We start from the raw sequence: 57671 nt of genomic DNA, 5'->3' as shown, positions 1-57671 counted from the left end.
AAAGAGTTGATTTGAATTAGAGAGCCAATTGCCATTTCAAAATTTGATGGCCTGCACATAACATTAAGCCGTAAATTCAAAAGCCACCCTAAGCCAAAGCCATATTGATCAAGAACTATGATAAAAAATTAACAAAATAGACTTCCTGATCCATCAATGATTATTCTAATGCATCAGGACAAGTTTAGATATCCTATGAGCTTTATTAAAACTTCACCAAAAGTTGATTAATGTCTAATCAAACTTTAAATAAATTAAATGCCAATAAAATGTCCGGAAATTTTCCTTTTTCAAGATAGTAGCTTAAAAAATATACAATTACCATGTTTTTCCAAATAAATATTGAAAGTTTTAAATTTAAGTATTATTTTTATACTTTGAATAGCATATTGCTTTGGAAATGATTATCTATTTGATATGATAGTTTAACCAATTACCAGATCATAGAGCTCGTTCTGTTGAAAGGAGGTAGATGCTATCAGTGTTGCTTTCCATTGTAGTTTGTGACGTTTCATTTTTTATTTTAATATTAAATAAATTGAAGATTTTAGCTTTCACAATTGTTCTATTTATATTGTTTGGAATGCAGTACCCAAAATTTCATGTTTTAGATTTTGGACCATTTAAATTAAAAACGCCTACAGATTGGATAATAATAGATCAGAATGGAATTGATAGTTATGCTGGTGCACTGACTGATAAACGGGATACTCTATCATTTGATTTAGGTTGGTTCAGCCGTTCAATATGTAATTTGGATGAAGAAGATATACCAAATCACAAACTTGCGAAGGATACTGTTAATGGGCTTATTGCTTATATTATTATTCCAAAACAAGATGGCAAAGGCGAAATTGGAATGAGTATTGAAAACTTCAAAGATCAACAACAAAAATTTGTTATTAGTGGACACAATATTCCAGGTACTGCAATGATTTTGGATATTTTTAAATCTATTCTATTTGCAGAAAGCGATAGTGCTATGAACCCGCCATTAACATTTGAAAAATTTAATAAAACAATATTTGCATCAGGAAAAAAAATATTTAACGATAATTGTGCTGCATGTCACAATAAAAGGTGGGATCTTACTGGGCCGGCATTAGTGAACATTAGTTCCAGAAGATCAGTTGAATGGATTGTTACTTTTTTAACAAATAGAAAAGATTTAAAATTGGGGAGTAAAAATAAACATAAAAGAAACTCGCCTCAATGCGTAGAATTTCCAAATTTGACTAGAGAAGCAATTGAAAGAATTTTAGATTACTTAAATTGATCCATAAAATCATGTAGTAGATTCCTTCATAAAAACAGCCAATAACATGGCATAGACTCTCCATCGTCTTGCAACTATAATCATTTTCTTATATTTTTTTGTGATGTAAAACTTATTTCTTAATTTTGACTACAAATGAAGTAGTGTTGCAGCTTATATGCCAATTGCGTTTTCTGTCATTTTAAAACAACAAAAGTGTTAAAAATTCCAACTTTTTCGAATGAAGAAATTTTTACTAGACTATTGAATAACAAGTCTAAATCTAATTATTGGAATTACATTCGTGAGTTACGAAAACGAAAGTCAACTGACATTTATCAAAAGGCAACCGAATTAACAAATTCAAATGACGACCATGTGAAAGTAATCGGAATTAACATTTTAGCTCAATTTGGTTATCCAAGTAAACATAAAAAGCAGACTTTAAAAAATTATTTCAATCTACTTAGATCAAAAAACAGTATAAATGTGATAAGCTCTATTTTATATGGAATTGGAAACAATAACGATATTTTAACTGATAATCAAATTGATATAATTTGTCGTTTCAAGTATAGCAAAAGCGCCACAATTAGATATAGCTTGGCTTTTGCGTTATCAGGAGTTGAAAACGACAATGCAATAAACACCCTGATACAACTTTCTAATGATAAAGATTCAGATATTAGAGATTGGGCAACTTTTGGAATAGGTTCACAAACTACACTTGATAATTTAGAAATAAGACATGCTTTATGGGAAAGAGTTAATGACACAAATAAAACTACTCGGGATGAAGCAATTGCTGGTTTGGCTAAGCGAAAAGATCACCGAATAAAAGAAATTTTAAAAAATGAATTAAACAAAGCTGATAATTTGAGTTCATTAACTTTAGAATCTATAGAAGATTTGGATGATAAGGATTTTATAGAGCTTATTGAACGAAAAATAAATAAAAATAGAACAGAGCAAACAATACCTGAGGATTGGTTAGTATCAACACTCGAAAAACTAAAGGGAAACACAAAAGATAGATAACAATAATCCGTTTATACAAATGCCACCCCAGCAAAAGACTTATAAATCAAGACTTCTGATAAAAGAATAACAAAATAGGCTTCCTGATCTGTCATTGATTATTTTAATGAATCAGGACAAGTATGGATATAGGTTGTAATGCCTGTTCGCTTTAACAGTTCATTTATTAACATAAAGTAAATATACGCTATTGAAAAATTATTTGCTAGTCTATACACTAATGATTCAAGTTTGTGGTTTTGTGCATATTTTTACTGAAATTTTAAAAAAATAGAAATATGACATTTACAACAATCGCATTAATTGCATCAATTGCCACATTTGGTCTAGGTTTAGGTTTTTTATTTTCAAGTACTACCATGTTGAAACAGTGGGGTATGCAAGCACCCGATGAAGCCAAAGTAATGTCCCGAAGAAATGGGGTTATTTATTTAGGACTTTCTACCTTACTATTTTTAGCAAGAACAAATATTCCAACCACAGAAGCTATTGCTATTGGAGGTGCAACGATCACCGTGCTTTTAGCTATTTCAGGCTTGTATGAGTTAAGTGGTGGTCGTGTTAGCAAAGGAATTTTAATATCAACAGTGGTAGAAATTCTTATCGCAATTGGATTTCTTTCATCACTAATATAATACTCAATATGGCGAAATACAACATTCATAGAGACTTTGCTTTCCTGCGTTTTGTTCCAAACACAAAGAAATGAATGATTCCTGCTTTTAACGTATTATTTAAGTGGTATCGCTTTTCAGATTTTGAAGCTCTACGGATTGGCTTCTTATCAGGCAAACGAGATCCGAAATCGATGATACGAAGGTGAAAAAAATGAAGATGTATTGGCATAAGTTAATGTTTGTAAATCCATTTGCCAAGCGCCTAGTTTTTTTTGGATGTTGAGTATTATTTTCAGGCTTCTAATAGGATATTGATTTAAAAATAACATTCCATTGGAAATTTAATATGGAAGCCTTTACCTATATAGAACCTTACAGGTCAGGACTTCTCGCCTAGAGGACTAGACAGTTTGTTCAACTTTCCTTTGTGTTTTTGCTACACTCCAAATAAAATAGATTAAAAAACGTTCCATATTTGGAAACATTTTGTACTTTTGTACTATGAAAGTGTTTTCAAAGAAAATTGTAGTAGAACTTCTGGAGGAAGCCAGTAATTATTACTACAATTTACCTCTGAAAATTTAAATTAAATTTTTAATATGCTTTGAAAAAACTGAAGCCGGAATAAAAGGATATTGGTTTGAAAAATTAAAAGAAAGTGATGGAATATTTGAATTTAAGGTTCAAGATTCAGAAAAATTCTATAGAATCTTTGCATTTTGGAATAAAGAAGATGAACAAAAAACATTGATACTTGGAACACATGGACTAGACAAGAAAACAAATAAAACTCCAATAAATGAAATCCAAAAAGCAGAGCGAATTAAGGTAAAATATATACAAAGTAAAAAAAAATAAATAAATGAAAACAATTGGTTTAAGCGAATTAAAAGATAAATCTCTAGGAAAAATAGGAACTCATAAAAGAGACAAATATGAACATGACCTCAAAATTGAAATTCTTGCTGAACACATTAAACAACTTAGAATAGAACGCAATTTAACTCAAGAAGAATTAGGAGCATTGGTTGGAGTTCAACGAGCTCAAATTTCAAAAATTGAAAACAATACAGGCAATATTACCTTATCGACATTGCTAAAAATATTTTCTGCATTAAATGCTTCTATAAAGTACAAGATCAAAAAACAGGAATACGAATTAAGCTAGGCAGGTCGTGCAGCAAGTTGCCGGAGATTAATGCAAACTGAGCAATTAGGTTTTTATTCTATAAAAAATCTTAAATTTGTCTTTATAATTAGAAAATCATCAACCTGCTAAAATGCTCTGCCTGCCTCAATTTCAAAACTATGATTCTTCATTGAAACCAATAAATTGTCCGGAAACATGCCTTTTACAAGGTTGGTGCCTTAAAAATGAACATTAATAATGTTTTTCTAAATAAATATTGGAAGTTTTAAATTTAAGTATTATTTTCAGGCTATGAATCGAAGAGTACATTGAATCTGACTATCAATCTAATTTTCAGTATGAAAGTCTTATCCTATATATCAGTTCCAATTACTAGGCATGTTATACTTTCCAATGTATTAGGGCCCATTAATTAGCAATCCAATGAGAGTTTTTTTAATTCTTTTCCTATTAATATCTGGGTTATTTGCTTGTTATGACCAGGTCCATACCAAATACGAGAATTACTACGAAATCATTGATGATTTTATGAGATTTTACTATTACGATTCTGATGTTGCAATTTTAAATGAGTTAGCAAAAGTTATTAAAAGTCCTGATGATAATTCAAATTCATTTCAAGATTCACCACAGTTTTTTGATCCGCACTCATTACCACCTCCACCACCACAATATGGAAGGATTTATATTTCAAAATCTGAACTCAAATTCTTAAATAGAAAGCATATTTTTGATACTAATGACTTACAGTATTTTTATGATCAAATTTCGGATCTGGAAAACTTTACATTAGATCCCTTAAGAGTAATTAAAATAACTATTAAACAGATATCTATTGATTCAATATTTAAAATGAATTCAGTTGAAGATGGTTTTAAAATATTAAAAGAGCATTACAAAGTAGATTCATATATACAGTTCTCTAATCCTCTTATATCCAAAGATGGTAAATTATTGATTTTCGATATTGATTCTAATTGTGGGCGTAATTGTGGGCATGGTGATAGATACATTGTTCAAAAACATAAAGGAAAGTGGCGGGTAATTTATCATCATCAAACTTGGATTAGCTAGTCATATAAGGGGTGATTAGTCTAGTATTAACTTGACATCTCAAAGCTTCTAATCTCATTTTGGTATCATATTTTTGAATATAAAAACTTAAGTATTATTTTTGTTGATAAAAAAATAGCGGTTCACTATTTTAACCAGATCCAATAAGAGCAACCATACCAACGAAACTGAAAGGATATTATGACAGACATTAATATACAAAAAGTACCCCTTGACGATATAGATAAATTACAAAGTTTGAGTAAACAGACCTTTTTTGAATCTTTCTCCTCGGGAAACACAGAAGAGAATATTCAGAAATATCTGGACGAAGCATTTTCTATTAATAGATTGACTGTCGAGCTTAACGACAACAATGCAGCGTTTTATTTTGCGATACTTGAAGACATGGAAATTGGTTATTTAAAATTGAATTTTGGACCGTCGCAAACAGAACTACAAGGCGATAGGGCTGTTGAAATAGAACGGATTTATGTGTTGAACGCTTTTCAAGGTAAAAGTGTTGGACAATTACTGTTTGATAAAGCAATCGAAATAACCAGGCAAAAATGCGCCGACTATGTTTGGTTGGGAGTATGGGAAGAAAATCTGAAAGCCATAAACTTTTACAAGAAAAACGGTTTCGTAGTGTTTGATAAACACCTTTTCAAATTGGGTGATGACGAACAGACTGACCTCATGATGAAGCTTGAACTGAAATAATAGGGTATGCGACCGTGAAGGCAACCAATGCATTTAAAACCCATTCCTTGTAGAAGTCAAAAGGATCAAGCTCTGATATGGGGTTAACAGTAATATCTTAATGATTTAACAATGAATTACTTGAATTGGACAATTCTATTTGGGATTATTTATAAAGATTCGGATATCTTCAATAAAAGATGATTCCTTGAAAAAATAGATCCACCAATTTTATTTTTTGAAGGTTTCAACTTTTCTTAGAATTAGCTGTAATTATGTGACGATCAACTACAACTCAAAAAACCTAAAAATTAACAAGATCCAATGAGCAATATTGAAATTTCAGCCCCTGGTATCGGACATATATTCGAATTAAAGAGTGGCAAAATTTGGGCATCTCAAGAAGGTAATGGTGGTCCAACAGTGGTATTTATTTCTGGAGCAGGAACAGTAGGACTTGATTATTATGAGCTTCAGAAAAAAGTATCTGCCCAATCTGCTGCCTTTATTTATGATAGAATGGGAATAGGATATAGTTCAACGTGCATATTGCCCCGTACTTCTCTTACAGTTACTCAAGAGCTTCATGAATTATTGGAAATTGCAAAATTGCCTAAACCGTACATTTTAGTAGGTCATTCACTTGGTGGGTTGTATGCCCGTCATTTTGCAACACTTTATCAAAAAGACGTTTCAGGACTTGTGTTACTTGACCCAGCGCATGAAGACTTTAATCATTACATGCCTGAAGAATTAAATAAATTACGAAAGATAAAATTAAATGATAAACCAAAACCGCCGAAAATTTACAAATCGTCTGGTTTACTGCTCAAAATTGCAAGCTACAGTTTAGGTAGAAATATCTTAGGACTAGTACCCATGGTCAAAAAATTCCAAAGAATATATAGAAAATTATTTGCCGAAGAGCTTAAATCATGGCCTCATGAAATTAAAGAAAAACTAATTAACGACCATGAAAGTATACAATGGTTGTTGTCCGGCTCAAGAGAAGCAGCCAATGTTGATGATTTATATGAAGAAATAAGAAAGGCTAAAGCAGTGCCGAATATTCCTACCACCATTATATGTTCTCTTGAAATAGATGATTTCAGACGTGTTGTTTTGGCTGGAGAATCCAATGAATTGATTGCTCAAGAAATTGAAGGAAAAAATAGACTTTATAAAGACTATTTATCGAATTTATCAGAAGGAAAGCTCATTGAATTAAACACTGGTCACGTAAACATGCCATTTCGACAACCTGACACAATTGCATTAGAAATAAAGGAAATGCAAGTTCGGGATCGTAAAAAACAGGATGACAAAGACAACGAAACAATAAGTTAAATCTGTATTTCCTAAAGTAACATTGGGCTAAAGACTAGAAGTTTTATATTACTAAATTGTACGGAAACATTCCTTTTTACAAGCTAATATTTAGAAAAATAGCCTTTATTCATTAGTTATTAAGCATTAACCATTAGACAAGTTTTTCCAAATAAATATTGGAAGTTTTAAGATTAAATATTATTTTTAGGCTTTAAATGGAATACCAAACTATAAAGAAATGTCTAAATATGTTGATGCTTGCAAATCCATTTTCCAAGGGCTTGGTTTTGAAGTAGATGTCGACTATTGTGTGATTTATACGTAATGCATAGTGGGTGGATTACTTACAAATTACTGCAAGTAAGTGCCAGAAATAGAAATTAAATATTGTTATTAAAAATAATTTAAGAGAAATATGGCCTAATGAACAGGGCTACCCAATTTTATTGCTTTAGAATTGGGAATACCCTACACCATTGAAAGCCGGATGACCAGTTCTTTTAAAGGATTTAGTTAATTGGAATCATTATTTTTTTAGAGTTTTGGACAATAATGTAATAGCCTAGGAAGTTGATTTTGACAGTGTGAGGCAAGTTCAGTATTCAATAATGGTGTTAGGGTTTTATGATTGAAAAATCAAACCTAATAAAAATTGGAAAGTACAACTGAGGGTTATGGTTTGCAAATGATCATTGACTTCATGCATGGATTTAATAATTAAAATGAAATCACAACCGACATGGAAATGATTGGAGTTGTTTTAATTCAAAGAGATTGATATAAATGATCACAGGGGCTACACAAAAAATATCCGCAGAAAATATCACTAATAAACATCTTAATCATCAAATGCAAATCATCGATTTAGCATTGCCTCAAAAGTCAAGCTTGATTTCGTTTTCTGGAATGTCGGTGACAGGATATGGAATAGCAGGGACATCGGAATTGTTATTAGGTCAAATTAATTCACGACTAATTTTATTCTGTGAATATTTGAACCAAAGCATAAGAGATCAATATGATGAAATTATGATTTATTTAATCAAATACATCTTTACCGCACTACTTCTATTTGGAGTAAGCTATTCATCAATAGCGCAAACCATTCTAACGGGAGTAGTTGTTGATTCAGATCATCAAAGCGTTTTGGCGTTTGTAAATATTGGAATCAAGAAAAAGAACATTGGAACTAGTTCCTTGGATGATGGTTCGTTCTCCATTGTGATTCCATTACAAAACGAGAATGATACATTGACTTTATCTATGGTTGGATACTCAGAATTAAATATTCCTATTCAAAGTATTTTAATCACTCATAAAAAAACATTTCAACTGAAAGAAAAGACTAGCACTTTGAATACTGTTGTAGTAACTGCAAGTAAATTGGTGGAACGTAAGTTTGGAATTAAAAAAACGGGAACAATAACTCATTTTACGGATGGTAGCACCCATCAAAATGACATTTTTGAAATTGCTCAAAGGATTCAATTGGACACGATAATTTCAAAAATAACTTCGGTAAACCTGCATATCAACCAATCAAGAAAGGACAGCGGTACCTTCAGAATCAATTTTTACAAGTATGCGGGGAATAGACCATCTGAGCGAATTATTGAAACAAGCATAATCCAAACTAAGCAAATTCAAGAGGGTTGGTTAAAGTTTGATTTGACGCCATACAAAGTGTATCTGAAGGGAAGTTTTGTTGTAGCCATTGAATTTATCCCTACGAAGAGAACGACTCATCCTATTTATTATGAAGTGAAGTTGGGAGGGAGCGCAAAAAGTTTTGTCCGAACCAGCAGTCAGGGAGAATGGAGTGTTCCACCACATCATTACCGACTTTTTGTAACAGCACTGGTAAGCGACAAAAAAAATAAGTTACGTGAAGATGAATGGGAAGAAAAGGAATCCATTCCGGTTGCTACATTGTTTTCTAAAAATGTAAATGATTCGTTTTCGATTTTCGTTAGCTTGCCTAAAGATTATGCAAAGAAGAAGAATCAAAATTTCCCGGTCATTTATCTTTTAGATGCAAATGTTTATTTTGATATTATTGCTGATGCAACGAATGAAATTCATTCAAAAGCTATTTTAGTTGGCATTGGGTATAAGGATTTTGTAATGATGGATTCATTTAGGAATAGAGATTACACATTTCCAAAAGCGTCGCCAAAAGATAGTTTTCCGATCAGCGGTGGTGCTTTCAATTTTTTATTCTTTATCAAAAATGAACTCATACCTTATATTGACAAAGCATATCGGACGAAAACCAATAGCCGAACCTTGATGGGACATTCTTTAGGAGCCTATTTTACTTTGTTTGTTTTAATGCAGGAGATACTAAATACGGACCATACTTTCAAAAATTATGTTGCGGCAAGTCCTTCACTTCATTATGGCAATAAGTTTTTGATGGATCAATTTAAACAAAGTGTAGTTTATGACAATTCAATACAACAAAATTTATGGTTGACTTTTGGTGCCAAGGAGGATATCGAAGATAGTACAGGAACCGAAGGCAGTGACAATTTTAATTCATTCGTTCATATATTAGAGTCATCAAAATATAAGGGTATTAATTTGAAAGTTGAAGTTTATTCAGCTTTTGGACATATGGAAACAGCAGTACCTACATTTGTAAAATCATTAAAAGGAATAGAATGATTGTTTAACTTGACGGACTTGAAACCTCAAGATGGCAAATTGGTTGCGTCTAACAATAAAGATTTTAATCCAGCTGAATTGTTGCAAAGCATCACTCTTGCATCCTTGTAATGTAAAAAAATGACATTCATCATGTTTTTCCAAATAAATATTGAAAGTTTTAAATTTAAGTATTAATTTCAGGCTTTAAATATAATATTGTTTTAAGAATTAGCTCAATTGGAAATTAAATATGAAAAATTTCCCCAATATACCAGGTCCAAGTAGTGGCTTTATCGCCTGGCGGGCGAAACCAGACTTTGAAGATTCGATAATGCAAATTATATTTATAGATCGGCAAAAGTTGATCCATCTTTTTTGCTTTTTAATTTTTGAAAGAAACAACTTTCTTTTGAGTTATAACCAATCAATTGGGACAGTACTAACCCGAATAGGTCTGCAAAAAGTGAAAAGACAAACAACAACTATGAAACATAAAATACTTACTATTCTGACAATTATGATTTGCTTATTTTGTTTAGCTACAAATTTATATTGGTATTTTCGCCAAGACATTAAACCGAATTTTTTCATAAGAATAAATATGACTACTCCCGTTCTACTCATCTTGGCTGTCTTTTTACCGACCATTCAACAACTAATTAAAAAATGATAAAGAAGAAAATATTCTCAACTAAATTTTTTAATAGTTGGAAAAAACTTGGACCAGGTCTTGTGACAGGTGCAAGTGATGATGACCCATCTGGAATTGCAACTTATTCTCAAGCAGGTGCTGCATTTGGACTTGCTACATTATGGACAGCGATTATTGCTTTTCCTCTTATGGCATCCATTCAGCAAATGTGTGCGAGAATTGGGTTGGTAACCTCACAAGGTTTGACAGGGACACTTAAAAAACACTATCCAAAACCCATTTTGTATTTAATGCTTTTGTTTAGCTTTCCTGCTATTGTAATGAATATTGGTGCTGACATTTCAGGTATGGGTGCTGTTGGAAACCTTTTGTTTCCAGCTATTGATGCTAATTATTTCAGTGTTCTTTTTACGATTATCCTTCTTGGTTTAATAATCTATTTGCCATATCAAAAAATTGCATCTGTTCTAAAATATTTATGCATTGTAATGTTGGTTTATTTTATTGTGCCGTTTTTGTATAAACAGGATTTCTTAGAAATAATTAAATCAACTTTTATTCCAACTATAAAATTTGATAAAGACTTTATAGCAATTTTAGTGGGTATACTTGGTACTACCATTTCACCGTATCTTTTCTTTTGGCAAGCATCGGTAGAGGTTGAAGAAATGAAAAACAAAAGAAAACATTTGATTGTAAACAAAAAGATAATTCATGAGATTAACCAAGACGTAGATTTTGGAATGACCGTTTCAGGATTAGTTATGTATTTTATCATTCTTACTAGTGGAACTGTTTTATTTAAAGGTGGCATCCATCAAATTGATACCGTTGAACAAGCGGCAATGGCATTAAAACCATTAGCTGGGAACCTAGCTTATCTTCTTTTTGCTGTAGGGGTCATCGGAACGGGGCTTATTGCAATTCCTGTATTAAGTGGTTCTATATCTTATATTATTACAGAGACATTTGGCTGGGAACAAGGGCTGGACAAAAAATTTCATGATGCCAAAGCATTTTATATAATCATTGCGATATCATTAATTTTAGGTTTATCTTTGAACTACATTGGCATTACTCCAATTCAGTCGTTGATATATACAGCTATTCTTTATGGATTAACAGCTCCTGTTCTAATTGCAATTATCTTACACATTTCGAATAACAAAAAAATAATGGGAGAAAACGTGAATGGAAGATTAACTAATATTCTGGGCTTTTTGGCATTAATAATTATGACAATTGCTGCTTTAACTTTGATTTACTTGGAATTATCTGAAAATTAGAAGAATTAACCTATGAGAAAAATGAAAGCATTGGAAGGGGAGCCGAATTGCTTGGGAAATTTGGTTGCCAATAACATATATATACTGCACTATGCAAAAGATATGAAGATTAAAAACTCTGATAAAGAGAACTATGTTTAGAAAATTAGTATTAGCAGGATTTACAATGCTTTTAATGTGTTGCAGTTCTGTTAAATATATGGGATATTTCTGTGATGCTACTTTCTCTCCACCTCAAGAAAAGACCATGGTTATGGAGGATGGATATGCATCTACCTATTTTTCTATTCAAAAAGGGAAAGGCAAACCAGACAAAGTAATATTTTTCATCAGTGGGTCTGGCTATAATAGTATAAAATACTATTTGAAGCATTATTTTTCAACCTTGAAGGGAAATTATAAAATATATGCTTTACAAAAGAGATATATTTCAAGTTGGACAACTGAAATATTTAGAAAACCCAGTAAGCAATTTAATGAGCATAATTACTTCGATGTGTGGGTTACAAATCAAAATTATTTTATAAATAAAATACTCAGTGATGAGCGCAATATTTATGAAAAAATGATACTTTTTGGAGTATCTGAAGGTGGAACCACTGCGGCAAAAATTGCAACTATTAATAATAAAATTTCAAATTTGGTAATTGTTGGGAGTGGTGGAATAAAGTTTGAAGAGGAATTAAGAATTTTAATAAGAAATTTAGGGTATGATGTTAACCTGGATACCATTTACACTGATATCAAAGCGAACCCTGACCATATCGATAAAGTTTTTTACGGTCACCCATATAAATATTGGAATTCTGTATTATTTATAGATCCCATGGAATTCTATAACAAAATTACAGTTCCAATTCTTGTGGCCCAGGGAGCGCATGATAAAAGTACACCCATTGAAACAGGTAGATTTTTAAGGGATGAATTTAATAAGCAGGGCAAGACTCATTTAACTTTTATGGAATATAAGGGAGCCGACCATACGCTAAAAAGCGCCAATGGTAAGGAAGGCTTAAATGATTTTTTTGAAAAAATGAATGAATGGTTGGATTAAAAGAAAGAGAAAGTACCATTAGCATGACCTGGTAATAATTATTCTAATGCGTCAGTACATGTCAGGATATTATAAGTCAATGTAAATATGTGTCATGAGCTGCTTCATTTCAATGAAGACTCTACAATAATTATATGCCAATAAATTGTACGGGAGCATTCTTTTTAAAAACTATTATTAGAAACAAAATGACGGTTAATATTTTAAAAAATCAATTTTTTTATTTGAAAATTGAAGATTAAATTTCATCAATGTGTTCATTAAGAAAACCAACTTTGTTCTAAGAAGCTTTAGGCTATATGAAGAACACTTGTCAATATTTTAACTTCAGAATGTTGTAACTTCATAAAACAATAGTGTAACATTCGCCTTATAAAAAGTACAGACCTTTGTGTCGTGCAAATTTTAACTAACGAACAAAGTGGTAAAGTAACAGCAGGAAGTCAGTACTCCTGCTGGTTTGCACCGCGTGTACCTTTTGATAATTATTACCCTTTAGAAGAAAACATTGAAACCGATGTAGTAATCGTGTGTGCAGGTATTGTAGGATTAAGTATTGCATATTGCCTTTCCCAAGCAGGTAAAAAAGTAATCGTGATAGAAGATGGTTTCATTGGTAGCGGCGAAACAGGCAGAACCACAGCACAACTTGTTACTGCATTGGACCAACGTTATTATGAAATGGAAGAAATATTCGGAAAGGAAAGCACCAAACTTATTGCAGAAAGCCATAAAGAGGCGATTGAATTTGTAAAGTATACGATTGCAAAAGAAAATATAGACTGCGATTTCCAGCAAATGAATGGATATTTGTTTGCACATCCTTCCGACCATAAAGATTCACTCAAAAAAGAAATGGAAGCCGCTCTCCGTGCAGGAATTATAGCAGAAAAAATGAACACGACTCCTGGTATACCCAATGAAGGAGCGAGTATATGTTTTGGTAACCAGGCGCAATTTCATCCATTGAAATATCTAAATGGACTGTGCATTGCTATTGAAAAAAGGGGCGGCAAAATATTTACACAAACACATGCCAAGGAGATACACAGCAAGGGAATTGACACTTCTGCGGGTTACACCGTAAAAGCCCAACACATAGTCGTTGCCACCAACGCTCCAGTAAATGATGTGTATGCCATGATGCTAAAACAAACTGCCGTGCGAAGTTATGTCATAGGTGCATTAATAAAAAAAGATAGTTTGCCTAAAGCAATGTGGTGGGATACTGGAGATCTTAGTGCAACGGCAAAACCTTATCATTATATACGCATTCATTCGTATAATGAAGCTCATGATTTACTTCTTTGCGGAGGAGAGGACCATCCTGTTGGTGTGCCAACTGACAAAGATGCGTATGAATCTTTAGAAAATTGGACGCGAAAGCGATTTGGCATAGGTGAAATCATTTCAAAATGGTCGGGTCAAATTATGGTATCCATGGATTCTGTTGCATTCATTGGACGCAATCCCTGGGATGAAGATAATGTATATATTGTAACGGGTGATTCAGGAATTGGCATGACTTATAGTGCCATTGCAGGTGTGCTTGTAAAAGATTTAATAATAGGCAATGTAAACAAGTATGAAAAAATTTATTCGCCTTCACGTTTTACATTACACTCAAGTGGAAAGTTTTTTAAATTATTAAAGGACGATTTTATTAATTTGGTTAAAAAATGGTTTTATACTGGTTCTCAAGAACTGTCAGGAATAAAAAATGGTGACGCGGCCATTGTGAAATTAGAGGGTGAAAAATGTGGCGCGTACTGTGATGAAAATGGAATACTACATATTGTTTCCGCTGAATGTACTCACCTTAAATGTATGGTCGTTTGGAATAAAGATGAGCGTAGTTGGGATTGTCCATGTCACGGTAGCCGCTTTACCTATACCGGCAAAGTAATCAACGGACCAGCCATTACCGATTTGCCTGCATATAGTCATAAAATAACTTTGGAAAGTCAATGATATAGAAATAGAAATTCAGTTTAGCAGGATAGTTAATGATTTGTCAGGTTGGCAAAATGGTATCAGGGACATAGAAATTTCCCAACCTTCTTTCTGTGACCAACGAAAAGGTACACGAGTCTGTTCTCCATTTATCAGTTCGTTTATAGCGAATAGCTTTCTGTTAAACGAATTTCTTTTCTTTAATAAATTAATACGTGTATTGTATAATTTAAATATTAGGTCTTACTTATTCTTATAATTTTAAATAGTCCTTTAAAATTTTCATTTCATATTTCTTTTTTAAAGTATATCAATTCTTGCTGTATAAAATACGGTACCATATTCTATGGGGTTAAATGAGCTTCTATATTGGAATATTTTTTTCTATAAGCTATTAAATTATTGAAAATTATAATCATGTAACTTTTTTAATGGATGGTGTAAGACTTTCATTATAATACAACTTACCTTTACCATATTATTGCAAACAAATAAAATTGCAATATTAACGTAAAATAAATAAAATTAATTAACAATTTAAAACAACAATTATGAGTACTAGTAAAGTGTTATTGGGAGCATTGGCAGGGATTGCCTTAGGTGCGTTAGCGGGATTATTATTAGCCCCAGAGAGTGGTTCACAAACCCGAAAAAAAATCAAAGACAAAGGCAATAGCTATGTTGATGAATATAGAACCAAATTTGAAGACTTTCTTGAAACTTTGACAGAAAAATTTGAAGGTGTCAAAAAAGACGCTAAAGATTTTGCAGAAAATGGTAAGGCTAAATTCGAAGATGCAAAAAAGGAAGCAAGATATGCTTCTTCTGATGGTAAGCAAATTGTATCTTAATTTGTTTTTCTATTTTTTTATAATAGTTATAATATAGTGTATGACAGACAATGCAACTCCAATAGCAACTCTTTTGCAAAGGGCAGAAGATTATGGCAATACTTCAATTGAATTGTTTAAGTTAAATGCGATAGACAAATCAGCTGATGTAGCCTCATCATTGGTTTCACGCCTTGCAGTTGTTATTACCGTTGCATTGTCATTCTTAATAATTAACATTGGTATTGCTTTGTGGTTAGGAAAAATCCTGGGTGATTCCTATTACGGTTTTTTTATTATTGGAGGCACTTATGGCCTACTAGCCTTGCTATTTCATATCTTTCGTCATAGTTGGCTAAAATATCCAATTAGCAATTTAATTATAAGACAATTGCTTAAACAAAAAATAGTATGAAACGTAAAAACGAAACAGACACCTTAAATGAGGAAATTAATAAATCACAAAACAAGCATGCCAACGAGCTTGCTTTACTCAAGGAACAACTGCATACCTCATATGAAAGCTTAAAACCTGTTAATTTAATTAAAAGTACTTTTAAGGAATTTACTTCTTCAGCGGATACAAAAAATGATCTATTTGGCAATGCTTTGAGCCTCGGTATTGGATTTGTTGCCAAGAAAGTTTTTGTTAATAGTTCGCATAATCGGTTTAGAAGAGTTGTTGGAACTCTATTACAAGTTGCAATCACTAATGTTGTGTCTAAACAATCTGACCATATCAAAGTGCTTGGTGAAAATCTCATACATCGTTTTTTGAAATATAGAAAGGAATCAAATAAAGTTTTACATCATAATGGTACTTCATAAACACGAGTAATTTATTTTTTAAAAGAAATAATAGGAATCAAATTTTTAGAGGACCGTTGGTAGGTCCAGTGTAAATGGATGGAGAGATAGCTTTAGTGGTGCCATTGTCGTTTTTGTTATTATTTGAGTATTGTTTTGGCAATGTATCTTTAATGTGTTTTATTATTATTCCATTTCAAGATTTTTCTGTTCATACTATCTTGTGCCTAATTTTTATTACTTCTGATTCTATGTTGAGAGGTATTACGAAATGATTTTAAATAGACATGGATTAATCTCCTTGACCATGATATAAACATCCAGTCGGTTAAAGCAGTATATACAAGTGACTTAAGAAATCTCTTCCAACGAATATTAATTCGAATAAGAAGAATGTGGAAAAGAAATGAAAATAAATGTTAAAACCATTTTCAAGATTGTAAAAACTGCCACTAAGGAATGGTGGTCAAAGGACCCATTTAAGGAAAGCGCAGTCATTGCATACTACGCTATTTTTTCACTACCTGGGTTGCTTGTTGTAATCATAACTGTTGCAGGATATTTCTTTGGCCAGGATAAGGTAATTGAAAATATTACCGGGCAAATCTCCTCTGCGATGGGTGTGGATACAGGAAGACAAATTCAAGAAATAATTATAAAAGGAATAGAATCAAAAACTTCAGTCTGGTCAACTATTCTTGGGGTATTCACAATTCTACTTGGAGCAACTGGCGTTTTTGTTCAATTTCAAAAATCATTAAATAATATTTGGAACGTAAAAGCTGATGAAACTAAATCGGGCATTCTGCATTTGCTCAAAGCACGTTTATTCTCATTCGGGCTAATACTATCCATTGCATTTATTTTAATTGTTTCATTTGTATTTTCAGCTATACTTTTAGCTTTCGGCAACTGGGTTGCACAGCGTTTTTCAGAATCCTTACTTATAATTTTGCAAATTGTCAATTTTATTTTATCATTAAGTATTCTTGCATTATTATTCGCACTCATGTTTAAGTTTTTTCCAGATGCAAAAGTAAAATGGAAGCATGTCTGGATTGGTTCATTCGTTACTGCATTATTGTTTGAGATTGGAAAATTTAGTTTAGAAATTTATTTTGGGACAGCAGACCCTGGCTCGGGATATGGAGCTGCCGGTTCAATTATTCTAATCTTACTTTGGGTTTCTTATTCATCCATGATCGTTTTTTATGGTGCAGAATTTATCCACGCCTATGCAGAACTACAGGATGGCACAATTCCACCTGATGAAAATGCAAGAAGAGTTCATGCATGATTTAGTCCAAATTAAATTAACTCCATTTTGAATTTCTATTGCAAATTGAACTTGGTACCTAAAATAACCGATTTCACAATTAGAGTTTAACCATCAATCTTCATCATGTCCAAGTTCTAAACTATTACTTCCTTCATGGTATCGAAATGTTTCTGCGCTTTTGTTTAATTCCCAGAAAAATCGTCCACGGGTTTGTTGGTTATTACCCATTTCATTCATTGTTTCAGTATCAAAAAGACGTCCATTGATCATGGTATAACGAATCGATTCTGTGTTGTGAATATCTTCCAATGGATTTTTATCCATGACCAGTAGATCTGCTAGTTTCCCCACTTTAAGTGATCCTACATAATCATCAAAACCTAGACTCATTGCAGGATTAATGGTTGCGGTTTTCAAAGCCTCCAACGGCGTCATGCCTCCTTGTTGCATCATCCATATTTCCCATTGCGCGCCGATTCCTTGAATTTGACCATGAGCTCCCATGTTGATGAGTACTCCGGCATCATTAAGTTTTTTCAGACTTTTTGAAACCAAAATGTGGCCGTTTTCATATTCTTCTTCAGGGACCATTGTGCGAAATCGACTTCTTGTATCTATAATTGCGCGTGGTGTAAAACGCAATAATTTTTCTTTTTCCCATACATTTGTATGTTGATACCAATAGTATTCACCATTTGGTGCTCCATAACAAACGATTAAAGTTGGCGTTAATGCAGTTTTAGATTTAGCAAATAATTGGATGACATCATTATACAAGGTAGCAACGGGTAGATTATGTTCGATCGTAGTATGTCCATCGAATATCATTCCCAGATTATGATAAAAAAAGGAACCACCTTCAGGTACTACTTCAATATTTTGTTCACGGGCTGCTTGGATGATCATCTGATTTTGTTCCCGTCTTGGTTGGTTGTAACTTTTTACGCTGAAAGCACCATATGCGCTAGTTCTGCGCAATGCACTTCTTGCATCATCCAGTGAATTGATAACGGCTTTAAAATCGCCATCTGCGCCATATAATATGGTGCCTGTAGAAAATATCCGTGGGCCTGTCATTCTGCCCGCCTTGACCAATTCACTTTGTGCAAAGACTATTTCACTGTTTGCTGATGGATCGTGTATCGTTGTTACACCATAAGCTAAGTTGACATAGTATGGCCAGTGCTTTTGAGGTGTGATGCCCGCACGGAAATGATTGGCGTGTGCATGCGCATCAATAAATCCCGGTGTTATAGTTTTTCCTTTACAATCAATTTCCTTGGCCTCAGAAGGAATTTTTATTTCAGTTGATCTTCCGATTGCTTTTATTTTATTTCCTTCCACAATCAATGTTCCATCTTCAATAATTTCATTACCATTCATGGTAATGATTCTCGCATTTTTAAATGCAATGACACCTTTGGGGTGATCGGAGTCCACGACAAGATTTATCGATATTCCTTTCTCAGGTTCTTTAAACAGTGAATCCGGTTTGTTCGCAACGAATTCAAATCTGTCAGATAATGGTATAGAATAATATTGATCACCTAAAGTATAATGTAAGGTTTTACTATCTGAACTCCAATGAAGATTTATACCCGCATCTTTTGAAACTTTTTTTACAGGGACAGAACCTGATTCAGCGGTCATGTCTATGGTTTTTCCAATAGATGGAAATGCGGCCAAATAAACTTGATGCAAATCAACAAATCCTACCCACTTGCCATCCGGCGATACACGAAACTGACTGCCATAGGTACTTTTGAAAATCAGGAGTTCATTTTGACCATCAGTTTTGCAACTACTCAGTGAATTTTCAGTCTGAAAATAAATTCGATCTCCTTTGTGATTAAAAAATGGAGCTGAGCCATGATCTATGACTAACTTGACATTTGTGCCTGTAGCAGTCATGGTGTAGATGCCTGGATTTACAGTATGATTGAAGCCTAATATTTCATTACCTTCTTCTTTTACATAGACTATAGAATTGCCATCCGGAGCATATGAAGGATTTCTATATATACCTTTATCTTTTGATAGTATTTCTGGTTCTGAATCTGGAATACTAAAATCGAGTTTGCAAATACGTCCTAAACTGGTATCATTCCAGGTAACATATATTAGATTTTTTCCATCAAAAGAAAAAGATGGATCAAATTCAAAATCATTGCCCTTAGATAATCGGATGGGTTTTCCATTGGGTAGTTTCTTTTTCCATAAATATCCTACAGCATTAAAAACGAGATATTCTCCATTGGGTGAAGTTGTCGCTTGTCTAATTACCTTAGGAGAAAAAGTATCTTGATTCATATTCTGCTTAAATCGCAATGCATCTGCTATTTTATTTTTTACAAGACACTGAAAAGGAATGTTCGTTGATTGATTAACTTGGAGGGCATCCAATTTAATAATTTTTCCTTTACTCCAGATCACAATATTTTTATCATCCGGCATCCATGAAAATCCGGTGTATACACCAAAAGTCGTCCATGCTTCTGCAAGGTCTTTGCTCAATTGATCATAGAGCGGCCATTCCTCTCCAGTTTCCAAATTGCGTAGGTATAAAACCGTTTTAGCTCGAACTCTTTTGATAAAAGCCAGGGTCTTGCCATCATGTGAAATTTGAGGGCGAAATGCACCACCAGGACCGCCGGTTACTTGTTCGGATATACCTTTGTCTCGATCATATCTTTTGATCACGAAAATCTGATTATTGGGGTCTTTATTATACTGAAAAAATCCTCCGGGATACATGTCCTCACTATAGTAAATATATCTTCCATCAGAACTGCATGAAGGTTCATTCAAATCCTGTTGATCATTTTTTCTTGGAGTCAACTGTAATCCTTCGCCACCTGATAAATGATAAATCCAGAGTTCACCAGCTCCTAAAGAACGATGTGAAGTAAAATGTTTGCGGGCAATCAGGTAATCTCCACCAGGGGTCCAAACGGCGTTATTGAGTAGTCTGAAATTCTCTTTAGTGATTTGTTTGGCATGACTCCCATCCTTATCCATTACCCAAATATTGTCACCTCCACCTGCATCAGAGGTAAAAGATATTTTTTTGCCATCCGGGCTGTACCTCGGTTGGACTTCTAGGGCCAATCCACTTCTCAAGCACTTAGTTGCGCCTCCTTCAATCGGCATGGTATATATGTCACCTAATAAATCAAAGACAATTTCCTTTCCATCAGGTGATACGTCCAGATTCATCCATGTTCCTTCATCAACGGTAAATGAAAATTCTTTATAGGGTCCTTTTGGGTTATTTACATCCCACTTCTTTTTATCCTGAGCAAATAAAGTTATAGAAAGAAGTGCCAGTAATAAAACAATATATTTCATAAGTATTTAAAATTTGGGATGAAGATAATCAAAGACGAGAGATCACAACAAAAAAAGTTTCATGGTAAGAAGTGAAGTCATTTTCGTAGGCATTTAATTTTTTTATAAGATTAATTTGTAATTTTATGGTATATGAAATAAATGTTGTTTTCTAAAGCTCAATTTTTTGTACTATTGTGAATGGGTCTGACAAAAAAACAAAAATTACTGGTGTTAAGTAATTTTATATTTATGCAATTATTTATGAAACTTATTTGTAGAAAAAAATGGATACAATATAATGATCAAATTTAAAGAAATTTACAAAGCATATTCTAAAATCAATAACATCTAATTAAAATGAATAAAATTATTGCATGTTTTTTCTATTTTGCTAATATGTGGGTCATTAATGCTCAGGTTCACCTAGGGCCGGGGCAAGCTTATACCAATATAGAAGCCGCATTCAAATCAAATGCAATTAAACCGGGCGACACCGTTTTTTTACACGCTGGTTCTTATTCAGGATACCAATACATTACCAATTTGCAAGGAGCCCAGAATAAATGGATCACCATTCGTCCGTTTGGAACGGATCAAATTGATATATCTGGAACCTGGCAATTTGCAAGTTGTTCCTATCTGCGATTTGAATATTTAAATTTCAAAGGCAATTCCAAAAACCCAGGTAGATTATTCAGTGTAGATAATGGTGGAAGTTGTTTGACACAATCCAAGCATATTGTTGTTCGTAATTGTATATTTTCAAACGTTTCTGATCCCAATGCGATCGCTGCATTTAAATTTGGTGGGGTGGATAGTTTTGAGGTTTCCAATAATATTTTTAAAGATTTTCCAGCAACAAGCGCGATGGATTATAATGTATGTCATGCCGGAAGTATCATTGAAAATCGTATTGAAAATTGCCTAACTGGAGGTCATATCAAAGGAGGGGCATCTGATATAACCATGGAGCGCAATTTTTTTATAAATGCTTCTCAGGCCAGTTGGGTTGCATTTGAACTTGGCGGTGATACAGGTGCGCAATTTTATTGTCCCAATGAAAATTATGAAGTTAAAAATCTTAATTTCTATTCTAATATTGTCGTAGGAGGTTACCGCGGACTTGCATTGAGTTCTGCAGTCAACTGCAATGTTGTCAATAATACCTTTTATAATTGTGGACAAGCTACCATGAGATTTTTAACCACAAGTATTTTGTATCCTTCATTGACTGGGAATAAAGTTGAGAACAATATTTTTGCTTTTGGAAGTTCAGCGTACTTTAATGGTGGAAAACAACTGGCTGGTGCTGCAAGTTTTAGTAACAATATATATTGCAGTATAATAAATCCGGTGTTCAATGGACCCTATTGGGATACTCCGGATTTAGATCCGATCAAAGATAAAAATCCAACACTATTTGGTAATAATACAGTTATTTTTCAAGATGGAAAGAACAATAATTATAATCTAGTTAACGGTAGTCCTGCAATAGGGAATGGTAAAATGGTCAACGAGCCCAAATATGATTTTTATGGAAAAACATTTTCTCCCACATCCCGTTCCATTGGTGCAATAGAATTTAATATTGCAACGGCGGATCATGATGTATTAGATGAACAGCATACTAGAAGTATCAAAATATTTCCAAACCCTGCTAAGACCTATATTACTATTGAGGCGATAGACATACCTAAACAAATTGAAATATATAATTCTGTGGGTATTCGATTGCTAATTTCTGAGTATAACTCACGGATTTTAATAGATCAGTATTTGCCTGGACTCTATTTCTTAAAGGTCGGTAAAGAAGTTTTGCAGTTTATTGTTTTGAATTGAAATTAAAAATTTCAATCCATGATGTAAGAATAAAAGGGCAACATTTTTTTTGAAAAATGATTATAAGAAGGAGCGTTGGAGAAATTCATATTAAAAGAAATATGAATTTTTAATTTATGTAAATGATAGTGTTACTTATATGTATTTGAAAAATGTGGTCTTGTTTAAATCATGTTTTTAGAATTAACCTAATTTCATTCTTTTTATGTATTCAATAGATTTTTTCAGTTGTGTCAACTTTAAGGCAGAAGTTCATTTTTTAATTTGAAATAAATAAGCATAAATCAAATAATGCAATGAACAATTTACTTAATGTTCGTTCGTTAATTTACCATCTATTATTAAGTTTGTAATAATTTAAATTTGGAGATTTACATTTTATGCAACGACGAACATTTCTTAAAAACAGTATATTGGGAGTGAGTGGATTGGGATTGTTTGGGGGAATTTATTCATGGCAAATCGAACCCTTTTGGTTGGAATTTGTAAAAATGAAGATGCCAATCAAGAATTTGCCGAATGATCTTGTAGGTAAAACCATCATGCAAATAAGTGATATACATGTAGGATCTCGATTTGATTATCATTTTATCATGGATTCATTTGAAAAAGCCAAAGTATTCAATCCTGATATTGTGGTTTATACAGGAGATTTTGTAAGTGCTGATATAATGCAAATCCATAACAGTAAATTGGATGAAGTTCTTAATCATAGTGTTAAAGGAACTATGGGGACTATTGCAATTTTGGGAAATCATGATTATGGTAAAAATTGGTCCCAGGTAGAAGTAGCTGATCAGGTTTCCTACCTATTAAATAAGCATGATATTGTCTTATTACGGAATGAGCAAATTGAGATTTCAGGGCTTAACATTATTGGTTTCGATGATTTTTGGGGACCTCATTTTGCACCTGAAATGGTGATGAAAGAATATGATAGTAGTAAACCCTATGTATTACTTTGTCATAACCCGGATGTTTGCGATTTGGATGTGTGGAATAATTATCAAGGATGGATTTTATCAGGACATACTCATGGTGGACAATGCAAGCCACCTTTTTTAGCACCACCGATGTTACCTGTAAAAAATAAAAAGTATTCGGCAGGTAAGATCGAATTATCAGGTAATAGAACACTTTATATTAACAGAGCTCTGGGGCATTTATGGCAAGTTAGATTTAATGTTAGGCCGGAAATAACGATTTTTGAACTTGATGTGGTATAAAATAAAAGTTCCAACATTTGATTTTTACGAATTTCGAATATTTAAATGACAATCTTTATATTTCTGTATAATATTTATCCTCGAAATTTACCTTTAATCACATTGATTAAGTTATTAGCTTTAGATATTTTGGCTTCAAGTTTGACTTGTGAAATATACTTTATGTTTTTATAAGATTCACAATCATTATACATTTAAATAAAAAAATCCCGAATAATGAATTCATTACTCGGGATTATGATTTTATTAAAAATAATATTTTGGTCGCCTTAGTTGTAATCTTAGATTATTTGATTACAGCCCAAGTCTTACCCGTTTTTGCTTCATAAAAAAGTGTAATTTCACTAATGGTGCTAAGATCGAATCCTATCCAATGCACATCTTCATCAGCTTCATAACCTTCCCAGGTTACATAAATATCCCATTTTTTGTCATTTTCACCTGGATGGAAAGATATATCTACACTTTCGCCATCATTTAGTAAATCTCTACCCATGATGTCTTCTCCCCATTCATTCTCTGTAGTAGGTGAAACAAAAATACTTGAGATATTATAACCTGTTTCATTGATTAAAGTAAAATCCAGATTATGGCAATTTGTTGTAGTGTTTCTGTTTTTAATGGGATTTTCTGTTGTGGTAAATGCTGTAGATCCAAAGGATACTGCTAAAACAGCAAAAAGAATTAATGATTTCATTTAAATTTTTTTTATTAATGAATAGATGAATATGTTGATCGCAAAAGTAAGCATTTAATTTTTTTGTATTTGTAATTATTTCACAATAATTTCAGCATTCAACGATTTAAAGTTTTGAATGGGTCCAATTTGTTTATCCTGTTCGTCATAATAACTACTGTATAATTTGTGATGGGGAAGCTATATATTTGCATTAGGTTGATAGATTTCATCTCTTCCAGATATGGATATTAAGATCAAAGACAATACATTAATGGTGCTTCAGGATAATTTTGGTAGAATACATGATTATTTAAGGATATCCCTAACCGATGTGTGTAATTTTAGATGTCAATATTGTATACCTGACGAAAATGCACATTTTATGGATCCTGCTCATTTAATGCAATTGGATGAAATAGTACATATAGCTAAGGAATTTGTTCAATTGGGCGTTAATAAAATAAGACTTACTGGAGGTGAACCGTTGGTAAGACGGGATGCAAAAGATATCATTAGAGCACTTTCTAAATTGCCTGTGGAGTTGACGCTGACTACTAATGGTACAAAGGTGGATGAGTTTATTGATGAATTTAAAAATGCGGGGATTCATTCCATTAATGTTAGTCTGGATACCTTAAATCCGCAAAAGTTTTTTGAAATTACAAGAAGACATCAATTCGAAAAAGTCTGGAATAATATTCAAGTACTTGTTGATGAAGGGTTTCATGTGAAAATTAATGCCGTAATCATGCGAGGTATTAATGATTCAGAAATATTGGATTTTATAGAATGGACCAAGAGACAAGCAGTACATGTAAGATTTATTGAATTTATGCCTTTCGATGGGAATCAATGGGATAGACATAAGGTGTTTAGTTATCAGGAAATATTGAATGTCATCGAATCTCAATATAGTTTTATTAAGTTGAAAGATGGCACGCATGATACTGCAAAAAAATTCAAACCCTATGGTCATCAGGGAACTTTTGCAGTTATCAGTACGATGACCGAACCTTTTTGCGGCACTTGCAATAGATTGAGACTTACTGCAGATGGAAAGATGAAGAATTGTTTGTTTTCTAAAGGTGAAGTTGATGTGTTAGGTGCTTTAAGAAGTGGTGAGGATATTGGAGCCCTAATGCAACAATGTGTTAAGGATAAAGCTGAAGCTTTGGGGGGGCAATTTGGGGGTGATTATCATCAGATTGAAGTTTTGAATATTACAAATAGAAGTATGATAAATATAGGCGGTTAGTTTTTTTTGAATGCCGTTATTCCTTTTATGGCATATCGGTTTAAATTATGGTAGATGATTTCTGTAAATGAGGCAAAAAATTTAATTCTCGATCTTTGTAATTCAGATCGGATTCAAACCTTGCCGCTCATTCAAACTTGTGGAAGTGTTTTGGCTGAATCGGTATTGGCAACAATCGATACGCCACCATTTCATCAATCCGCTATGGATGGATATGCATTTGTTTTTGAGTTGTGGGATGGAGTATCTCCTTTGATGGTCATCGGAGAAATACAAGCAGGCCAAATTTCAAATAAAATTTTGAAGGCTAACGAAGCACTTAGGATTTTTACTGGAGCAGCCATGCCTACAGGTGCTGATACCGTTGTCATGCAAGAAAAAGTAATGATCCAGGGATCTCATATTTTGATTCAATCCCCAGGTTTGATGAAGGGCAATAATGTGCGGTTGCAAGGATCTCAAACCATGAAAGGTGAAATAGCATTAAACAAGGGACAGCTTTTAACTCCTGTAGGAATATCATACCTGGCCGGCATTGGAATACGCGATGTAAAAGTATTTAAACCTACAGTTTCGATTCTAGTGACAGGTAAAGAATTGAGTACAGTCAGTGAGGTTTTAGAATCAGGTAAAATTTTTGAATCCAATGCTATTGGTTTAACGGCAGCACTCCAACTATTAGGTATAAACCCTGAAACAGTTGAGGTTGTAGATGATGTTGAGGAAGAGTTAGTCCAATCCATAAAATCCAATCTAAATGTTGATCTATTAATACTTACAGGTGGCGTGTCCGTCGGGGATTATGATTTGGTTCCTAAATCATTGGCGAATTGTGGTGTTAACAAAATATTCCACACAGTAAAACAGAAACCTGGAAAACCATTTTATTTTGGAGCCTATCAACAAACACTTATTTTTGCTTTACCTGGAAATCCGGCTGCAGTGATGACCTGTTTTTATGAATATATTGCTCCTGCAATAAGTCGGTTTACAAAAAAAGAATATTTTAAATCATTGTTATTGCCCCTTTCCACGGATTTTGTAAAAAAGTCCGGACTTACTTATTTTCTAAAAGGGAAAACAAGTAATCATGAAGTTACTATTTTGAATCAACAAGAAAGTTACTTACTCAATTCATTTGCAATTGCTGATTGTCTGATCGAGTTAGAAGAAGATAAAGAATTTGTTAATCAAGGTGAAAACGTTCGTGTTTTAATGATCATATAAAGTTTACATCATGGCTGTTGTCAAAATTAAAGGACAAATATGGATAGAGAATCGCAAAGGACATTTGATAGGTCCCGGTAGAAAAGCATTAATAGAAGCCATTAGAGATCATGGTTCAATAAAATTGGCTGCGCAAGAAATGAATATGTCCTACCGTCATGCTTGGGAAATGGTTAATGAAATGAATAGAAATGCTGCCAAACCCATTGTGAAAAAGAATATAGGTGGGACAAATGGTGGTGGAAGTTATGTAACGAAAGAAGGTGAAAAATTAATTGTAGTATATGATAAATTAAATAAAGCATTCGAGCAATTTAAATTAGAAATGAATAAAATGTACGGAAGGGAATGATGCACCTTGATTTATTATTTTATGGATTATTACTGATCGTCGCATTTCTCTATGCATCTGTAGGCCATGGAGGCGCGAGTGGTTATCTTGCATTAATGGCATTATTTTCTTTTGTTCCGGACACGATGCGTTCTACAGCTTTGATATTAAATGTTTTGGTGTCAGGAATTGCTTTTGTCCAATATAGTCATAAAGGATATTTTAAATGGGATCTATTCTGGCCGTTTGCGATAACTTCTATTCCGGCAGCATTTATTGGTGGAATGATTCATGTGGATGATGGTATTTATAAAAAAATTTTGGCGATTCTATTGATTTTTTCGGTGATTAAATTATTGGATATAACTGACATGCTGAAAACACCAAAGATTAAACATAGTATTCTCTGGTCATTAATAATTGGATTGTTAGTTGGAATTTTTTCAGGGATGATTGGAATTGGCGGCGGAATTATTTTAAGCCCTCTGCTATTAATGTTGCATTGGGCGGATATGAAACAAACGGCAGCCATCTCATCCCTGTTTATTTTCGTGAATAGTATTTCAGGTTTGATAGGTCTTTCATTCAATGGATTGATCATGAACGAATCTTTGTTCCTCATGGTGATGATTTCTGCAACAGGTGGTTTATTGGGCTCATATATGGGTGCATCAAAATTGCATTTTAGTAAATTGAAAATTATTTTATCAATGGTCTTAATCATTGCAGCCATAAAATTACTTTTTACATAATTTACTTTGATTATGAATTATAGTTTATAAATATTTTAATAAATACTTAAGTGTGAAAATAAATATACTTGCTTTTGGACAGATCGTTGATATCATAGGAACATCATCATGGACCATTTCAGGAGTGGACAATACAGATCAACTTGAATTAAAATTGACACATGATTTTCCTGGTTTGTTATATACTAAATATGCAATGGCGGTAAACAAAAAAGTGATTCATCAAAATACCACATTGAGTCATGATGATACAGTAGCGATCCTTCCTCCCTTTTCTGGTGGTTAATATATAATTATGAGTCTTTTAAAAAACAATAATCGTTATGATCGACAGATAAGGCTAAAGGAATTTGGCCAAACTGCACAGGATAAATTAAATCGTGCGAAAGTTCTGGTTATCGGTGCTGGTGGTCTAGGTTGTCCCGCCCTACAGTACCTAGCCTCTGCGGGTGTTGGTACAATTGGTATTGTGGATTTTGATCGTGTAGAACTGTCAAATTTGCAACGGCAGATTTTATTTAATATGGAAGACATAGGAAAACCTAAAGCAGAGACTGCAGCAACAAAAATAAAGGCTATGAATCCTGAAATTCAAGTTCATGTTTACTCTTTTAAAATTACAAATCAAAATGCACTTGATATCATAGTTGAATATGATATTGTAATTGATGGATCTGATGATTTTACGACACGGTATTTGGTTAATGATGCTTGTGTGTTATTGAATAAACATTTGGTTTATGGTGCTGTATTGCGTTTTGAAGGACAGATTGGTGTTTTTAATGTTGCGAATTTGTCAACGGGGACTAAATCTAATTATCGTGATTTATTTCCTGTTCCACCTGCTTCGCAATCTCATATTTCATGCAATGACTTGGGAGTTTTAGGCGTTGTTCCTGGTATTATTGGAACGATGCAAGCAGCAGAAGCGATTAAAATTTTGACGAATATAGGAAATCCTTTAAGTAACAAAATACTTACTTATGATGTCTTAAAAAATGAATTTTATGAATTCCAAATTACGGAGAATAATGGCCATTCACATCTAATGCCAAAAGATAGGATTGAATTTCAAGCCTATAATTACGAGTGGTTTTGTTCTACACATGAACCATCATTAGAAATTAATAGTACTGAATTTAATCAAATGCGGTTAAATGAAGTACTCACCATTCTAGATGTCAGAGAAATGTATGAGCAACCGGTCGAGCTTGAATTTCCAGTAATTCGAATTCCATTAAGTAGATGGGAAGAAGACTTGCATATGATTTCTACGAAGCATACGATTGTTGTTGTTTGTCAATCGGGAGTTAGAAGTTTAGCCGCAGTAAAAAAGCTTAAGATCTTGTTTTTGGATCAAAATATTTATAGTTTACAGGGTGGTATTCATGCTTTCAAAAATAATGATAAATTAAATCTCTTATGAGTGAACATAAAATAAAAAAAGTTTTTATAGAAGGTCCTATATCGCCGCATTTTGTTGGTGATTCAATAGCTAAACATAGTTCAAATACGAATATTGGAGCTCATAGTTTGTTTCTTGGACAAGTTCGACAAGATTTGATTGATGATAAGTTAGTTAAAGCGATATCGTATTCTGCATATTCTGAAATGGCGGAAGAAAAATTATACGAAATTAGGGAATCCGCGTTTTCTAAATATTCTCTGACATGTTTGCATATCTATCACAGCTTAGGTAGGGTAGAAACTGGGGAAATTTGTTTATTTGTTTTTACATCTTCCAGACATCGAAAGGATGCAATAGATGCGTGTACCTATATTGTTGAGAGAATAAAACGAGAGGTTCCTATATGGGGCAAAGAGATCTTTGAAGATGAAAGTTACGTATGGAAGGAAAATATTTAATAGAAGTATGAATATTATAAACATTATTTAAATAGAAATTACATGGTTGATATAACAAACAAAATTAAAACACATAGAACCGCTGTTGCGCAAGCTATAGTGAAAGTTGGCAGGCAAGAAACAATTGAAGCTATTTTAAATAAATCAGTACCCAAAGGCGATGTGTTTGAGGCAAGCAGAATTGCAGGCTTATTTGGGGTTAAAAGAACCAGTGATTTGATACCGGATTGTCATCCTTTACCTATTGAGTTTACTTCTGTTCAACACAGAATAGAAGGATTGAATATTATAATCGAAGTAGAAGTTAGGACTATATATAAAACTGGTGTTGAGGTCGAAGCTATGCATGGTGCTTCGATTGTTGCTTTGACCATTTATGATATGCTGAAACCTATTGATAAAGACATCGAAATACATGCTATCAAGTTATTAAGTAAAAAGGGTGGTAAATCACAATATGTCGATCAGTTGAATCGTGTTATTAAAGCTGCAGTGATCGTTTGTTCTGATAGTATTTCGGAAGGAAAGAAAAAGGATGGTGCAGGAAAGGCGATTATAAATAAACTTGAAAAATTTAAAGTGTCGGTAGACGATTACAGTATCATCCCTGATGAAATAGATACCATTCAGGAAAAAGTATTAGAACATTATAGGTCAAAAGTTGATATGATTATTTTAACCGGTGGAACTGGATTGTCTGACAGGGATGTGACGCCTGAAGCCATCAGACCCTTATTGGATCGGGAAATTCCGGGTATCGGTGAAGCAGCTCGAAATTATGGACAAGAACAAATGCCTTACGCGATGTTATCTAGAAGTCTTGGTGGATTGAAGGGGAATACTTTGATTTTAGCCTTACCTGGATCTACACGCGGTGCACAGGAAAGTATGGATGCATTATTTCCATATCTGCTTCATTTGTTTAAAATTATGGAACATTCAGCACATGAATAATTCTAATTGAGCATTCGATTTTTTTTTTGAGCATTAATATTAAAGCAATTTTTTATCTAATGGTATATTTTAATAAGGAACATGAAATATTGACATTTTATAATTTGTTTTTTTTATTTTTTATGGAATAACTTATGGATAGATATCAGTCTACATTTAACATGTATAACAAAGTGGCTCAACTTTATCAAGACAAGTTTATGGACTTAAACTTGTATGATGATACTTATGATTTATTTTGTCAGTATATTAAAAAACAAAATGCTCCTATTTTTGAAATAGCTTGTGGACCAGGGAATATAACTAAATACATATTGACCAAAAGACCTGATTTTATAGTAGAGGCCATTGATATGGCTCCCAATATGTTAGCGTTAGCTAATATTAACAATCCTACTGCTCATTTTCAACTTATGGATTGTAGAGCTATAGATACTTTGAATTCTAAATACGATGGTATTATTTGCGGTTTTTGTTTGCCATATCTTTCAAAACAAGATTGTTTGAAATTGATTAAGGATAGTAGAGCATTATTAAACGTAGATGGAATCCTCTATTTAAGTGCCATAGAAGGGGATGAAAGTCTTTCAGGATATGAGACCAATAGTAAAGGTGAGGATCCAATTTATATTAATTATTATGATGAACATTTTTTGACTTCAAGTTTGATGGAACATCACTTTGAAATATTGGACGTGGTTAGTAAGCCATATATGATAAAAGAAGATGTATGGTCTACGCACCTAATAATCATCGCAAAAAGAAATCATTTATGATCCGTTTATCGAAGCATTCAGATAGAGATGTCCTAATACAAAATATGAAGAGTAATGTGCCCCAATATTTTGCTGAAAGTGAAATCGTTGAATTTATGGATTATCTGAATGAACATGCTGAACACTATTATGTGTATGAAGATCATGGAATAATTATTGGCTCCGGAGGGATCAATTATTTTTTAGATGAAGGTGTGGCCAGGATCTCCTGGGATATCATTCATCCAGCACATCAAAACAGAGGAATTGGAAAGCAGTTAGTTTTATATAGAATCAATGAAATCAAAAAGATATCGAAAATAAAGTTTGTTATTGTACGTACAAGTCAAATGGTTTATCCATTTTATCAACAATTAGGATTTCAACTTGAATTTATCACCAAAGACTATTGGGCTAAAGGATTTGATCTTTATCAAATGCAGATGAATATTCAAGTTTAGTTAATTATTCTATTGATATATTAGGGTGTAAATATTTATAAAGTATAGGGTTTTTCCCCTTAGATGGATCAATGATAGCGTCTTAGATTTGCATCCATTCAATAATTCATTTTTTTAATTTATGCGTATCGTGATTCAAAATTGTAAATCCATTTATTTGTTTGCTGTAGTTATAGTAATGACAAATATAAGTTGTAGTTCCAATATTTATTTGGTTAGACATGCAGACAAAATATTGGGAGTGCCCAATCCACATCTTTCTGAAGCTGGAAAAAAAAGAGCAAAAACACTTGCTGATACTTTAAGCAATAAAGGTATTTCCAAAGTGTTTTCAACAGATAGTAATCGCACTCGTGAAACTGCACAACCAACAATGGATTTAAATGCTATTCCATTGATAATTTATCGGAAAGACAACTTGCCTGCCCTTGTTTCAAGCTTAAAGAGTCAACTTGGTTCTAATATATTAGTCGTTGCTCATAGTGAAGATATAGACGACATATTACATGAATTTGGGTTGACTTTGAACCAGCCCATTACCGGATATAGTCGTTTTATTAAGATTAGTAGAAGAAAGTTTTTTAATATTAAAACGACTAAAAGGGAAACCCATTATGGCATAATTGACGAATGATTTCTTATGTTAAATGTTCTCGTTAAGTATCTAATTATTTGATTTGGCATTTTAATTTAATAAAAAAGCCCTAATTGAATTTTGCAATTAGGGCTTTTTCTTTAACAGAAGTTTGAAAAAATTATTTGTCCATAATTTCAAAGTTCTTCGGATCTGAAACTTTAAAGATATATGATCTCATACAAGTTTCATGAACAAAAACGTCATAACCTTCAACAATGCCCGTGACCTTAAATTTTTTATTCTCAGCATCTTTTGCATTAATATATTTCTCAGGAGGTACAGATTCACTGAATTCTATTTTAATGGTATAATCATAATTGTCCGGATCCCTTACAAATAAAGTATTTCCTGAGTGCATAATGTTGCCATTTCCAATTTCAACTTCTAATGACATGGGTTTGCCTTCACAGGGCATAACCTTTCCACATGGGCCTTTGCAATCAGCTTTAGTGGCCAAGTTTGTAATTCCCTTTATAGATGTGGTTCCAATATTGCACGCTATAGAAAGACATACAATAGCAATGAATAAAATTATTTTATTTTCCATTATTTATTTTTATTAATTTATTTTCCTGATAATTCCATATGTAGTCTGTCAGCCCGATAGATATATTTTAATGCTGCAAGAATTCCACCGGCGTGAACACAAACGGATCTATTAGATACATCATCATAAATAAAATTTCCAGGCAAAGATTCAATATTACCATCAAAAATTAAACCTACGGCTTCCTTATTTCGGTTGACAATTGGGCTACCTGAATTTCCTCCAATGATGTCGTTAGTAGCAACAAAGTTTAATGGTGCTTTAAGTAATTCTGTTGGAGGATTTTGCCATTTTGAAGGTAATCCCCAAGGATATTTTTCATTGTAAGAATAATAGCGGTCATACAATCCGTAAAAGGTAGTTTTATATGGTGAAGTAGTACCATTATAGTTGTAAGGTTTCACAACGCCATCAGCTAAGCGTAAAGTAAATGTTGCATCAGGAGGTAGATTATTTCCTTTTACTGCAAAAACGGAATTGGCTATTCTTGATTCTAGTGCTCTGCGTCTTGGTGTTGAAGATTGAAAGGCAGTAACAGCCTCATTATATTTTGGAACGATAATTCGTGCTGCATCTAGTAATGGGTCATCGAATTTACCAAATTTCTTAGCATCTTTTGATAGTATTTCTTCCAAATCCTTAGCATCTGCAAAATCAGTTTTATCTAACATCTTAGCTGCTCGGGCTTCTGGAGTTTTTCCATCTAATATTTTATCAATAAATTTAATATCAGCATGTTCATATTGTTTTAATTCACTCAGATAGGTAGCTAAATATTCTTTTTCTTTTTCAGAATTCAAATCTTTACATAAATTCTTAATGTCAGTTCGAAGTTTTTCTAGTGCCGGACCATTATCTGGCATGCTGAGTGTTTTTTCATATTTTAATAAAGTATGCATTAGATTGACTGCATTGCCCTTTATACCTCCGGGACCTGCAAACGTTACTGTCGCTGAATATTTTTTCAGTCCATCTACAGCTTTTTCCAATTCTACCCAATAGTCCTCACCTTTTAATTTTGTTTTCTTGCGAATTTCATCTTCCATATTTTTTTTACGAGCCATGAGTGAAGGATTTTTTAATCCACCCAAGATACCACCAAAAGCTTTCATGCTATTGGCTAATCCGAACATATCATTTTGGAGGTCTACATTTGGTTTTTTATTGTATTCCTTTTCAAGTATGCTATATCGGTTATTTAACAATGATAATTGCATTGGATATCTGAAATCCCGATCATATTCCAACTGTTTGCTGGTTCTGTATCTTTCTGTATTTCCAGGATTTCCAATTACAAATACAGGCTCACCTTCTACAACGCCATCACCATTAAATTTGAAATAATGTGCTGTAGTATTTAGTGGATTTCCACTTTCATCATAAGCTCTCCAAAATGTACAGTCCAATGTATAACGTGGGAAGGTGAAATTGTCAGGATCACCACCAAAGAAACCTAGATCAGTTTCAGGTATAAACACCAAACGAATGTCACTGAATTTCTTGTATCCATAAATACTAAATCGTCCTCCACTATAGAAGGTTACGGTTTGGGTTCTCAATCCTTTCCAATTTTCTTTTTGTTGATATTCTCTTGAGATTTGTGCTAAGGCACTATCTTGATAAACCTTTCTTTCATTATCGTCTTTTGCTTTATCCATCATCTTGATAACTCGATCAGAAATGTCGGCAACTTGGATTAATTGCTCTACAAATAGTCCTTCAGCTTTTCGTTCGTCAGCCAGGGTAGTTGCGTAAAATCCATTTTTATCAAAGTTTTCACCTTCTTTTTGTAGTGGCGTAACCACGTCTCTTGAGCAGTGATGGTTGGTCATGATCAAACCATTAGGTGAAACAAAGGATGCAGAACACCATGATGCAAAACGCAAGGATGATTTTCTTACATCTTCATACCATTGGTCTTCTGGAGTGAAATTATAAGCTTCTTTGAACCATTCTTTAGGTGGATTCTCAAAAGTCCACATTTTACCAAAATCGAAACGCTTAGGCTGAGATTGATCAACTTGTGCGCTTAAGAAAAGAAATGGGCAAAGGAAAAATGAGAATAAAATTAATTTTTTCATGTATATAAAATTTATATGTTTTGAATTTTTCGCAAATATAGGCATCTACATTGATTTTACTATTTTTTTACACTAAGTAATTCATTAACAGAGTTGTATGTAATGGGATGATACCCATCTTTTACCTGATTAAATAGTTGTTTAGCTTCTTCTTTAAGGCCCGAATCAATTAATTGTTCAAATATGGGCAATACAAATTTTCTTCGGCCGACGCCTGTCAAAAAACCATCTATTGCTGCCAAATATTGCTTGCCAAAATTATTTTTAATAAGATAAATAAGCCATATGGAGGCGATTTCTGCGTTTTCTGACTTGGATAATTGAAAAGCTTGCTCCAAAGGTTCAGCCAAGGGTGCTTGTATTGGAAGACTATGGATAAAATGAATCCATTCATGGGTCGACCAATCCTTGGTATGTAAGGATTGCAAGGTTTTGTGTTTTAAATAATCAGACAATTGTTGATCTACAGCATCAAATTTTTTCGATGTGTAACTAGGGATAAAATCAATTAATCCTGGTTTGTACAACCAGATGTTTATAGTGTCTTGGATTCCAGGGTTAAGTTCCTTGAAATATTCAAGTAGATATTTTTGGAATCGTTCAGTAGTATTTGATTTAAAGGCAAATTCCTTAAAATAGCTTCTCAGAAATAAGTCCCACTGATCTCTGCCAACCCTTTCTTCCAGATATCTTAGAAGTCGTTTTCCCTTTTCGTAAGCTATATCGGATAAAGCATCTTCAGGGTCTTGGTTTTTTAAATCTAATTTCAATTGAGTTAATGGATTGTTTTCGCCAAATTCTGTCATGGATACTTTGAGATCATTCGACCCCAGTAAACTCAGCATATCCGCATATTCTTTGCCATACAAGGATTCCATAATCCTACTTTCAAAATAAGTGGTGAAGCCCTCATTAAGCCAAAAATCCTCCCAAGTGGCATTGGTTACCAAATTCCCTGACCAGGAATGGGCTAGTTCATGAGCTAGAAGTGAAGTTAATGATCTGTCTCCTGCTATAACGGATGGGGTCAGGAAAGTGAGTTTTGGGTTTTCCATGCCACCAAAAGGAAAGCTGGAAGGCAAAACAATGACATCATATCTGCCCCAAGGATAGGTTCCATATAATTGTTCCGCAGCATTTACCATTTTTTCTAGATCTTCAAATTCCCACACGGCTTTTTCCAAGAGATTCGATTCAGCATAGACTCCTGTGCGAGGGCCTATAGCACGAAAAGAAAAATCACCAACAGCCAATGCCATTAAATAAGCTGGTATATGCTGATCCATATCGAAGGTATATTGACCTTGAGGATTTAATGCTTGGGGATTGGTTGCACTCATGGCAGCCATCATTCCCTCTGGAACTTTTACCTTAGCATTGTAGGTGAATCTTATGCCGGGACTGTCTTGACAAGGCAACCAGGTTCTTGCGAAAATGGATTGACTTTGAGTAAACAAAAAAGGAAATTTTTTTGAAAAAGTCATTGAAGGAGTCATCCATTGTAAAGCTTTTGCCGCATCAGTTGTGTGATAATTTATGATTATCTTACGTGTATCCTGTTTTAATTTTATGATTAATGGATAACCGAGTATGCTGTCTAATGGTCCGATAGAAAATTCAGCATTTTCTTTTTTGCCAGATTCAGAATCTAGAGAAATGGATTCAATGACAGGACCATTTAGATCCAATATAATTTCTTCTCCGGTTGTTCGCTCTATCGTGTAAGTAGCAGTTCCAATGATTTGTTTTTTTTCAAAATCACACACGACATCCAATTCCAAATGTGTTGTTTTAGCTATTTCAGGTTGAGAAAAACTATGTGGATCCGGACGATTCGGTATAATAGTTTTGGGAATTGTAGCATTCGTGCAAGAACCAAAAGTTATTAAAAGACCTAGAAACAATATTTTATTCATAATACATCTGATTGGATTGCAAAAGTATCCTTAAATAACAGGAGTTAACTCGATAAGATAAGATTACAACTGTTTATGTTTTGTTAATTTTTCATTTTATTGCTTGTAAAATGATTTCGATCTAAAAATTTTAGGAACAAGGTATGGTTGTATGATGAAACCATGATCCAATCTTATTTAAGCTTAGATTGATTTTAGATAATAATAGGAATCCGGACCCAGGTGAAACAATAAATCCAGGGCACTTAAACCTGAAATAAAATGTGCGTGCTTACCAAATACCTGTTGATAAGGTTTGGTTGGGATAGCATTCAAAACCAAGCTTTTTCGCCCATCGATTATGTGATCATCTACAGATGTTGTATATTGATTGGTAAATTGTAAATCCATTTCAAATTTCATGCTTCGTGCCATCCAGAGCATGGTTTCATTATTAAATTGAAATAGATGTTCATGTTTCTTATTCAATAATGCTTCAAGTTCATCCTTGTAATAAATAAAAAATGGAGATTTGCCATATATGCTTTGAAGTGTTTTTAAATGCTGAACATGCCAAGGGTGGTCATATGAAATGTTTACTTCCTGAATCGGCATGGATTTGTTTTTTCCTTGTTTTAAAGGAATTGACATGCTAACTGCTCCTTGGTTAGACCCAATGTAATATCGGTTCCGCCAACTTCTTTTTTGGTAATGCTCATGCGCTTCTATGATAATTTTTTTATCCAAAGCATGTTTAAAGAATGCAATAGTCGGAAAGACTTGAGTCTCCAGAAGCAACGATGTTTTGATATCAGAATGCATTAAAGATTTTCTTGGGTATTATGAATTAAAACTCAAAGATATTAAGCTTCATTTAACTTTGTGCTTTGTTTCTAGAATATGAAATCAAGTATTCCATCATATCTCAATAAGTATACCTTATACGAACCACTTATTTTAGATAAACCTAATCCGGATTTATCTTTAGTGATCGTTATTCCTTCCTATAAGGAAGATTATTTATTTCAGGCTTTAGAATCCTTGTTATTATGTGTTAGACCTGATGCTTCTATAGAAATTATACCCGTTTTAAATTATCCTGAATCAAAAGCTATTCAGAACTATGAATTTCATCAACAACAATATAATCAGTTATTAGCATTTGCCGCAAAACATAATACACCACAATTTCAAATCAAACCTATACCACCCATAGCGATAAAAGGAAAACATGCAGGGGTTGGACATGCCAGAAAAATAGGAATGGATGAAGCGGTTAGACGTTTTTTTGCCATTGGAAATCGGGCAGGTATTATTTTGAATTTTGATGCAGATTGTACTTGTCATGAGGAATATCTCGAACAAGTAGATTTGTATTTTAATCAAGCCAATGCTAAATCTGCAGTTGCTATTGATTTTGAACATCAATTTGAATTGCTATCAGGCCTGGCGAGAAAGGCCATAGTGACTTATGAATTACACTTACGGTATTATATTGCAGCACAAAAATTCATTCATTATCCTTTTGCTTTTCAGACATTAGGCTCTTGTTTTGCAGTTCGGGCAGAAGCTTATTGCGCACAAGGCGGAATGAACCAAAGACAAGCTGGCGAAGATTTTTATTTTCTACATAAATATTCACTCTTAAATGAGTTAGCTGAAATTAAAAGAGTACTAGTTTATCCTTCGGCAAGATCTTCTGATCGTGTTCCGTTTGGTACAGGTAAAGCGGTAACTGAATTTTTTGATACACAGTTTCAATGGAGTTATTCCATAGATGCTATTTTATTATTTCAAAAATTAATGCATTGGATAAAACAAAATATTGAATTGCCTTATGAAGAATGGAGTAAGGGCTTAGAACAATTATCTCCGATGCTCGCTGCATTTTTTATAGATCAGGGAATAGTTTCTGCATTCCAATCTTTTAAATCCAATACCGCTTCATCCGCGCAATGTTCTAAAAAAATGATCCAATGGTTAAGCCCTTTTCGACTTATGAAGTGGCTACATTATGCGCGAACTAAGGGATATCCTGATATACCGGTTTGTGATGCAGTAAATCAACTTATGAAGTTAATGGATCCGCAATTTGAGTATTCAAATGATGAAGAATATTTATTGCAAAAAATGCGCGCGTTTTTTTTGTGACTTATCACTTGATAGATTTTTACACACCAAGAGGCCTAATCTTTGATGAATTTCAATGTTAATGTGCGATGATCTTCTAGCTTCAATGCTATAAAATAGATTCCTTTTTGTAAGTTGGACACATTAATCTTGTTTGTTGGATGATAGATCGATTCAAGAATTTGACCTTCAGGATTGGAAATGTGTATTTCAGTGATGCTTAAATGATTTGGGTTTTCAACATTTAATATTTCATGAACAGGGTTTGGATAAATTCTTATTCCAAAATTTAGAAGCGGATCATTGACATCTAAGATTTGGTCATATTCAATTAAGTAATAGATATGATCATTTGATTTGATATCATTCCATCTGCCATAATTTATTTTACGATTGTCAATGGTTAAACACAAGTGATTTTGACGACCTGAATTATCGGGTTCTGCTGGACTAATACCCCACTTGGTATAGGATCCATTTATAGATGTTCCGGTCGGTCCACCAGACCAAAATGGTATTCCGATGCCATCATTATTTCCATCCCAAATCCAGGCACCTTCTTTCAAAGTATCTGTGCCACCCAACCAAATGGCACTAGTTCCAAAAATATTGAGTGTGTTAGTAAACGTTATGTTGGACTTATTACTTACATAATCGAATAGGGTGTCTTGTTCTGTACTATCCGTAATTTCAGCAAGATAGCCTCCACGCGACACCGCACAATTCACAGCTTCCAACCATGTTTTGTTTTCTTTAACAACTTCGTACGTATGGCCTTTGAATGGAAAGGAATAAATATTATTTGCATTTGCACATTGTGGATATATTCTGTTCAGAATGGTTACAATAAAGAAAATGGTAATGGTTATTCTTAAATTCATAAGGACATTTTTTGCAATAGAATAAAACTGTAAACTTTACAAATATACAATGAATTGTATTATATGGAGTAAGTTACAATAATGTAGTCACTCTCATTTATGGAATTGCGATTTTTTGATGATAGGTTCAATATTTCAATTCCAATTCTTTACGATATATTGAATCTTCAACATTGTGTTTGTTCCAATAGTCCAATTGTATTCGCTTCTTTAGTGTGGCTTTGCTTACCATTTGTTCTGTTCCTTCCAAATAGGATTCTTCCCAAGACAATATTTCATATGGAGATTTTTTATTGAATAAGATTTTTAGGTTGCGTTGTAATATTGGAAATTCAATTTGATATGCCTGAGTGTCAGTATTAATATCCTGCAATCTTCCAACAGCATCAGTCGCACTTAAAGCTTTATGTTTAAGTCTTGTAAAAAATGCGCCCGGAATTATTTTAAAACGATCTATCGGAAGTTTCGCCGGATTGATTCTGATTTGATTAAAGAGTTCATCTTCACACCAGTCTATTGGTAAAATTAATTTTTGATCACCTTCAGTTTCGAAGTATGAATATTGTTCTATCTCATATTGGTTTGCACGTTGATTCATTTGTATAAAAACGTGCCCACACCACTCTTGAATGGAAGCACTTATTTTTAGCGGATGTGCAGATACATCGTTTCCGATAGGAGTAAAACTGCTTAAAAACATCGAATAGGGATAAATACCTGTATTGAACTTTTTAGAATAATTCATTTTTAATACAGTGATTTTATCCGTTCCTGATTGTGTAGGATTATCCAACTTGACTTGTTTGGTTTTTGAAAAATCTTCGGTAACAAATATCAGGACAGCATCACCCATATGTTTTTGACCATATCGTACTTGTTCTAATTCATAACTGCTGATTTCTGCTTTTCCTTGATACCAATAGGAATCCAATGATTGATCAACTCCAGGCTTTGTTGTTTCTGTGATTGCTTCTGAGGTTTCAGTATGTTTTTCTTTACATGATAGAAATAACACGAGAAATAACGATAGTAGACCCAATGAATGTTTATTTTTTTTAATGAATTTCATAACTATTTTCTTTATTTCATCTTGATTTTAAGTGACAGGATTATGTTGTTTTGATCCACTTTTTAAGTTTGCCTTCATGGCTTGAACTTTGTAACAAATAATTATTGGGTATTTCAAGATTGTAACTGAAATAACTGACCAAGCGAGTGCCAATTGGCATGTTTTGTAATTGGTTATAAACGTAAGCTGAATATTCATGATACAAATCGCGATTGATTTCCATATTAGATATAAGTGAATCGGATATGTCTAAGTTTTCATAAAATGAATTAAAAAAGTAAAAAGCATCATAATCTGAAAAATTAATGGTGTTGATGTTTTGATGTATGAAGTGTACGTCCTTGATCTGATAATACTTACTCATTTTTTTCGAAATCAAATGCAAATGTTCATGCTGTTCGACTCCTGTAAAAACACCTGTTGAACAACTTGCACCAACCATACAAAATTTTCCTGCTCCGGATCCTATGTCGAGTACTCGAGTTCCTTCTTGTTGAACTAAGAATTCTATAGCATCCTGAATAACAGTTATGGGCGAAAAATGTAATCCGGCCAAATCATCCAATGGACTTGGATATATCGTGTTAAAATCTGTATCTAGTATATTTTTATTATCTTTTAATTGTTTGAATAACACGATATGATTAATTGATTAATTTTTGCGAAAACAATTCAAAGTATTGTTTTGTTTTAAGCTCAATGATTTAGTGACCCGATTTAGTTATTTTAATTAAGCAATTTAATACAAACAATATTATTTTTAAAAGGTAAATATTTATAACATCGTTACCATTCAACCTGGTTACCATTCAACCCGATTACCATTCAACCCGATTACCATTCAACCCGATTACCATTCAACCCGATTACCTTTCATTCCGATTACCTTTCTACAGCTTAATCACAGACACTATCTTAAAATCAGAAATAAATCCTAACTTTGCGCCTCATAACTGAAACTTGAACCGATGCAACTACCAGGACTAGAAACAGCTCAAAAATTAGGTTTGTCACCTGAGGAATATGATAAAATTTGTGATGTCCTTGGACGTAAACCGAATTTTACAGAGCTAAGTATTTATTCTGTAATGTGGTCAGAACATTGCTCTTATAAAAATTCAATCAAATATTTAAAGCAATTACCAAGAAAAGGTAGTCGATTATTGGTGGAAGCAGGGGAGGAGAATGCTGGTTTAGTTGATATAGGTGATGGTCTTGCTTGTGCATTCAAAATCGAATCCCACAACCACCCGTCTGCCATTGAGCCTTACCAAGGAGCTGCCACTGGGGTGGGCGGTATACATCGTGATATATTCACTATGGGTGCAAGACCTATAGCAGCATTGAATTCATTAAGATTTGGAAATCTGGAATTAGCACATACCAAACATTTAATGCGAGGTGTAGTCAAAGGCATTGGAAATTATGGCAATTCGTTCGGAGTTCCTACAGTAGGCGGTGAAGTTTACTTCAATGATTGTTACAATCAGAATATTTTAGTAAATGCTATGTCAGTTGGTATCGTTGAACAGGGAAAAACCATTTCAGCCTGTGCTGATGGACCTGGTAATCCAGTGTTTATTGTAGGTTCGGCAACGGGTAAAGATGGTATTCATGGCGCTACGTTTGCCTCTGCAGATCTTACAGCGAATTCGTCTCAAGATCTCCCTGCTGTGCAAGTTGGAGATCCATTCCAGGAGAAACTATTGCTTGAGGCAAGTTTAGAAGCCATCGCTACTGGCCAGGTTGTAGGCATGCAAGATATGGGAGCAGCAGGAATTACTTGCTCTACTTCTGAAATGTCTGCTAAATCCGGGACCGGAATGGTTATTTGGTTAGACAAAGTGCCAACAAGGCAAGCCAATATGCAAGCATTTGAAATTTTATTGTCAGAATCGCAAGAGCGAATGCTCATTGTTTGTAAGAAGGGTGGTGAAGCACAATTGTTAGAGGTATTTGAAAAATGGGACTTAGAATGTGTACAGATTGGTGAAGTCACAGACACTGGGAATATTGAGTATTTTGTAGGTGATGAATTAGTAGCTAAGGTTCCGGCACATTCATTAGTTCTGGGTGGTGGAGCTCCAGTTTATGAAAGAGAGTTTCACAGGCCATTATACTTTTCAAAAATTGAAGCCTTTGCGCCTGTTGATATACAAGAGCCCGTGGACTTAGTTGCTGTAGCCAAGAAATTAATAGCATCACCCAATATTGCTTCTAAATCCTGGATTTATACCCAATATGATAAAATGGTTCGGACTGGAACCATGACTTCCGTTTCTTCTTCAGATGCTGCTATTGTTCGGGTTAAAGGAACCAAAAAAGCGCTGGCTGTCACGACGGATTGTAATTCAGCTTATGTTTATTTGGATCCATATGAAGGTGGGATGATTGCGGTAGCAGAATGTGCCCGAAATATAACATGTTCCGGAGGTACGCCCGTAGCTATTACCAATTGTTTGAATTTTGGTAATCCATATAACCCTGAAGTGTATTGGCAATTTGTGCATGCCTTAAAGGGTATGGGGGAAGCTTGTTTGAAATTTGATACTCCAGTTACTGGAGGAAATGTAAGTTTCTATAATCAGACCCAATCACACGGTAAGACAGAACCTGTTTATCCGACTCCTACTATTGGTATGCTGGGCATTTTGGATGATGCATCCTTAATGACGACTTTAGAATTTAAACAAGAAGGGCATTTGATATATTTATTGGGGCATCAAAATAATCACATCGGTTATAGTGAATATGTGAATATTATTCATGGTGTAGCTTATTGTCCTGCGCCTTATTTTAATCTGGAAGAAGAATGCAGATTACATAATACTATCAGAGCTTGTATTGTTAACCAATGGGTCGCATCAGCTCATGATGTTTCTGAAGGAGGTGTTTTTGTATCTCTTACGGAATCGGCAATGGCCTCTCAACTAGGGTTTAATATTAATACCATATCTTCAATAAGAAATGACCTTTTTCTTTTTGGTGAATCTCAGGGAAGGGCTATTATTACCATACCACTTGAGAACAAAAATGCATTTGAAACGTTTGTAGCAAATCAAAAGGTTGACTGCCATCACCTGGGCCGAGTAGAAGGTTCAGATTTAGTCATCAATGGAACATCTTTTGGAGATTTATCCTATTATTCAGAGCATTACATGAATGCCATAGGAACTAAAATGGAAGAATAAAATTTTTTAAAAATGAGATATATTATTAATTTTTTATTATTGTTAATGAGTGTTGCATTCCTAAGTGCATGCACTAATGGTTTTCAAATTAAAGGTAACTTTTCCGATGGTGGAGATTTAAGCGTGACTCTAGACAGAATTGGTCTGGATAATTCTACGGTATTAATTGATGAACAAAAAATGGTTGCGGGTAAATTTACTTTTGCACCAAAAGAACCAATCAAACCAGGATTGTATCGAATTAAATTGGGTCAACAAATGGCTGTATTTGTACTGGATGGAACTGAAAAAAAGGTTGATATTTCCGGAACACTTGCAGGTTTAGCATCTGGAACTTATGAGATTAAGGGCGCTCCGGTTGCTGAAGAGGTTTTGAATGCGCTTAAAACCGTAAAATCAAAACAACTTACAGTTGATGAAGCTCAAAAAATTATTGATAACGCAAAAAACCCTTTATCAGCTGCATTGTTAGCTGTTCAATTATTGGGCTTTAGAGGTGAATTTATTGCTAAACATAAGCCAATATCTGCTAATCTTAAAGCTAAATATCCGGAGTCAGAATTTGCTAAGTCTTATGAAGCATTTATTCTACAAACAGAACAGACAGTTAATCAACAAAGAGCTCAGGAATCCATACAAGTAGGGATGGATGCACCTGATATTAACCTGACTTCTCCTAAAGGCAAGGCCTATAAATTATCGGACCTGAAAGGGAAAGTGGTATTAATTGATTTCTGGGCAAGTTGGTGTGGACCATGCCGAAGAGCCAATCCCCATGTGGTTGATGTTTATAATCAATATAAAGACAAAGGATTTACTGTTTACAGTGTTTCTTTAGATGGTGTTGATAGTCGAACTAAGGCACAATTAAGCAGCGAAGCCCAAATCAAAGAATATACAGACAATGCAAAGACCGCTTGGATTGCAGCCATTGAAAAAGATGGTTTGGTATGGGATACACATGTGAGCGACTTGAAAAAATGGGAAAGTGATCCTGCAGCTGTATATGGGGTAAGAGCTATTCCTAAAACATTTTTAGTAGGCCGTGATGGAAAGATTGCCGCCATAGATCCAAGAGATAATCTAGAAGAAGAAGTCAAAAAAATATTATAACAGAATTTAATTCTGATTGTATAAAAGAAAGCCTCGAATGTTTTTCGGGGCTTTTTTTATGGATGGAATTTTAAATTTATACTTATATCTACTACTAATCCTTAGATCCATTTTTAAATAATAAATTACCAAATACTGAATAAAAATCCTCCCTTTCCAAGCTAGTCCAACATGAAAAGTTGGAGCTTGTCCAGCTCAAAGAGATGGAGGCCTGTCCTGCTCGTAGAGATGGAGGATTTAGGTGGGTTCTTCTCACCCAAGTACTGCATAGAAGTCCTCCCTTTCCAAGGGAGGATTTAGGTGGGTTCTTATCACACTAAGTACTGCATAAAAGTCCTCCCTTTCCAAGCTCGTCCAACTTGAAAAGTTGGAGCTTGTCCAGCTCAAAGAGATGGAGGCCTGTCCAGCTCGTAGAGATGGAGGATTTAGGTGGGTTCTAATCACTCTAGTACTGCATAAAAGTCCTCCCTTTCCAAGGGAGGATTTAGGTGGGTTCTTCTCACCCCAAGTACTGCATAAAAGCCCTCCCTTTCCAAGCTCGTCCAACTTGAAAAGTTGGAGCTTGTCCAGCTCAAAGAGATGGAGGCCTGTCCAGCTCGTAGAGATGGAGGATTTAGGTGGGTTCTAATCACTCTAGTACTGCATAAAAGTCCTCCCTTTCCAAGGGAGGATTTAGGTGGGTTCTTCTCACCCAAGTACTGCATAAAAAGTCCTCCCTTTCCAAGGGAGGATTTAGGTGGGTTCTATACTAAATCGCCATCAAAATATTGGTAAAAAAAGAGGTTCATTAAATCAATCATTTAATGAACCTCGAAATATATTTTTGACTTTATATTTTTTGAAAAACCATCTATGGTTTAACAAATTGATCAGGTATAATCGCTCCCTCTTCAACCCAATTTTTTACTTTTTTCTTGCCTTTTGTTTTTGAAGCCAAAAGGACGGCATTATAAGCATTTATGATTCCACCGGTTGAACTGATTTCTTTCAACTGTGCATCTTTATTAGTACCAGGAGTCAATACTAAATCATTGGTTTTAACAGTGGATTTGCGAATAATATCTTTAATTTGTTTTGCAGTCAAAGTTGGAAAATAAGACCGCATCATTGCAGCTACACCTGCTGCGATAGGGCTAGCCATGGATGTGCCTTGAAGGTTTTCATATTGGTTGTCCGGAACTGTAGAATATATTAATACACCAGGAGAAAACAAGTCTACTTCTTTTTTTCCATAATTAGAAAAAGTGGCAATTAGATTAGGAGATTCGTTAGGTGCAAGAGCGCCAATTTCTATCCAGTTTGATGCTTTCTTTTTTCCAAATAAAGATTTCTTGGCAAATTTTCTATTGGGATAGTTGGTGATCTTGTCATTATTTCCTGCACTGTTTCCTGCAGCATGAACCAATAAAACATCATGTTCTGCAGCGTATTTTACAGCTTCATCTATTTTGTCTTTGTTTGGAGAATAACCTTTTCCAAAACTCATATTAATGATGCTGGCGCCATTATCAACTGCATAACGTATGGCATTAGCAATGTCTTTATCTCTTTCGTCACCATCAGGTACGCAACGAACGGACATGATTCTGACATTATCTGCAATACCATTCATACCAATATTATTATTGCGCACTGCACCAACAAGTCCTGCTACGTGCGTGCCATGTCTTGCATCGGGTCCCTTTACATCATTGTTGCCATAAATCCGTTCATTGACATCGTCATAATGATCTCCAACTATTTTTCTGGAATCAAAATCTGGATTGAATGCATAATTCAATTCATTTGAAAAATGTTCTTTCCCTTCTTTGAATTCTTTAGCAATACTCTTTTTTAAATCGTCTCCTGATTTGATGCCTGGATCGTTCTCAAGTAAATTTTTAGCAATGGTGATCCCAAGAGATAAGCTTTTAGAATCTCCTTCATCTATAGCATCCAGATTCAATTCATTGACTTCTTTAGTTCCTAATTGTTCAATGACTTTATTGACAGCATCCATTACTTGTTTTTCTGAAGCATTAATTCCAGCTAGATTGGCCTCTGCTGATTTTCTTCTTCCTTCTACTTCATCACGAAGTTTTAAAAATAAATCATATTCCTTTTTTTGTTTGGAAGTCAATTTGTCTCTATCGGCAGTTTCATATTTATATTTCATTTTGCCGTATAATCGAGTCGTTTCATAGGTGTCGTGATCAACATTGCCATTAGCACCACCTATAAAATTCCATCCATGTATATCATCAATGTATCCATTGGAATCATCGTCCTTTCCATTATTAGGAATCTCTTTTGGATTCGTCCACATAACCGATTTTAAATCTTCATGGTCTGCATCTACTCCTGAATCTAAGATGGCTACGACTACTGTTTTACTCTTTCTGCCTTTGAGGAGTTCTTTATAAGTTCTATCTGAGCTTACTCCATTAAATCCATCTTTGGACTTGTCCAGATGAAACCAATTCTTTGGAACCGCATCCTGAGCTGAAACACTTGATAGGAAACTGACCAATAAGGCCAATAAAGTGTAGATTTTTACTGATTTTGAATATTGATTATAAAAAAACATAATGGATAAATTGTTAAAAATGAGTAAGTAAGTTAATTTTGTGCAAAAATAAACACATCTTTGAATACTTTTACATATTACTAATATAAATAATCAGTGGCTAAATGTAAATACATGTTAACGTGGAAATCAGTGATTTTGTTATTTTTAATGCTTGCGCAATTCAAATCATTTAGTCAGTCTATAGATTTGGGCCTGCTTATGGGTGGTTCGAATTATAGCGGGGATTTGACCTATACAGCAAGAGATGTCCTGCGGCAGACTAAATTGGCCATTGGTCTGCACTTTCGATATGATTTTAGCAATATGATTAGTTTTAAATTACAAGGAATGCGGCTTGCTGTTGCAGCTGATGATAAGATATCAACCCAGGATTGGCAACAACGGCGTAATTTGAATTTTATGTCGACTATCTATAATCTGGACCTTTTAGGGCAGATTAATCTAATGGGATTTTTCTATCCTGACCCTAAACGGTTTAATGTTTACCTAACAGGCGGATTAAGTTTTTTTCATTTTAATCCAAAAGGAAATTATTTGGGTACCTGGTATGACTTGCAGCCCCTGGGTACTGAAGGTCAGGGAATACCAGGTTATAAAGCACCTTATAATTTGAATAGTCTGGCACTTACTATGGGCTTAGGGGTTCGGTATTTTTTGACTTCTAATATTTCAGTAGGATTGGAATATCTAACCCGTCAAACGAAAACAGATTATTTAGATGATGTGTCCGGTGACTATGTAGATGTTGACCTGTTAACTAAATATAATGGTCCTATAGCCGCAGCCTTAGGAAATAAAATTAATGCACCGGGTGGAAGTCAAAAAGCTAATCCATTGGATAGGGATTGGTTTCAAACATTAGGTATTGCTGTTAATTATCATTTTGGTGCAGAATTTAAAGGTAAAGGTATCCGTTTTACTAAAAGAGGAGTTAATTGTCCTAAGTTTTAGAATTACGAAATGAACATTATTTCACCGGAAGAGATTTTAAGAAAATATTGGGGGCACAATGAATTTAGACATATTCAAAAAGATATTATTGAATCCGTTCTAAATAAAAAAGATGCACTCGCTCTAATTCCTACCGGTGGCGGAAAATCCCTTTGTTATCAGGTTCCTGCATTGATGCTGGATGGTTTTTGTCTTGTGATTTCGCCATTAATTGCATTGATGCAAGATCAGGTCATGCAATTAAAAGACCGGAATATTCAAGCAGATTTAATTTATGGAGGTCAGCATAAGCGAGACATGGAACGGATCATTGATAATGCAATTAATGGTTATCTTAAATTACTCTATGTTTCTCCGGAACGATTGCAGACTGCTTTTTTTCAGGATCGGTTGCATCGGATGAAAATCAGTTTCATAGCCGTAGATGAAGCCCACTGCATATCACAATGGGGATATGACTTTAGGCCTTCTTATTTAAAAATACAGGATATCAGAAATAATACCTCAGCACCTGTTTTAGCTTTAACTGCAACAGCAACTTCCAAAGTTCAGCTTGATATTTGTGATAAACTACAACTCAAAAATGCAGACATCCATAAAATGTCTTTTAAAAGAGAACATTTGAGTCTTGTTGTGAAATACGAAGAACATAAATTAAATCAGATTCAAAGAATTATAAACAAGACTAAGGGCACTGGATTAATCTATGTTCGCAATCGCAAACAAACTGTGGAAATAGCTCAGGTTTTGAATCAACAAGGTATTGTTAGTGATTTTTATCACGCTGGTTTAGATCATAATGTCAGGGCTAAGAAGCTGGCTGATTGGATGCATGGAAAAACACCAGTAATGGTTTGTACCAATGCCTTTGGAATGGGTATCGATAAATCTAATGTGCGGTGGGTTATTCATGGGGATATTCCATCTAGTATTGAAGAATATTTTCAAGAAGTGGGACGTGCAGGTAGAGATGGTTTAAGAGCTTATGGTGTTTTGTTATATAATCAAAAGGACTTATTGAGATTGCAATCTCAATTTGACAATATGTTTCCCAGTCTGGAGGAAGTCCAGCAATTGTATAAATCGTTAGCCATTTACTTTGGAATTGCCGCTGGTTCAATTATGGAGGACAGTCGTGATTTTGATCTGTTAGATTTTTGCAACAAAAATAATTTAGTCTCAGAAAAAGTCATTCATGGTATAAAAATATTAGAACAATCGAATTGGCTAATGACCACATCAGCTGTCTTTCAACCCAGCAGAATTCAAATTAAAGTTGAGCCTAATGAAATCCATGAATTTTGTCAATCCTTCCAGCAATATTCTTTGATATTGACCAATTTAATGAGATCTTACGAAGGTATTTTTAATTTTCCGGTTGCAATCTATGAAAATCAGATAGCGTTTCAAATAAAGACCAATATTGACCAAGTAATATTGTGGCTGAATGTATTGAATCGGGAAGGACTCCTTTCTTATTTTCCATTCAAAGAAAAACCTCAGTTGCAATTCGTTGCTGAAAGACAATTTAATAAGACGATTGGTATTGACAAAGTCTGGTTTGATTTTCGAAAAAAAATGTATCAGGAGCGAATGGATTTGATGATTTCCTATCTGCATTTGATGCAATGTCGCCAACAGTTTTTGATGAATTATTTTGGTGAAAAGGATGCATTGCCTTGTGGTATATGTGATCGTTGTCTTGAAATAAAAAATGCAATCATCGATCCACAAATCAGAACTTTGTGGACCTCACAAATTATCGAAATTTTAAAATCCAATCCTAAAAGATCCATCAGATCAATTTTAGAATTGTACCCTTCTAATAAAGAATCTTGGGTATTGATGATCTTACAGGAATTAATAGGTGAAGAAAAGATTATTCGGGATTTGGATTATTTGTATTATAATAAGAAATAATTATTTCTGGAATTGCAATTCTTCAATGGTCATTTTGCTTAATATAAACCTGGTATGCCCATGGCTGCAATGATAGTTTGATGTTTTTCTTGATTTTTATTTTCTTCGAACTAAAATATTCCAGATACTTCCCTGTTGATAGATCGGATAATTGTGTTTCGATAATCTGAGGACTCATATTCATGACCACTAAAATTTCATTGTCGTCTTTGGATCTTTTGAATGAAAGTATTTGTTGCGTTTTATCGTTTTGGATCCATACAATAGGACCTCCAAATGTTCCGGAATAAAGAGCTTTATTGTTTTTGCGGAGCGTACATAGATTTTTATAAAATGGCGCATATGCATATTGATCAAAATCAATATTATCTTTTTCGAAGAACGCTAATTTCTTTTTAAGTGGTTCTTCTTGACCTGAATAGATAAGAGGTATGCCATCTAATGTGAAGGTTAAAACTGAAAACATTTGATGGCTAGAACCTAATTTTTCAAATTCAGTTCCAGCCCAGCTGTTTTCATCGTGATTGCTGGTAAAATACATATGCCAGCCATTCATGAATTTTTGTTTGTCGGCATTATAATAATTCTGGAAATCTAAAGCATTTTTTTTGCCGCTGTAAATATCCCTTATGAGGCCTTGGAATGTCCATCCATAATCCATTTGGAAATACCCTTTATTGCGGTGTGCCGGCTCCTCAGCTTCAGCAAGCATGATAGGATTCTTGTTCATTGCATTAAACGTTCTTGAGAGTTGGGCCCAAAATACGTCAGGCACCATGCCGGCTACGTCCATTCTGAAACCATCAACCTCAAATCCATCTAGCCAATACAGCATAGACCTAATCATTTGAAACTTTAATTCTTTGTTTTCGTAATTCAAATCTGCAACATCGTACCAATCTGTATTTTCAGTGTGAATGATGGTATCTGCAGTTAGGTTGTGGGTGTACCACTCCGGATTTTTTGTAATCCAGGTATGATCCCATCCGGTATGATTTGGAACCCAATCTAATATGACTTTCATACCTAGTTTATGAATTTCATCTACTAATTTTTTAAATGATTCTTTGTTGCCATATTCAGGATTAATTTTATTATAATCTGAAACAGCATAATAACTGCCCAGTGTTCCCTTGCGCTTAACTTGACTGATTGGAAAAATAGGCATCAACCAAATGATGTCGACACCCATTTCTTTAAGTCTTGGTAAGTGTTTTGAAAATGCATCAAATGTACCCTGGGTTGTGTATTGACGAACGTTTACTTCATAGATGATAGAACCAGGAAGTGATGTGGGCACTTTGAATATAACGGTGTCATTGCTTGCCTGACTATAGATAGAAATACTAAATAAAAAATTTATAAGAACAAGAAAGTATTTTATAGACATGGTCTGAATTTTTATATGAAAAGTAGTGCATAAAAAAACCGTCAATTTTTGGTAGACGGTTTTATTAGTATGTTTAAATTCTAAAAATTAATTTTTTATAAACTTGACGTTTTCATCTTCCATTTTAAGGATATATACTCCGGGAATTAATTGAGATATATCAATTTGACGATTAGTTAATGGGCAACTTACTTTTTGACCGTGTATTGTTGTTATTTCTATTTTGCTCAAATCGGCTTCTTGGATGTGATCAACTGCAATAAAATCAAATGCGGGATTTGGTGATACTGTGAGTTTGCGCCCATTTTGATTGATACTGGTAATGTTGCTATAAGTGAAACGACCGTCCAGATCAACCATTTTTAGTCTGAAATAATTTGTTTTAGAAGGAATTAATTCAATATCGAAACTATAATCTTTCAGGGAGTTCGAATTGCCGACAGCTCTGACTTTTGAAATATCTCTAAAAGTTCTGTTGTCTGTACTTTGTTGAACTACAAAATGGGATGCATTTTGCTCCACAGCAGTTTGCCAAATCAAATTGTAATGTCCTGATCTAGTACTTATCGCATTAAAACTTACAAGTCTGATCGGTAAAATGATAAAATCTGAAACGACACCACAAACGGTATTATTCAATTTTTTTCCTTCAGCAAGAAATGAGGCTGTGGAATTACAATCTCCCACAAAAGTGAAACTCTCACAAATGATAGAACCTACCTGAAGATTTGAGACATTTATGGTTCTGGTCATGGTACCATAAGTATGGGTTACATAGTAATCTATAGTCTTGGCATCCTTAGTCAATTTTTTTACACAAAATCGAACTGTAAAAAGACAGTCAGATCCACCAAAATTAGTTTTGTTTAGGAGCGTTAGGGTGTGATCAGCAGGTCCAATACAATCTTGGGCAGTGGTAGTGGAATAAAATCCTGTGAAAAGAGCACAAATTAAGATCAGTTTTTTAAACATTACCTAGAGTTTTAATCAGGTTAGGAAATATTATATACAACAAAATTACACCTAATTGATGAGAATCAATTGAGAATATTATATATTATTTTATTATATGTATAAATATTTAAAATACAATTATTAAAATATATGAATAATATTATATTTCTAGTCCTTTTTTTGTTAAAATAGGATTTAATTCTAGAATCGACTTAAGCTATAATTTGGATCATATCATCAGGAATTTCTCCAAGATTCAGGAGCTTGTAATAAACCCGGGCTGTTAGTATGACATCCTGTGAACAATATCGTGCAATTCGAGGGAGGTCTTGTTCGACCCAAAAAACATCACCTACATCTTTACCACTGATATCTGACTTGGAACTGGCCAGGTTAAAACACGCGGCAAGAAGGTCCAGAGAAGTATAATGTTTGTAATCCCCAAATTTCCATAACTCCAGGGTATCAATAATGTGGCTTAATTCCCAAGGTTTTTTACCGTTTATTTTAAGGATACCTGGTAATTCTAGGCCTAGAATAGCGGCCCGACGACAAATAAATGGAATGTCAAATTCTTTAATATTGTGTCCACAAAAGGCTGCCCTTTCTGCGTGATTATAATGAGTTTCGATCATAGACAGAAATGCGGTTAGCAGCTCTATTTCCGAGGTTCCGTAAAAGGATTTAACTCGAAATTGATGGTCTTTAATGGCTCCTACGCTGATACAACAAATTTTGCCAAATTCAGCAAATATAGCTGCCCGATCATGGTATATCTCATCAATCGGCTTATCCGGATCGGATTGTATCTGAAATTTAGATTTGTGGGTCCAGAGTCCCTGCCAATGGGGATCTAATTCATTAAAATGGCTCACCGAGGAGACGGTTTCAATGTCCAAAAACAATATTTGACTTGGGTGCATAAATAGAATGAATAGGGTGTTAAAATACAAATTTATTGATATTTGAATAGTTTTATGCTCTTTATATTAAAAAAAACTTAAATTTACACCTAATAAAAATTTAAACATGGCAGATAATAGATCAAATCAAAATTTAAAAGCCGCAGTAATCGTTGCTATTTTGGCTTTATTTGGAGCAAATGTGTATCAATTTGTTAATAATAGAAGTTTACAAACAGACAATTTATCTAAGGAAAGTGAAATTGTTGAACTTGATAAAGCTAAAACTGAGCTAGAAAAGCAATATCAGGAGTCAGTTGTGGAGCTCAACTCCATGAAAACAGACAATGAAGAGTTAAACAAGAGCATTGATGCCCAAAAAGAAGAACTACGGCTACAAAAAGACAAGATAACCTTGTTACTTAAGGATAGTAAGAATCTAAGTGCGGCTAGAAAGGAAATGGAAGGAATGAAAGGTAAGATTCAGGAATATGTGACTGAAATCAATAAGCTCAAAGAAGACAACCAACAGTTGGTTAATAGCAATACCACTTTAGCTTCAGAAAAAGAAAACCTCACCAAAACGGTTGAACAAAAAAATGCTGAAAACAGAGAGCTTGCTGAGGCAAAATCTACTTTGCTGACTGAAAAGGAAAAAATAGACCGTGACAGAGCAGCTTTATCAAAAAAAGTTAACCGAACTTCAGTAATTCAAGTTGAAAAAATCGATGGTGCAGGTTACCAAAACCGTGATGGTAAGAAACCTTCCAGTAAATCTAAAGCTAAAGATGTAGATTTTCTTGAAGTGTGTTTTAAAACGACTATTAACCCTAATACAGATGCCGGAAATGAAAAATTCTACATCAGAATTATTAATCCGGTTGGTGAGACTCAAGCTATCGAATCACAAGGTTCTGGTGTATTTAATAATGAAACGACTGGAGAGCAAATTAGGTATTCTACTATAGCTACTGCCAATTATAAAAACGATGAACAAAAAGTATGTGGAAAATGGGAAAGCCCAGGATCTTTCCAAAAAGGTGTTTATCAAATTGAAATTTATAATAAAGGTTACTTAGTTGGAACATCAACTGTTAAGCTCAAATAAATAACGACCTTAAGGCTTATCTGGTCTTTCCTATTGGATCGATACCACTGAACTTGATCTTCTTTCCAAGATCAAAGAATAAATTAATGGAGTTAGCTTAAATAGTTTGCTCTTAAGGTAGATTCGGTTACCTTAGAATATGCAATCCCACCGCCTTGTTATGGGAGTTCAGCGGCATTTCTTGTATTTTACTTTTTGTCCAAAATGGGGATATAAGATTAAGTTCGTTGTTGTGCTATTGAGGATTGATATTTTAACTGACAAATTTTACATTATCAAAATGTGATAAGTCTTATATTGCGTCGAATATTAAAAAATATATGGCTGCGAAAATATTAGTGTTAGGATCTAATGGACAAATTGGGACGGTATTGTCAGAAGCATTACGGTTAAAGTACGATCAAAAAAATGTAATCACCTCAGATATTCGTCCACCCAAGAATCCTATTGGAGTGTTTTTGCACATAGATGTTTTGGATAAAGAAGCCATCCGCTCCGCAATCATACAACATGGGATTACCCAAATATATCATCTGGCTGCTATCCTTTCTGCAAGTGGAGAAAAAAATCCTTCCCTAACATGGAAAATAAATATGGAAGGATTGATCAACGTTTTGGATTTAGCAGTAGAATGCAAGATTGAACGGGTGTTCTTTCCAAGCTCTATTGCGATTTATGGTCCAACCACTCCTAAGGTCAATACACCTCAATTCACAAGTTTTATTCCATCAACAGTATATGGAATGAGTAAATTAGCTGGTGAAAACTGGTGTGAATATTATTATACACGCTATGGACTAGATGTCCGATCAATCAGATATCCGGGTGTAATAGGGTGGCAATCATTGCCTGAGGGTGGAACTACTGATTATGCGGTAGAAATCTTTCATGCTGCCTTAAAAAACGAAACCTACTCTTGCTTTTTGGAAGCAAATACCCGTTTGCCAATGATCTATATGGATGATGCCATTCGGGCTACCATATCATTAATGGAGGCCGATTCGAATGCACTGACAGTTAGGACTAGTTACAACCTTGTCGGAATGAGTTTTACTCCTTTGGAGATTTATGAAGAGATTAAAAAGCATTTCCCGGAATTTAAAATCATGTATAATCCGGACTTCAGACAAGCTATCGCTGCTTCTTGGGCAGAATCTATTGATGACCATACCGCTCAACATGATTGGCATTGGAAACCACAATATGATCTAGCGAAAATGACATCAGATATGTTTGAGCATTTAAGACTTTAGATATATCATTTGACTTTTTATAATAATTGTATTCAAAGTATGGATGATAAAGTACTGCAATTTAGTTTCATATAATCTTATTATTTAATATATAATTTGACTGATCATCAAAGTCTAAATTATAATATTCGTTTTTTTTATCATATTTTAATAAATTATTCTGCGAATTAGAATAGAACTACTTAATTTTGCGGTTAAATTCGGAGCACATGAAGACCAGATATTCAGATGAAGAATTAGCAGAGTTCAAGACATTGATCGATTCCAAGATTGAAGCTGCTAAACAAGAGTTAGCCGAAACGGAACAGCAGACCATGGAAATGCGGGAAAACATGTCTGATGAACAAGGTGGGGACTGGTTTGATGATAGTTCTATCCATACTGAAATTGAATTTTTAAGTAAGATGGCTGAACGTCAGCGTCAGCACTTACAAGGTTTGGAGATGGCATTGGTGCGGATTAAAAATAAGTCATTCGGAATTTGTACAGTTACTGGAGAGTTGATTGACAAACAACGCTTACTATTGGTACCTCACACCACAAAAAGTGTTAAAGCAAAAGAAAATGAAGCTCCGGCTCATACCAATGAAAATAGGAATTCAGGATCTTTTGAGGATGAAGAAACTGAAGAGGTACCTGTTGAAGAATAGGATATTTCAGGATTAGTACAAACTTATCTAACATGCTAAATTAAACTGAAAGTTATCATTTTGGCAATACTCAGAATGTATCAAATGAGTGACCATCAGAA

Annotated in this window: 51 protein-coding genes; 38 read left to right on the top strand and 13 right to left on the bottom strand. The window is 34.0% G+C overall.

The window, feature by feature from the left end; all coding sequences use genetic code 11:
• Nucleotides 1-583 precede the first annotated feature (583 nt).
• From IPK88_18925 to IPK88_18845, 17 genes are all read left to right on the top strand, one after another.
• The gene (locus tag IPK88_18925) at nt 584-1276 is read left to right on the top strand and encodes a cytochrome c (GenBank protein ID MBK8245508.1); all 693 of its coding nucleotides are present in this window, start codon (nt 584-586) and stop codon (nt 1274-1276) included.
• A 195-nt stretch (nt 1277-1471) separates the two neighbouring features.
• On the top strand, nt 1472-2293 hold the full coding sequence (locus tag IPK88_18920) for a hypothetical protein (protein MBK8245507.1): 822 nt from the start codon (nt 1472-1474) through the stop codon (nt 2291-2293).
• Nucleotides 2294-2571: 278 nt separating this feature from the next.
• A complete protein-coding gene (locus IPK88_18915; protein MBK8245506.1) occupies nt 2572-2928 on the top strand; it encodes a hypothetical protein in 357 nt (118 codons plus the stop codon).
• A 567-nt stretch (nt 2929-3495) separates the two neighbouring features.
• Nucleotides 3496-3768: a type II toxin-antitoxin system RelE/ParE family toxin gene (locus IPK88_18910; protein ID MBK8245505.1), complete on the top strand. Its 273-nt coding sequence runs from the start codon at nt 3496-3498 to the stop codon at nt 3766-3768.
• 4 nt (nt 3769-3772) lie between these two features.
• Nucleotides 3773-4078 carry a helix-turn-helix transcriptional regulator gene (locus IPK88_18905; GenBank protein MBK8245504.1) on the top strand — a complete coding sequence of 102 codons (306 nt, stop codon included), beginning with the start codon at nt 3773-3775 and terminating at the stop codon, nt 4076-4078.
• Nucleotides 4079-4483: 405 nt separating this feature from the next.
• Nucleotides 4484-5134 (top strand): hypothetical protein, encoded by a 651-nt coding sequence (locus IPK88_18900; protein ID MBK8245503.1) that lies wholly within the window; start codon nt 4484-4486, stop codon nt 5132-5134.
• 180 nt (nt 5135-5314) lie between these two features.
• Nucleotides 5315-5836, top strand: coding sequence for a GNAT family N-acetyltransferase (locus IPK88_18895; protein MBK8245502.1), 522 nt, complete (start codon nt 5315-5317; stop codon nt 5834-5836).
• 303 nt (nt 5837-6139) lie between these two features.
• A complete protein-coding gene (locus tag IPK88_18890) occupies nt 6140-7162 on the top strand; it encodes an alpha/beta hydrolase (protein MBK8245501.1) in 1023 nt (340 codons plus the stop codon).
• Nucleotides 7163-7927: 765 nt separating this feature from the next.
• A complete protein-coding gene (locus IPK88_18885) occupies nt 7928-9811 on the top strand; it encodes a carboxypeptidase-like regulatory domain-containing protein (protein ID MBK8245500.1) in 1884 nt (627 codons plus the stop codon).
• A 232-nt stretch (nt 9812-10043) separates the two neighbouring features.
• A complete protein-coding gene (locus tag IPK88_18880) occupies nt 10044-10463 on the top strand; it encodes a hypothetical protein (protein ID MBK8245499.1) in 420 nt (139 codons plus the stop codon).
• Nucleotides 10460-11731 (top strand): divalent metal cation transporter, encoded by a 1272-nt coding sequence (locus IPK88_18875; GenBank protein ID MBK8245498.1) that lies wholly within the window; start codon nt 10460-10462, stop codon nt 11729-11731. Before IPK88_18880 ends, IPK88_18875 begins: the two co-directional genes overlap by 4 nt.
• Before the next feature lie 133 nt (nt 11732-11864).
• A complete protein-coding gene (locus IPK88_18870; protein ID MBK8245497.1) occupies nt 11865-12785 on the top strand; it encodes a prolyl oligopeptidase family serine peptidase in 921 nt (306 codons plus the stop codon).
• A gap of 396 nt (nt 12786-13181) precedes the next feature.
• Nucleotides 13182-14756, top strand: coding sequence for an FAD-dependent oxidoreductase (locus IPK88_18865; GenBank protein ID MBK8245496.1), 1575 nt, complete (start codon nt 13182-13184; stop codon nt 14754-14756).
• A gap of 533 nt (nt 14757-15289) precedes the next feature.
• Complete coding sequence (locus IPK88_18860; protein MBK8245495.1) at nt 15290-15589, top strand: YtxH domain-containing protein; 300 nt, start codon at nt 15290-15292, stop codon at nt 15587-15589.
• A 40-nt stretch (nt 15590-15629) separates the two neighbouring features.
• The gene (locus IPK88_18855) at nt 15630-15983 is read left to right on the top strand and encodes a hypothetical protein (protein ID MBK8245494.1); all 354 of its coding nucleotides are present in this window, start codon (nt 15630-15632) and stop codon (nt 15981-15983) included.
• Nucleotides 15980-16396, top strand: a complete 417-nt coding sequence (locus tag IPK88_18850) for a hypothetical protein (protein ID MBK8245493.1) — start codon at nt 15980-15982, stop codon at nt 16394-16396. Before IPK88_18855 ends, IPK88_18850 begins: the two co-directional genes overlap by 4 nt.
• A gap of 385 nt (nt 16397-16781) precedes the next feature.
• Nucleotides 16782-17672 carry a YihY/virulence factor BrkB family protein gene (locus IPK88_18845; GenBank protein ID MBK8245492.1) on the top strand — a complete coding sequence of 297 codons (891 nt, stop codon included), beginning with the start codon at nt 16782-16784 and terminating at the stop codon, nt 17670-17672.
• A 93-nt stretch (nt 17673-17765) separates the two neighbouring features.
• On the opposite strand, the gene IPK88_18840 is transcribed toward IPK88_18845, so the two are convergent.
• The gene (locus IPK88_18840; protein ID MBK8245491.1) at nt 17766-21002 is read right to left on the bottom strand and encodes a PD40 domain-containing protein; all 3237 of its coding nucleotides are present in this window, start codon (nt 21000-21002) and stop codon (nt 17766-17768) included.
• A 339-nt stretch (nt 21003-21341) separates the two neighbouring features.
• On the opposite strand from IPK88_18840, the gene IPK88_18835 reads away from it, so the two are divergent.
• Nucleotides 21342-22823, top strand: a complete 1482-nt coding sequence (locus IPK88_18835) for a hypothetical protein (GenBank protein MBK8245490.1) — start codon at nt 21342-21344, stop codon at nt 22821-22823.
• Between the two features lie 380 nt (nt 22824-23203).
• Nucleotides 23204-24049, top strand: coding sequence for a metallophosphoesterase (locus IPK88_18830; protein ID MBK8245489.1), 846 nt, complete (start codon nt 23204-23206; stop codon nt 24047-24049).
• Nucleotides 24050-24335: 286 nt separating this feature from the next.
• On the opposite strand, the gene IPK88_18825 is transcribed toward IPK88_18830, so the two are convergent.
• Nucleotides 24336-24746, bottom strand: coding sequence for a hypothetical protein (locus tag IPK88_18825; protein MBK8245488.1), 411 nt, complete (start codon nt 24744-24746; stop codon nt 24336-24338).
• Nucleotides 24747-24999: 253 nt separating this feature from the next.
• Between IPK88_18825 and moaA the strand changes: the two genes are divergently transcribed.
• The 11 genes from moaA (at nt 25000) to IPK88_18770 (ending at nt 32963) form a co-directional block, all read left to right on the top strand.
• On the top strand, nt 25000-25983 hold the full coding sequence (gene moaA / locus IPK88_18820) for a GTP 3',8-cyclase MoaA (protein MBK8245487.1): 984 nt from the start codon (nt 25000-25002) through the stop codon (nt 25981-25983).
• A gap of 54 nt (nt 25984-26037) precedes the next feature.
• A complete protein-coding gene (locus tag IPK88_18815) occupies nt 26038-27210 on the top strand; it encodes a molybdopterin molybdotransferase MoeA (protein MBK8245486.1) in 1173 nt (390 codons plus the stop codon).
• Nucleotides 27211-27220: 10 nt separating this feature from the next.
• Nucleotides 27221-27562: a LysR family transcriptional regulator gene (locus IPK88_18810; protein ID MBK8245485.1), complete on the top strand. Its 342-nt coding sequence runs from the start codon at nt 27221-27223 to the stop codon at nt 27560-27562.
• A complete protein-coding gene (locus IPK88_18805; GenBank protein MBK8245484.1) occupies nt 27562-28293 on the top strand; it encodes a sulfite exporter TauE/SafE family protein in 732 nt (243 codons plus the stop codon). The genes IPK88_18810 and IPK88_18805 overlap by 1 nt, the downstream gene beginning before the upstream one ends.
• Nucleotides 28294-28345: 52 nt before the next feature.
• Nucleotides 28346-28579 (top strand): MoaD/ThiS family protein, encoded by a 234-nt coding sequence (locus tag IPK88_18800; protein ID MBK8245483.1) that lies wholly within the window; start codon nt 28346-28348, stop codon nt 28577-28579.
• Nucleotides 28580-28588: 9 nt separating this feature from the next.
• Nucleotides 28589-29719 (top strand): molybdopterin-synthase adenylyltransferase MoeB, encoded by a 1131-nt coding sequence (gene moeB, locus IPK88_18795; protein MBK8245482.1) that lies wholly within the window; start codon nt 28589-28591, stop codon nt 29717-29719.
• The gene (locus tag IPK88_18790) at nt 29716-30159 is read left to right on the top strand and encodes a molybdenum cofactor biosynthesis protein MoaE (protein ID MBK8245481.1); all 444 of its coding nucleotides are present in this window, start codon (nt 29716-29718) and stop codon (nt 30157-30159) included. Before moeB ends, IPK88_18790 begins: the two co-directional genes overlap by 4 nt.
• A gap of 42 nt (nt 30160-30201) precedes the next feature.
• A complete protein-coding gene (locus IPK88_18785) occupies nt 30202-31113 on the top strand; it encodes a bifunctional molybdenum cofactor biosynthesis protein MoaC/MoaB (GenBank protein ID MBK8245480.1) in 912 nt (303 codons plus the stop codon).
• Between the two features lie 134 nt (nt 31114-31247).
• Nucleotides 31248-31889, top strand: coding sequence for a methyltransferase domain-containing protein (locus IPK88_18780; protein ID MBK8245479.1), 642 nt, complete (start codon nt 31248-31250; stop codon nt 31887-31889).
• Complete coding sequence (locus tag IPK88_18775) at nt 31886-32329, top strand: GNAT family N-acetyltransferase (GenBank protein ID MBK8245478.1); 444 nt, start codon at nt 31886-31888, stop codon at nt 32327-32329. Before IPK88_18780 ends, IPK88_18775 begins: the two co-directional genes overlap by 4 nt.
• 121 nt (nt 32330-32450) lie before the next feature.
• Nucleotides 32451-32963 carry a histidine phosphatase family protein gene (locus tag IPK88_18770; protein MBK8245477.1) on the top strand — a complete coding sequence of 171 codons (513 nt, stop codon included), beginning with the start codon at nt 32451-32453 and terminating at the stop codon, nt 32961-32963.
• Between the two features lie 121 nt (nt 32964-33084).
• Here the strand turns inward: IPK88_18770 and IPK88_18765 are convergent, their stop codons facing one another.
• From IPK88_18765 to IPK88_18750, 4 genes are all read right to left on the bottom strand, one after another.
• Nucleotides 33085-33513, bottom strand: coding sequence for a hypothetical protein (locus IPK88_18765; GenBank protein MBK8245476.1), 429 nt, complete (start codon nt 33511-33513; stop codon nt 33085-33087).
• A 17-nt stretch (nt 33514-33530) separates the two neighbouring features.
• A complete protein-coding gene (locus IPK88_18760; protein ID MBK8245475.1) occupies nt 33531-35594 on the bottom strand; it encodes a S46 family peptidase in 2064 nt (687 codons plus the stop codon).
• 59 nt (nt 35595-35653) lie between these two features.
• Nucleotides 35654-37510: a M1 family metallopeptidase gene (locus IPK88_18755; protein ID MBK8245474.1), complete on the bottom strand. Its 1857-nt coding sequence runs from the start codon at nt 37508-37510 to the stop codon at nt 35654-35656.
• Between the two features lie 183 nt (nt 37511-37693).
• Complete coding sequence (locus tag IPK88_18750) at nt 37694-38311, bottom strand: WbqC family protein (protein ID MBK8245473.1); 618 nt, start codon at nt 38309-38311, stop codon at nt 37694-37696.
• Between the two features lie 78 nt (nt 38312-38389).
• On the opposite strand from IPK88_18750, the gene IPK88_18745 reads away from it, so the two are divergent.
• Nucleotides 38390-39640: a glycosyltransferase family 2 protein gene (locus tag IPK88_18745; GenBank protein ID MBK8245472.1), complete on the top strand. Its 1251-nt coding sequence runs from the start codon at nt 38390-38392 to the stop codon at nt 39638-39640.
• A 35-nt stretch (nt 39641-39675) separates the two neighbouring features.
• Here the strand turns inward: IPK88_18745 and IPK88_18740 are convergent, their stop codons facing one another.
• From IPK88_18740 to IPK88_18730, 3 genes are all read right to left on the bottom strand, one after another.
• Nucleotides 39676-40500: a T9SS type A sorting domain-containing protein gene (locus tag IPK88_18740; GenBank protein MBK8245471.1), complete on the bottom strand. Its 825-nt coding sequence runs from the start codon at nt 40498-40500 to the stop codon at nt 39676-39678.
• A gap of 127 nt (nt 40501-40627) precedes the next feature.
• Entirely contained in the window at nt 40628-41569 is a 942-nt protein-coding gene (locus tag IPK88_18735) for a hypothetical protein (protein MBK8245470.1), read from the bottom strand.
• Between the two features lie 40 nt (nt 41570-41609).
• A complete protein-coding gene (locus IPK88_18730) occupies nt 41610-42206 on the bottom strand; it encodes an SAM-dependent methyltransferase (GenBank protein ID MBK8245469.1) in 597 nt (198 codons plus the stop codon).
• A 331-nt stretch (nt 42207-42537) separates the two neighbouring features.
• Here IPK88_18730 and purL point away from each other — a divergent pair, with 331 nt between their 5' ends.
• Both purL and IPK88_18720 read left to right on the top strand, forming a co-directional pair.
• Nucleotides 42538-44760, top strand: coding sequence for a phosphoribosylformylglycinamidine synthase subunit PurL (gene purL / locus IPK88_18725; protein MBK8245468.1), 2223 nt, complete (start codon nt 42538-42540; stop codon nt 44758-44760).
• A gap of 12 nt (nt 44761-44772) precedes the next feature.
• Entirely contained in the window at nt 44773-45873 is a 1101-nt protein-coding gene (locus IPK88_18720; GenBank protein MBK8245467.1) for a redoxin domain-containing protein, read from the top strand.
• Between the two features lie 850 nt (nt 45874-46723).
• On the opposite strand, the gene IPK88_18715 is transcribed toward IPK88_18720, so the two are convergent.
• Nucleotides 46724-48439 (bottom strand): S8 family serine peptidase, encoded by a 1716-nt coding sequence (locus tag IPK88_18715; protein ID MBK8245466.1) that lies wholly within the window; start codon nt 48437-48439, stop codon nt 46724-46726.
• Nucleotides 48440-48553: 114 nt separating this feature from the next.
• On the opposite strand from IPK88_18715, the gene IPK88_18710 reads away from it, so the two are divergent.
• Nucleotides 48554-49393: an outer membrane beta-barrel protein gene (locus IPK88_18710; protein ID MBK8245465.1), complete on the top strand. Its 840-nt coding sequence runs from the start codon at nt 48554-48556 to the stop codon at nt 49391-49393.
• A gap of 9 nt (nt 49394-49402) precedes the next feature.
• Nucleotides 49403-51313, top strand: a complete 1911-nt coding sequence (locus tag IPK88_18705) for a RecQ family ATP-dependent DNA helicase (protein ID MBK8245464.1) — start codon at nt 49403-49405, stop codon at nt 51311-51313.
• Between the two features lie 22 nt (nt 51314-51335).
• Here the strand turns inward: IPK88_18705 and IPK88_18700 are convergent, their stop codons facing one another.
• From IPK88_18700 to IPK88_18690, 3 genes are all read right to left on the bottom strand, one after another.
• The gene (locus IPK88_18700; protein ID MBK8245463.1) at nt 51336-52703 is read right to left on the bottom strand and encodes an alpha-glucosidase C-terminal domain-containing protein; all 1368 of its coding nucleotides are present in this window, start codon (nt 52701-52703) and stop codon (nt 51336-51338) included.
• Between the two features lie 87 nt (nt 52704-52790).
• Nucleotides 52791-53675, bottom strand: a complete 885-nt coding sequence (locus IPK88_18695) for a T9SS type A sorting domain-containing protein (protein MBK8245462.1) — start codon at nt 53673-53675, stop codon at nt 52791-52793.
• 194 nt (nt 53676-53869) lie between these two features.
• Nucleotides 53870-54580 carry a ribonuclease H-like domain-containing protein gene (locus IPK88_18690; protein ID MBK8245461.1) on the bottom strand — a complete coding sequence of 237 codons (711 nt, stop codon included), beginning with the start codon at nt 54578-54580 and terminating at the stop codon, nt 53870-53872.
• Between the two features lie 106 nt (nt 54581-54686).
• Here IPK88_18690 and IPK88_18685 point away from each other — a divergent pair, with 106 nt between their 5' ends.
• From IPK88_18685 to IPK88_18675, 3 genes are all read left to right on the top strand, one after another.
• Nucleotides 54687-55667 (top strand): hypothetical protein, encoded by a 981-nt coding sequence (locus IPK88_18685; GenBank protein MBK8245460.1) that lies wholly within the window; start codon nt 54687-54689, stop codon nt 55665-55667.
• Between the two features lie 320 nt (nt 55668-55987).
• Nucleotides 55988-56920: an NAD-dependent epimerase/dehydratase family protein gene (locus IPK88_18680; protein MBK8245459.1), complete on the top strand. Its 933-nt coding sequence runs from the start codon at nt 55988-55990 to the stop codon at nt 56918-56920.
• A 188-nt stretch (nt 56921-57108) separates the two neighbouring features.
• The gene (locus tag IPK88_18675; protein ID MBK8245458.1) at nt 57109-57570 is read left to right on the top strand and encodes a TraR/DksA family transcriptional regulator; all 462 of its coding nucleotides are present in this window, start codon (nt 57109-57111) and stop codon (nt 57568-57570) included.
• Nucleotides 57571-57671: the final 101 nt, after the last annotated feature.

This window comes from Candidatus Defluviibacterium haderslevense, from assembly GCA_016712225.1.
GTDB lineage: Bacteria > Bacteroidota > Bacteroidia > Chitinophagales > Saprospiraceae > Vicinibacter > Vicinibacter haderslevensis.
Note: the sequence above shows the minus strand (reverse complement) of the source record. Positions and strands in the feature narration are given on the sequence as shown.

Excerpts from the sequence above, each read along its gene's own strand:
- IPK88_18750 (MBK8245473.1), bottom strand. The coding sequence starts at position 38,311 with ATGCATTCTGATATCAAAACATCGTTGCTTCTGGAGACTCAAGTCTTT.
- IPK88_18895 (MBK8245502.1), top strand. The coding sequence starts at position 5,315 with ATGACAGACATTAATATACAAAAAGTACCCCTTGACGATATAGATAAA.
- IPK88_18805 (MBK8245484.1), top strand. The coding sequence starts at position 27,562 with ATGCACCTTGATTTATTATTTTATGGATTATTACTGATCGTCGCATTT.
- IPK88_18885 (MBK8245500.1), top strand. The coding sequence starts at position 7,928 with ATGATCACAGGGGCTACACAAAAAATATCCGCAGAAAATATCACTAAT.
- IPK88_18695 (MBK8245462.1), bottom strand. The coding sequence starts at position 53,675 with ATGTTTAAAAAACTGATCTTAATTTGTGCTCTTTTCACAGGATTTTAT.
- IPK88_18765 (MBK8245476.1), bottom strand. The coding sequence starts at position 33,513 with ATGGAAAATAAAATAATTTTATTCATTGCTATTGTATGTCTTTCTATA.
- IPK88_18705 (MBK8245464.1), top strand. The coding sequence starts at position 49,403 with ATGAACATTATTTCACCGGAAGAGATTTTAAGAAAATATTGGGGGCAC.
- IPK88_18855 (MBK8245494.1), top strand. The coding sequence starts at position 15,630 with ATGACAGACAATGCAACTCCAATAGCAACTCTTTTGCAAAGGGCAGAA.
- IPK88_18790 (MBK8245481.1), top strand. The coding sequence starts at position 29,716 with ATGAGTGAACATAAAATAAAAAAAGTTTTTATAGAAGGTCCTATATCG.
- IPK88_18835 (MBK8245490.1), top strand. The coding sequence starts at position 21,342 with ATGAATAAAATTATTGCATGTTTTTTCTATTTTGCTAATATGTGGGTC.
- IPK88_18680 (MBK8245459.1), top strand. The coding sequence starts at position 55,988 with ATGGCTGCGAAAATATTAGTGTTAGGATCTAATGGACAAATTGGGACG.
- IPK88_18760 (MBK8245475.1), bottom strand. The coding sequence starts at position 35,594 with ATGAAAAAATTAATTTTATTCTCATTTTTCCTTTGCCCATTTCTTTTC.
- IPK88_18745 (MBK8245472.1), top strand. The coding sequence starts at position 38,390 with ATGAAATCAAGTATTCCATCATATCTCAATAAGTATACCTTATACGAA.
- IPK88_18700 (MBK8245463.1), bottom strand. The coding sequence starts at position 52,703 with ATGTCTATAAAATACTTTCTTGTTCTTATAAATTTTTTATTTAGTATT.
- IPK88_18870 (MBK8245497.1), top strand. The coding sequence starts at position 11,865 with ATGTTTAGAAAATTAGTATTAGCAGGATTTACAATGCTTTTAATGTGT.
- IPK88_18810 (MBK8245485.1), top strand. The coding sequence starts at position 27,221 with ATGGCTGTTGTCAAAATTAAAGGACAAATATGGATAGAGAATCGCAAA.
- IPK88_18710 (MBK8245465.1), top strand. The coding sequence starts at position 48,554 with ATGTTAACGTGGAAATCAGTGATTTTGTTATTTTTAATGCTTGCGCAA.
- IPK88_18735 (MBK8245470.1), bottom strand. The coding sequence starts at position 41,569 with ATGAAATTCATTAAAAAAAATAAACATTCATTGGGTCTACTATCGTTA.
- IPK88_18850 (MBK8245493.1), top strand. The coding sequence starts at position 15,980 with ATGAAACGTAAAAACGAAACAGACACCTTAAATGAGGAAATTAATAAA.
- IPK88_18880 (MBK8245499.1), top strand. The coding sequence starts at position 10,044 with ATGAAAAATTTCCCCAATATACCAGGTCCAAGTAGTGGCTTTATCGCC.
- IPK88_18785 (MBK8245480.1), top strand. The coding sequence starts at position 30,202 with ATGGTTGATATAACAAACAAAATTAAAACACATAGAACCGCTGTTGCG.
- IPK88_18875 (MBK8245498.1), top strand. The coding sequence starts at position 10,460 with ATGATAAAGAAGAAAATATTCTCAACTAAATTTTTTAATAGTTGGAAA.
- IPK88_18890 (MBK8245501.1), top strand. The coding sequence starts at position 6,140 with ATGAGCAATATTGAAATTTCAGCCCCTGGTATCGGACATATATTCGAA.
- IPK88_18775 (MBK8245478.1), top strand. The coding sequence starts at position 31,886 with ATGATCCGTTTATCGAAGCATTCAGATAGAGATGTCCTAATACAAAAT.
- moaA (MBK8245487.1), top strand. The coding sequence starts at position 25,000 with ATGGTGCTTCAGGATAATTTTGGTAGAATACATGATTATTTAAGGATA.
- IPK88_18900 (MBK8245503.1), top strand. The coding sequence starts at position 4,484 with ATGAGAGTTTTTTTAATTCTTTTCCTATTAATATCTGGGTTATTTGCT.
- IPK88_18715 (MBK8245466.1), bottom strand. The coding sequence starts at position 48,439 with ATGTTTTTTTATAATCAATATTCAAAATCAGTAAAAATCTACACTTTA.
- IPK88_18720 (MBK8245467.1), top strand. The coding sequence starts at position 44,773 with ATGAGATATATTATTAATTTTTTATTATTGTTAATGAGTGTTGCATTC.
- IPK88_18860 (MBK8245495.1), top strand. The coding sequence starts at position 15,290 with ATGAGTACTAGTAAAGTGTTATTGGGAGCATTGGCAGGGATTGCCTTA.
- IPK88_18755 (MBK8245474.1), bottom strand. The coding sequence starts at position 37,510 with ATGAATAAAATATTGTTTCTAGGTCTTTTAATAACTTTTGGTTCTTGC.
- IPK88_18815 (MBK8245486.1), top strand. The coding sequence starts at position 26,038 with ATGATTTCTGTAAATGAGGCAAAAAATTTAATTCTCGATCTTTGTAAT.
- IPK88_18690 (MBK8245461.1), bottom strand. The coding sequence starts at position 54,580 with ATGCACCCAAGTCAAATATTGTTTTTGGACATTGAAACCGTCTCCTCG.
- IPK88_18780 (MBK8245479.1), top strand. The coding sequence starts at position 31,248 with ATGGATAGATATCAGTCTACATTTAACATGTATAACAAAGTGGCTCAA.
- IPK88_18925 (MBK8245508.1), top strand. The coding sequence starts at position 584 with ATGCAGTACCCAAAATTTCATGTTTTAGATTTTGGACCATTTAAATTA.
- purL (MBK8245468.1), top strand. The coding sequence starts at position 42,538 with ATGCAACTACCAGGACTAGAAACAGCTCAAAAATTAGGTTTGTCACCT.
- IPK88_18845 (MBK8245492.1), top strand. The coding sequence starts at position 16,782 with ATGAAAATAAATGTTAAAACCATTTTCAAGATTGTAAAAACTGCCACT.
- IPK88_18685 (MBK8245460.1), top strand. The coding sequence starts at position 54,687 with ATGGCAGATAATAGATCAAATCAAAATTTAAAAGCCGCAGTAATCGTT.
- IPK88_18840 (MBK8245491.1), bottom strand. The coding sequence starts at position 21,002 with ATGAAATATATTGTTTTATTACTGGCACTTCTTTCTATAACTTTATTT.
- moeB (MBK8245482.1), top strand. The coding sequence starts at position 28,589 with ATGAGTCTTTTAAAAAACAATAATCGTTATGATCGACAGATAAGGCTA.
- IPK88_18915 (MBK8245506.1), top strand. The coding sequence starts at position 2,572 with ATGACATTTACAACAATCGCATTAATTGCATCAATTGCCACATTTGGT.
- IPK88_18825 (MBK8245488.1), bottom strand. The coding sequence starts at position 24,746 with ATGAAATCATTAATTCTTTTTGCTGTTTTAGCAGTATCCTTTGGATCT.
- IPK88_18740 (MBK8245471.1), bottom strand. The coding sequence starts at position 40,500 with ATGAATTTAAGAATAACCATTACCATTTTCTTTATTGTAACCATTCTG.
- IPK88_18830 (MBK8245489.1), top strand. The coding sequence starts at position 23,204 with ATGCAACGACGAACATTTCTTAAAAACAGTATATTGGGAGTGAGTGGA.
- IPK88_18770 (MBK8245477.1), top strand. The coding sequence starts at position 32,451 with ATGCGTATCGTGATTCAAAATTGTAAATCCATTTATTTGTTTGCTGTA.
- IPK88_18905 (MBK8245504.1), top strand. The coding sequence starts at position 3,773 with ATGAAAACAATTGGTTTAAGCGAATTAAAAGATAAATCTCTAGGAAAA.